This is a genomic window from Kitasatospora sp. NPDC048296 (assembly GCF_043201815.1).
GTDB lineage: Bacteria > Actinomycetota > Actinomycetes > Streptomycetales > Streptomycetaceae > Kitasatospora.
This window is the reverse complement of sequence record NZ_JBICZB010000028.1, coordinates 1-57671: the sequence shown is the minus strand read 5'-3', so window position 1 is coordinate 57671 and position 57671 is coordinate 1. Positions and strand designations below refer to the sequence as shown.

Here is a 57671-nt window from a genome sequence, read left to right as displayed (position 1 = left end):
GGGTCATGGTCCCGGTCAGGGTGGCGTCCTGCGGCAGGCTCTCGACGATGTCCAGCACGAACACCACGGTGTCCCCCGAGCCCACGCCCAGCTGGCCGGAGCCCTTGTCCGCGAAGGCCGCCGCCGGCGGGGCCACCACCAGCAGCCGGGTGCCCACCTTCTTGCCGATCACGCTCTGGTCCAACGCCGGCACCAGCTGCCCGCTGCCGGCCTGGTAGAGCTGCGGCTTGCCGTTGTCGTCGTACGAGCTGGGCAGGTCCTTGCCGGTGGTCCAGTCCTTCGCCGAGTAGTTGACGGTCACCCAGTCGCCCTTGTTGACCGTCGACCGATCGCCCTCGACCACCGTGTTCACCACGAACTGACCGCTCGGCTGCTGGCCCTCGGGGATGGCGATGGTGGCCTTGCTGCCGAAACCGCCACCCGAAAGAGTGGGCATCGGCGAGGCCTCGGAGACCGGCGTGGGCACCGTCGGCGCGGCCGTCGCGGTGGACGGCGTCGCCGGGCCGGCCGCCTTGGTCGAGCTGCTGCAGGCGACCGCGAGCAGCAGCGGCAGGGTGAGAAGCAAACCGGCGGTGCGGCGCACGGTGGTCCTAACTGTCGGTCGAAGTCGGCTCTCGTGACTCGACGGACAGCGTATGCCCGGCACGCGTCCGGCCCCGGTAGACACCACCGGGGCCGGACACGCCATCGTGATCATGGCGCCTCGATCACGTTCGGGGCCTACATCCCCGCGATCAGCTTCTCCACCCTCTCGTCCACCGAACGGAACGGGTCCTTGCACAGCACCGTGCGCTGCGCCTGGTCGTTCAGCTTCAGGTGCACCCAGTCCACCGTGAAGTCCCGGCGCTGCTCCTGCGCCCGCCGGATGAAGTCCCCGCGCAGCCGGGCCCGGGTGGTCTGCGGCGGGATCGACTTGGCCTCGAAGGTCTTGAGGTCGGTGGTCACCCGCTGCGCCTGGCCCTTGCCCTGGAGCAGGTAGAACAGGCCGCGGCGGCGGTGGATGTCGTGGTACGCGAGGTCGATCTGGGCCACCCGCGGGTTGGACATGCTCATCTGGTGCTTCTCGCGGTAGCGCTCGATGAGCTTGTACTTCATGATCCAGTCGATCTCGGTGGCCACCCCGTCGAGCCGCTCGGTGCGCACGGCCTCCAGGGTGCGGCCCCACAGGTCGAGCACCCGGGCGATGGTGCCGGTGTTGATCCCCTTGCGGTCGGCGAACTCCAGGGCCTTGGAGTAGTACTCCTCCTGGATGTCCAGCGCGCTGGCCTCGCGGCCGTTGGCCAGGCGCACCTGGTGGGTGCCGGTGAGGTCGTGGCTGACCTCGCGGATCGCCCGGATCGGGTTCTCCAGGGTGAGGTCGCGCATCACCACGCCGGCCTCGATCAGCCGCAGCACCAGGTCGGTGGCGCCGACCTTGAGCAGCGTGGTGGTCTCGGACATGTTGGAGTCGCCGACGATCACGTGCAGCCGACGGTAGCGCTCGGCGTCCGCGTGCGGCTCGTCCCGGGTGTTGATGATCGGACGGGAGCGGGTGGTCGCCGAGCTGACGCCCTCCCAGATGTGCTCGGCCCGCTGGCTGACGCAGTACACCGCGCCGCGCGGGGTCTGCAGCACCTTGCCCGCGCCGCAGATCAGCTGGCGGGTCACCAGGAACGGGATCAGCACGTCGGCCAGCCGGGAGAACTCGCCGTGCCGGGCCACCAGGTAGTTCTCGTGGCAGCCGTAGGAGTTGCCGGCCGAGTCGGTGTTGTTCTTGAAGAGGTAGACGTCCCCCGCGATGCCCTCCTCGTGCAGCCGCCGCTCGGCGTCCACCAGGAGTCCTTCGAGGATGCGCTCGCCCGCCTTGTCGTGCGTCACCAGCTCGACCACGTCGTCGCACTCGGGGGTGGCGTACTCGGGGTGGGAGCCGACGTCGAGGTAGAGCCGGGCGCCGTTGCGCAGGAAGACGTTGCTGCTGCGGCCCCAGGAGACGACCCGGCGGAACAGGTACCGCGCCACCTCGTCCGGCGACAGCCGTCGCTGCCCGCGGAACGTGCAGGTCACACCGTACTCGTTCTCCAGCCCGAAAATCCGGCGGTCCATGAGCACTCCATTCTGGTCGGAGCTGTCCGAAACCGCCTCCACGACGACGTGCGTCGCAGGGGCACCGGAGTCCCGTGCGGCGATCGCCTCGCCGCACGGGACTCCGCAGGCACTACTCGTCCGACGGCGGGGTGGCCGCCGGGTTCTCCTCGTCGTCCGCCTCGGCGGACTGGTCCCCGTCGAGCAACCGGCCGAGCTGGTTGCCCAGAATCCGCTTGAACTTGCGCTGCTGGAACCGCTGGCGGTCGAGGACCGCGACCTCCAGCTGCTCCGGGGTGAGGGGGCGCGGGCTGCCGCCGTTGGGGTCGCGGGCGAGCGAGTCCACGGCCACCTTCACCGCCTCGGTCAGGCTCAGGCCGACGCGGTGGCGCTGGCCCAGGTAGTTGCCGATCGAGTCGGCGTTGCCGCCGACCACGACGTAGTTCTTCTCGTCGACGACCGAGCCGTCCGGGGTGAGCCGGTAGATCTGGTCGTTGTCGGCGGTGCGGCCGACCTCGGCCACGATCAGCTCGACCTCGTACGGCTTCTCGCCGACCGAGGAGAAGATGGTGCCCAGAGTCTGGGCGTACACGTTGGCGAGGCCCCGGGCGGTGACGTCGGCCCGGTCGTAGGAGTAGCCGCGCAGGTCGGCGTAGCGGACGCCGCCGATGCGCAGGTTCTCGAACTCGTTGTAGCGGCCGACCGCCGCGAAGGCGATCTTGTCGTAGATCTCGGAGACCTTGTGGAGGGCTCTGGAGGTGTTCTCCGCGACGAAGACGATGCCGTCGGCGTAGGTGAGCACGACCACGCTGCGGCCGCGCGCGATGCCCTTGCGGGCGTACTCCGCGCGGTCCGCCATGGCCTGCTGGGGCGAGACGTAGAACGGTGTCGACACCGGCGGTCGTCCCTTTCCTGTGAGGTGATGGCTAGAGCAGCGGGGCCTGCGGGCCGTTGGGGCGGGTCAGGCGCTCGTCGGTGATGGCGACGGCGATCTGTGCGACCTCCGCCCCGGTGAGGCGGCGGAAGCCGTCCTCGGTGATGAGCGAGACGATCGGGAAGATCTTCCGCGCCAGGTCCGGGCCGCCGGTGGCGGAGTCGTCGTCCGCCGCGTCGTAGAGCGCCTGGACGACCAGGGTGACGGCCTGGTCGGCCGTCAGGTCGTCGCGGTAGAGCTTCTTCATCGAGCCGCGGGCGAAGACCGAGCCCGAACCGGTGGCGGCGAAGCCGCGTTCCTCGGAACGCCCGCCGGTGACGTCGTAGTTGAAGATCCGGCCACGGCCGCGGTCCAGGTCGTAGCCCGCGAACAGCGGCACGACCGCGAGGCCCTGCATCGCCATGCCCAGGTTGCCCCGGATCATGGTGGTGAGCCGGTTGGCCTTGCCCTCCAGGGAGAGCGTGGTGCCCTCGATCTTCTCGTAGTGCTCCAGCTCCAGCTGGAACAGCCGGACCATCTCGACCGCGAGGCCGGCGGTGCCGGCGATGCCGACCGCGCTGTACTCGTCGGCCGGGAACACCTTCTCGATGTCGCGCTGGGCGATGACGTTGCCCATCGTCGCCCGGCGGTCACCGGCGATCACCACACCGCCGTCGAAGACCGCGGCCACGATCGTGGTCCCGTGCGGCGCCTCAACCACGGCACCCTCGGGGAGCCCGAGCCGGCCGGGGAGCAGCTCCGGCTTGTGCTCGGCGAGGAAGTCGAGGAACGAGGATGACCCCGGGGTCAGGAAGGCAGCCGGTAGACGCCCGGTGCCACGAGTGTTGGCTTCCACACGATTCCTTCCAGGTAGCTTGAAGCGCGCAATGCCCGCACCCTACCCGCCGACGATCACTGTCCACGCCTGGAGGGGCCGGTGCCGGGCGGCCGGGCGGCCGACGCCGCCCGACCGCCCAGGACTGTCGCGACCGTGAATTCCCGAATACCGGGGACGGGCTATTGCCCACCCTTTTGGACAAAGCCCCTCACGAAATCTTCCGCGTTCGACTCCAGGACCTCGTCGATTTCGTCCAGCACCGCGTCGACGTCGTCGCTCAGCTTTTCCTGGCGCTCCTTGAGGTCGTCGGAATTCTGGGTTTCCGCGGCCTGCTCCTCTACCTCCTCGGAAGAGCGGTTTGCCCGCTGCTGGCCGCCACCGGTGTCCTTGCTCGCCATTTCCCTCACCCCGCTCGAATCGTCTGGCACGGCTTGGCTGGTCGGTCGTTGCCGGTTGGCACCGACCCTATACACAAGGTGCGACTGCCGCTCCCGGTTTGCCGGTGGCGCTTCCTGTCCAACACCCGCTGCCACCCCGGATGATTCCCATTCGGCGGACGTTCACCCATGGTGATCGAAAAGTTACCCGCCGGCCAGGACGCGGAGCAGGTCCTCCGCCGTGCGGCAGCGGTCCAGCAGCTCCTTGACGTGGTTCCGGGTGCCGCGCAGCGGCTCCAGCGTGGGCACCCGCTGCAGCGAGTCCCGGCCCGGCAGGTCGAAGATCACCGAGTCCCAGGAGGCCGCCGCGACGTGGTCCGCGTACTGCTCCAGGCAGCGCCCGCGGAAGTACGCCCTGGTGTCCTCCGGGGGCTTGGAGACGGCCCGCTCGACCTCCTCCTCGGACACCAGCCGCTCGAACCGGCCACGGGCCACCAGGCGGTTGTAGAGGCCCTTCTCGGGCCGTACGTCGCTGTACTGGAGGTCGACAAGGTGCAGCCGCGGGTTGTCCCACTCCAGGGCGTCCCGGCTGCGGTAGCCCTCCAGGATCTCCCGCTTGGCGATCCAGTCCAGTTGCCGGGAGAGCGACATCGGGTCGCGCTCCAGCCGCCCGAGGACGTCCTCCCAGCGCGTCAGCACGTCCACGGTCTGCTCGTCGGCGTCGGTGCCGAAGCGGTCCTCGACGTACTTGCGGGCCAGTTCGAAGTACTCGAGCTGGAGCTGGACGGCGGTGAGCTTGCGCCCGTTGCGCAGGGTGATCAGGTGCTTGAGCGTCGGGTCGTGGGAGACCCGGTGCAGAGTGCGCACCGGCTGGTCGACGGCGAGGTCGGAGGCGATGAAGGAGTCCTCGATCATCGACAGGACCAGCGAGGTGGTGCCCAGCTTGAGGTAGGTGGAGATCTCGGAGAGGTTGGCGTCCCCGATGATCACGTGCAGCCGGCGGTACTTCTCGGCGTCGGCGTGCGGCTCGTCCCGGGTGTTGATGATCGGCCGCTTGAGGGTGGTCTCCAGGCCGACCTCGACCTCGAAGTAGTCCGCCCGCTGGCTGATCTGGAAGCCGTTCGACGAGCCGTCCTGGCCGATGCCGACCCGGCCCGCGCCGGCGACCACCTGGCGGGAGACGAAGAACGGGGTGAGGTGGCGAACGATGTCGGCGAACGGCGTCGCCCGCTTCATCAGGTAGTTCTCGTGGGTGCCGTAGGAGGCGCCCTTGTTGTCGGTGTTGTTCTTGTACAGGTGGATGGTCTGCCCGTTGGGCAGCTCCAGCGCGCGCTGCGCGGCGGCCGCCATGATCCGCTCGCCGGCCTTGTCCCACAGCACGGCGTCGCGCGGGTTGGTCACCTCGGGCGAGCTGTACTCGGGGTGCGCGTGGTCCACGTAGAACCGGGCCCCGTTGGTGAGGATCACGTTCGCGAGGCCGATGTCCTCGTCGGTCAGCTGGCTGGCGTCCGCCACCTCGCGCGCGAGGTCGAAGCCCCGCGCGTCGCGCAGCGGGTTCTCCTCCTCGAAGTCCCAGCGGGCCCGCCGTGCCCGGTGCATCGCCGCCGCGTAGGCGTTGACGATCTGGGACGAGGTGAGCATGGCGTTGGCGTTGGGGTGCCCGGGCACGGAGATCCCGTACTCGGTCTCGATGCCCATCACGCGCCGTACGGTCATGCGGCCCTCCTTGCCCGGTGCGCCGCCCCCGACGGACGGAACACGCTGACGTACCGCTGAACAGCACCGGCGCCGGCGGTCTGCCCGCGGACGGTGGGTCGAGCCTAGAACCCGGCGCCGACCGGCGGGCCCCGAGACGCGCCGTCCGGCTGCGGGGCCGCGAGGCGCCACAGCCGGACGGTGTGCGTACAGCTCCGGGGACCGCAGTCGGCCCGGGTTACCGCGTGCTTACAGGTACTGCCCCGTGTTGGCGACAGTGTCGATGGAGCGGCCGGACTCGGCGCCCTGCTTGCCGGTGACCAGCGTGCGGATGAAGACGATCCGCTCGCCCTTCTTGCCGGAGATGCGGGCCCAGTCGTCCGGGTTGGTGGTGTTGGGCAGGTCCTCGTTCTCCTTGAACTCGTCCACGCAGGCGGCGAGCAGGTGGGAGACGCGCAGACCGCGCTGACCGTGGTCGAGGAAGTCCTTGATGGCCATCTTCTTCGCGCGGTCGACGATGTTCTGGATCATCGCGCCGGAGTTGAAGTCCTTGAAGTACAGGACCTCCTTGTCACCGTTGGCGTAGGTGACCTCCAGGAAGCGGTTCTCCTCGGTCTCGGAGTACATCCGCTCCACGACCGACTGGATCATCGCCGCCACCGTGGCCTCGACGGAGCCGTCGTGCTCCTTGAGGTCGTCCGGGTGGAACGGCAGCGAGTCCTTGAGGTACTTGGAGAAGATGTCCTTCGCCGCCTCGGCGTCCGGGCGCTCGATCTTGATCTTGACGTCCAGGCGGCCGGGCCGCAGGATCGCCGGGTCGATCATGTCCTCGCGGTTCGAGGCGCCGATGACGATGACGTTCTCCAGGCCCTCCACGCCGTCGATCTCGGCGAGCAGCTGCGGGACGATGGTGTTCTCCACGTCCGAGCTGACGCCCGAACCGCGGGTGCGGAACAGCGACTCCATCTCGTCGAAGAAGACGATGACGGGCGTGCCCTCGCCCGCCTTCTCCCGGGCCCGCTGGAAGACCAGGCGGATCTGCCGCTCGGTCTCGCCCACGTACTTGTTGAGCAGCTCGGGGCCCTTGATGTTGAGGAAGTAGCTCTTCCCCTGGGGGCGGCCGGTGACCTCGGCGACCTTCTTGGCCAGCGAGTTGGCGACCGCCTTGGCGATCAGCGTCTTGCCGCAGCCGGGCGGGCCGTAGAGCAGCACGCCCTTGGGCGGGCGCAGCTCGTACTCCTTGAAGAGGTCGGCGTGCAGGTAGGGCAGCTCGACCGCGTCGCGGATCAGCTCGATCTGGTTGCTCAGGCCGCCGATCTGGCGGTAGTCGATGTCCGGGACCTCCTCGAGGACCAGCTCCTCGACCTCGGCCTTCGGCACGACCTCGTACACGTAGCCGGAGCGGGGCTCCAGCAGCAGGGCGTCCCCCGCCCGGACGGTGGTCCCCCGCAGCGGTTCCGCGAGGCGCACCACGCGCTCCTCGTCGGTGTGGCCGAGGACCAGGGCCCGCTCGCCGTCCTCGAGGACCTCCTTGAGGGTGACGATCTCGCCGATGCGCTCGAAGGCCATCGCGTCCACGATGTTGAGAGCCTCGTTGAGCATCACTTCCTGGCCGCGCCGCAGCTCGTCCAGGGCGACGTTCGGGCTGACGTTGACACGGAGCTTGCGCCCGCCGGTGAAGATGTCGGCGGTGCCGTCCTCGTTCGCTTCGAGGAAGGTGCCGAAGCCGGCCGGGGGCTGTGCCAGCCGGTCCACTTCCTCCTTGAGGGCCACGATCTGGTCGCGGGCCTCGCGCAGGGTGGAGGCGAGCCGTTCGTTCTGGGCGGTCACGCCGGCCAGGTTGGTCTGGAGCTCGACGATCCGCTCTTCGAGGATTCTCGAATTGCGCGGCGAGTCGGCGAGCTTGCGGCGCAGCACGGCGATTTCCTGCTCAAGGTACGAGACCTGAGCGGCCTCCTCGGAACCACGAGCGGGCCTGCCGGTGCTGCGGTTGTAGTCGTCATCGTGGGTTGCCACGGTCCTCACCTCCTCCGGGGAGCTGGACGCTTCCAGACCCTACCTGGGACCAGGGGTCCGTAAACCCCTAGATCAAGAAAGATGGAACGGGCGTGTCCGATCTTCGCCCCAGCGTGCTTCCCCTCTGCTAAGGGGATACCCACCGCGCACCTCTCAAAGCAGGCCAGATGTATCGTCGAGCGAAGTGATATCCGATCGCGACCGCAGTGCTGGGTCCGATCGTTGTACGAATGGCGGGATTGCTCCAGGAATAGGGGCGACCCGGGACAGAAACGGCAGGGAACCATGTCGGTGACCGAGCAGACGGCGACGACCGAGGAGCTGGAGGTGTGGATCGACCAGGATCTGTGCACCGGCGACGGCATCTGCGCCCAGTACGCGCCCGAGGTCTTCGAGCTGGACATCGACGGGCTGGCGTACGTGAAGGGCCCGGACGACGAGTTGCGCCAGCAACCCGGGGAGACCGCCCCGGTGCCGCTGACGCTCCTTCAGGACGTGGTGGACTCGGCGAAGGAGTGCCCCGGCGACTGCATCCACGTGCGCCGGGTCGCCGACCGGGTCGAGGTGTACGGCCCGGACGCGGAGTGAGTCGCCGGGCCGGGTCCGACGATTCGCGCCCGGCGGGAATTGTCGGACGGGCCTGAGGCCGGGCCTCAGGTCCGGCTGACCGGGGCGGCGGACTGGGTGCGTTCCCAGCCGCCGCCCTTGCGCGTCCAGGTGAGGTCGAGTGAGATGTCGGGCCGGAAGCGCGGCACGTCCTCGCTCGAATACCCCTGCGCGTGGCCGGTGACGGTGCCGTCGGAGCGCACCGCGAGCCGACTGAGGGTGAGGTTCTCGCGCTCGGTCAGCAGGGTGGCGACCACCGTCGGGCGCTCGCCGGCGCCGAAGCCGAGCAGGTAGACGGAGTCCGGCGGGGTGCCGGTGTCGGTGGCGCAGTGCGCGGCGACGACCGTGCCCGGCCGTCCGTCACCGAGCTCGGCGGGCACGCTGAGTACCGTCTCGACCGGGAACGGGCCGCAGTCCATCGGCAGTTGGGCCTTGGCCGGGTCGGGGGCGGCGCTCGCGGCGAGGGCCTCGGGGGCGCCACCGCGCACGGGCACCGGGGTGCCGGTCGCCGTGGAGGCGGCGAGGGCCGCGGCCACCACCGCGCCGCAGCCGGCCAGGGCGAGGGCCCAGTGCCAGGGGGCGGTGCGCGCGTGCCCGGGCCGGGTGCCGCTCTTCGGTGTCTGCTGTCCAGCCGTCGCCGTCGTCCCGACCGCGGTCTCCACCCGGCGTCCCCTCCAGAGTTCCAGGAGCTGGTCTGCGTGCGCGAGCATCGTCCCACACGGTGCCCACGGGCTCCCGGCCGGGGAGCCGAAGGGCGCGCCGGTGCCGAAAGCGACGAACGACAAGCGAGGAACGAGCGCCGGGTCGGGAGCGCCCGGAGGCGAGCCGACCACAGCAGGAAGGGGTGATGCGGGCCTTACGCCCGCACCACCCCTTGCGTGTTGTCGGGTGTCAGCCCAGGTCGGGCTGCTCGGACTCGGTGTCACGGGCGGCCTTGCGGGCCGCTGCGCGCTCCTGCAGGGTCGGCTCGGGCGCCCCGCTGTCGTAGTCCTCGCCGTAGGCGCCCTTGGCCGGGCGGCGGCGGCGCAGCGGCGGCTCGACGCCGTCCGCCAGGCGGCGGGCGGTGAGCAGGAAGCCGGTGTGGCCGATCATCCGGTGGTCCGGGCGGACCGCCAGGCCCTCCAGGTGCCAGGTGCGGACCATGGTCTCCCAGGCCTGCGGCTCGGTGAAGGTGCCGTGCTCGCGCAGCGCCTCGACGGTCCGGGACATCTGCGTGGTGGTGGCCACGTAGCAGCAGATGAGGCCACCGGGGACGAGCGCCTTGGAGGCGACGTCCAGGCACTCCCAGGGGGCCAGCATGTCCAGGATGATGCGGTCGACGTCGGTCTCGACCAGGTTGTCCTGGAGGTCGCCGACGGTGAGCTTCCACGCCGGGTGCGGGCCGCCGAAGTAGCGCTCGACATTGCCCTGGGCGATGTCCGCGAAGTCCTGGCGGCGCTCGTAGGAGGCCAGCATGCCCTGCTCGCCGACGGCACGCAGCAGGTACATGCTGAGCGCGCCGGAGCCGACGCCGGCCTCGACGACGCGGGCGCCGGCGAAGATGTCGGCCATCGCCAGGATCTGCCCCGCGTCCTTGGGGTAGATCACGGCGGCGCCGCGCGGCATGGACAGGACGTAGTCGGGGAGCAGGGGGCGCAGCGCGAGGTACGGGACGTTCCCCGTGGTGCGCACGACCGTGCCCTCGGAGGCGCCGATCAGCTCGTCGTGGGGGAACGCACCCTTGTGGGTGTGGAACTGGTTCCCGGCCTGGAGCGTGAACGTGTAGTGGCGACCCTTGGGGTCGGTCAGCTGGACCTGGTCCCCGACCTGGAAGGGCCCGCGTCGGCGGGCGGCACCGGTCGGTTCGGACATGCGGACAATCCTAAGGGAAGCGCGCCGTCCTGCCTTACCGGGCCCCGAGCAGGGTGCGGGTCAGCGGCCGGCGACGGCGGCGGTCAGGCGCTGCTCGATGTCGGTGAGCGCGGCGACGCCGTACACGCGGCCGTCCGGCTCGACCACCAGGTACTCCCCCGCCGGGGTGGCCTGGATGGCCCGCAGCAGGGCCTCGCCGCGCAGGTCGGCGTCGAGTCGCAGCCCGGGTTCGAGGTCGCGGGCGAGCGGGCCGACGGCCACCCAGGGGCGGCGGTGCTCGGGCACGGCCCGTACCGCGGACTCGCGGACGATGGCGATCGGCTCGCCCCGGCCGTCCACCACGACCACCGCGCCGGCCTGGGCCTCGCGGGCGCGGCGCATCGCCTCGCCGAGCGGGGTGTCGGCGGTGACCTCGACGGCCCGGCGGGCGAAGTCGCGCAGCCGCAGCTCGGGCAGCACCTCCTTGAGCCGGGCGTTGCGCAGGCTGCCGGTGGCGCCGTTCCAGATGATCGCGGCCAGCACGGCGGCCAGCACCGCGTCCACCAGGGTGTCGGTGGTGGTGCGCTCGGCCCCGCGGGAGGCGCTGAGCAGCGGCAGGCCGAACAGCACGGCGATCGCCAGCACCCGGCCGACCCAGGCGGCGGCCACGGTGCCGGTCATCGCCCTCCCGCTGATCGCCCAGACCACGGCGCGCAGCATCCGGCCGCCGTCCAGCGGCAGACCGGGCAGCAGGTTGAAGGCGGCGACGACCAGGTTGGAGATCATCAGGCCGGTGAGCAGCACCCCGGGCACGGTGGACAGCTCGACGGCGCGCAGCGCGAGGTAGAAGACCCCGCCGAGGACCAGCGAGAGCAGCGGGCCGACGAAGGCCAGCCAGAACTCACGCCAGGGGGTCTCGGCCTCGTTCTCGATCTCGGAGACGCCACCGAAGAACTGCAGCTGGATCCGCCGCACCCCGAGTCCGTAGCGCAGCGCGACCAGGGTGTGGGCCAGCTCGTGCACCAGCACGGAGGCGTAGAAGGCGACCGCGAAGAAGAAGGCCAGCAGGTAACGGACGCCGCTGCCGAGCTCGGGCAGGACGTCGCCGAGCTGTCCGCCGAACACCCAGGTGATCAGGGCGGCGATGACGAACCAAGAAGGGGTGACGTAGACGGGCACGCCGAAGGGGCGCCCCATCAGGAGGCCGCCGCCGCGCTCCGGGGCCCGCCCGCCCGGGCGGCCACCGTCCTGCGGTGACTGGTCGGAGGTCTGCTGCCCCCTGGTGTCGCTCACCGTGTTCCCTTCGGTCGTCCCACCGTCGTGCCCCCGGTGCGCCCACGCTACGTGATCGCGGCGCTCCGGCGCCGCGCGCCCCTCTGTCAGCCTTCATACCCCACTGGACCGATCCCGGATCGACCCCGGACCGACGGTCTGGCAGCACGGTGGCAGCGGGATGACAGCAAAGGGCAATAGGGTCGTAGCCATGCAGCAGACCGACACCAGCAGTGCCGCCGAAGCGCCGGTGCGCCCCGCGGCGCCCCCGACCGGGCTGTCCCCGTCGCGTGCGGGGGACTTCCTCACCTGTCCCCTGCTGTACCGGCTGCGGGTGATCGACCGGCTGCCCGAGCCGCCGAGCGCGGCGGCGACCAGGGGCACGCTGGTGCACGCGGTGCTGGAGCGGCTGTTCGACAGCCCGGCGACCGAGCGGACGCCGGAGCGGGCGCTGGGCCTGCTGCGCCCGCAGTGGGAGCGGCTGCTGGGCGAGCGCCCGGAGCTGGGCTCGCTGTTCCCGGACGATCCGGACGGCGCGGCGCTCACCCGCTGGCTGGCGGACGCCGAGAAGCTGGTCGGCCAGTGGTTCCGGCTGGAGGACCCGACCCGGCTGCACCCGGTGGAGCGCGAGCTCTACGTGGAGACGGCCCTGGAGTCGGGGCTGCTGCTGCGCGGCTACATCGACCGGGTGGACGTCGCCCCGACCGGCGAGGTCCGGCTGGTGGACTACAAGACCGGCCGGGCGCCCTCGCGGGACTTCGAGGGCAAGGCGATGTTCCAGATGAAGTTCTACGCGCTGGTGGTGTGGCGCTGGAAGGGTGTGATCCCCAAGCGCCTCCAGCTGGTCTACCTCGGCGGCGGCGGGGACGTGGTCAGCTACGACCCGGACCAGGCCGACCTGCTCGCGGTGGAGCGCAAGCTGCAGGCGCTGTGGGAGCGGATCAGCCACGCGGTGGCCACCGGGGACTTCCCGGCCACCCGCAACCGCCTCTGCGACTGGTGTGACCACCAGGCCCGCTGCCCGGAGTTCGGCGGCACCCCGCCGCCGTACCCGCTGCCGCTGGCGCGTACGTCGGATGAGAGCGATCCCACGGGGGATCCGATGAGCAAGGAGTCCTAGTGACGATCCGAGTGCTGCTGGTCGACGACCAGCCGCTGCTGCGCACCGGTTTCCGGATGATCCTGGAGGCCGAGTCCGACCTGGTGGTGGTCGGGGAGGCCGGCGACGGTCAGCAGGCGCTGGACCAGGTCCGGGCGTTGCAGCCCGACGTGGTGCTGATGGACATCCGGATGCCGCGGATGGACGGCGTCGAGGCGACCCGCCGGATCGCCGGTCCGGGGCGGGACGGCCCGGCCAAGGTGCTGGTGCTGACCACCTTCGACCTGGACGAGTACGTGGTGGAGGCGCTGCGCGCGGGCGCCAGCGGCTTCCTGCTGAAGGACGTCCCGGCGGAGGAGCTGGTGCAGGCGATCCGGGTGGTCGCGGACGGCGCGGCGATGCTGGCGCCGAGCATCACCCGCCGGCTGCTGGACATGTACGCCACCAAGCTGCCCTCGGGCGACGAGGCGCCGCCGCAGGCGCTGAGCGCGTTGACCGAGCGGGAGTTGGAGGTGCTGAAGCTGGTGGCGCGCGGGCTGTCGAACGCGGAGATCGCGGCCGAGCTGTTCGTCAGCGAGACGACCGTGAAGACCCACGTCGGCCATGTGCTGACCAAGCTGCAGCTGCGCGACCGGGTGCAGGCGGCGGTGTACGCCTACGAGAGCGGGCTGGTGCGGCCCGGCACGCTGTAACAACGCCGCGCGGCGGCACGGGGAAACGCGACGGCGGCCCGTCCGCTCCCCCTCGGTTCGAGAGGGGAGCGGGCGGGCCGCCGTGCGCAGTGCGCTACTTGTTGTTGCGGCCGATCTCCCAGAAGCGGAGGGCGCCGGTGGAGTCGACGGTCGACTCGACGCCGGTGACGTACGACTTCGCGACGTAGAAAGCCTTGTTCTGGAACAGCGGGATCATCGGCACGTTGTCGACGAGGATGCTCTGGACCTGGTTGTAGGTCGCGGCCGCGGCACCGCGGTCGGCCTGCTTGAGCCCCTCCGGGAGCAGCTTCTGGCTGATCCGCGGGTCGTCCCAACCGGTGTGGAAGATGCTGGCCCCGGTGACCAGCGGTCCGATGAAGTTGTCCGGGTCCGGGTAGTCCGCGGCCCAAGCGACGAGGTACGCCTGGTACTTGCCCTCGCTCCTGCCCTTCTGGTAGGCCGACGGGTCGGACTCCACCTGGGCCGTCACCTGGAAGAGGCCACCGGCCTCCAGCTGCTTCTTCAGCGTGTCGATCTCGGAGTTGCCGGTGCGCGAACGCCCCGAGGTGAGGGTGAGCTTGACCGGCAGGGGGACCTTGGCGGCGGTGAGGTACGCCTTGGCCTTGTTGACGTCCGGGTCGAGGTACTTGTCGTAGAAGGCGGTGTTGTGGCCGGTGACGCCGGTCGGGACCATCGAGTACAGCGGCTCGACGGTCCGCGCGAAGACGTCGCGGGCGAGCGCCTTCCGGTCGATCAGCTGGGCCGCGGCCTGACGGACGGCGACGTTGCCGGTGGTCTCGTCCTTGGTGTTGAAGGCGATGAAGCTGGCATCGGAGCTCTCGCCCTGGACGACGTTGAGGTCGGTCTTGCCGCCCTGCTGGTCGGAGAGGAGCTGCGCGGCGGTGGCGGGGTCCAGGCTGTTGTCGGTGAGGTCGACGTCCCCCTTGTCCAGCGCGTCCTTCAGGTCGCCGGGCTTGTCGAAGTACCGCACGGTGTACTTGCTGTTCTGCAGCTTGGCGTCGCCGGCGTACTTGTCGTTGGGGGTCAGGACGACCTTGCCGATGACCTTGGCGCCGCCGCCCTCGGGGGTCATGGTCTCGATCGAGTCGAACTTGTACGGGCCGGAACCGACGATCTTGTCGTTCTCCAGCAGCTTGTCGGCCGGGAAGACCTGGTGGTCCACGATGGCGCCGGCCGGGGTCGCCAGCTTGGCCGGCAGGGTGGCGTCGGCCGTGGACAGCTGGAAGACCACCTCGTTGTCGCCCTTGGCCTCGACCGACTTGATCGTGTCCAGCAGGCCGGCCGGGCCGTTCGGGTCCTTGATCTTCTTGGTGCGCTCGATCGAGTACACGACGTCGGCGGCGGTGAGCGGGTGGCCGTTGGAGAACTTGAGACCGGGGCGGAGCACGCAGTGGTACTGGGTGGCGTCGCCACCGGTGAACTCGCAGGACTGCGCAGCGTCCGGGGAGGGCGTGCTGGCGGCGGCGGGGAAGCTGAGCAGCGACTGGTGGGTGTTGCGCAGCACCAGCCACGCGCTGGCGTCGTAGGCGCCGGCCGGGTCCAGGACGCTCGTGAGCCCCCGGGTGCCCATGGTGATCGACTTGCCGCCGCTGCCCCCCTTGACGGCGTCGGTGACCGATCCGCAGCCGGCCACCGTCACGGCGACCAGACCGGCGCAGCCGAGTGCTGCCAGGCGTTCAGCTGAAGTCTTCACGGGAGCGTCCTTCTGGGTGTCGCGAACCCGAGTAGCGTGCCATATCGAACACACACGACCGATACCCGTGCAGATGACGTTTGGGACACGGTGGTTCGGGGCATCACGGCGCGCCCGACAAGTTGTCAGCCAATGCCCGTTTTCTCCCCGGGCACCCCCGGGTGACAGCCCCTCCAGGGCGCCTACCCGCGAGTAGTCCCGGAGCACAATGAGATGACAATCACACTCAAGTGACGCTCAGTCGAGCCCGCCCGCACCCGTCACACCCGCGAGGCGACCAGCGAGCGCAGCAGTTCGAGGTCGACCTGCTCCAGCGAGGGCAGCACCAGCCGCCCGGGGGCCGCCTCGATCGGCGCCACCGAGGGCACCGCGATCACCGGGCAGCCGGCCGCCTCGCCCGCGCTCACTCCGGTCGGGGTGTCCTCGATCACCACGCAGCGGGCCGGCTCCGCGCCCAGCCGCCGGGCCGCCTCCAGGTACGGGTCCGGGAACGGCTTGGTGCGCGGCACTTCGTCCCCGCCGATGGTGAAGGCGAAGCGCTCGGCGCCCAGCGAGCGCAGCACGATGTCGATCACGTGCCGGTGCGAGGCGGACACCAGGGCGGCCGGGACACCGTGCGCGGCGAGGGTGTTGAGCAGCCGCTCGGCCCCCGGCATGAGCGGCACGCCGCCGGCCAGCAGGTCGACGAAGCGCTGGTTGACCAGCACGCCCAGGTCGGTCGGGGCGATGTCCACCCCGGTCCGGGCGACCAGGTAGTCCATCACCCGGGTCATCGGGCCGCCGACCACATGGGCCCGGTCCCGCTCGTCCAGCTGGTGGCCCAGCTCGGCGAAGAGCGTGACCTCGGCCTGCCACCAGAAGTCCTCGGTGTCCACCAGCGTGCCGTCCATGTCCAGCAGCACCGCCTGCAGGCCGCGGTCGTCCCCGTGGTCGAGCGCCAGGGCGGCGGTGGAGCTGGTGGTCATGGCGGGTCCTTCCGTCGGTACCCCGCGGAGCGTCCCTGGACGTCCTTCGGGGATGGCACGGGCCGACCCGCTGGTGAGCGGACCGGCCCGTTCAGGATCATCAAGGATACGCCCGGTTCGTCGGAAAAGAGCGAACGGAGAAGGACGTACGGATTACCGCGCGTTGAAGTACTTCGCCTCCGGGTGGTGGATCACGATCGCGTCGGTGGACTGCTCCGGGTGCAGCTGGAACTCCTCGGAGAGCACCACGCCGATCCGCTCGGGCTTCAGCAGCTCGGCGATCTTGGCGCGGTCCTCCAGCTCGGGGCAGGCCCCGTAGCCGAGCGAGAAGCGGGCGCCCCGGTACTTGAGCGCGAACATGTCCTTGACGTCCTGCGGGTCCTCACCGGAGAAGCCCAGCTCGAAGCGGACCCGGGCGTGCCAGAACTCGGCCAGCGCCTCGGCCAGCTGCACCGAGAGGCCGTGCAGCTCCAGGTAGTCGCGGTAGGAGTTCCCGGCGAACAGCTCGTTGGCCGCCTCCGAGATCCGGTTGCCCATGGTGACCACCTGCAGGCCGACCACGTCCCGCACCCCGGACTCCTCCGGGCGGAAGAAGTCCGCCAGGCAGAGCCGGCGCCCGCGGCGCTGGCGCGGGAAGGTGAAGCGGGTGCGCTCGGTGCCGTCCTCGTGGAAGACGATCAGGTCGTCGCCCTTGGAGTTGGCCGGGTAGTAGCCGTAGACCACGGCCGCCTCCAGCCAGCCCTCGGTCTGCAGCCGGTCCAGCCAGGCCCGCAGCCGCGGCCGGCCCTCGGTCTCCACCAGCTCCTCGTACGACGGCCCCTCGCCGGAGCGGGCGGCCTTCAGGCCCCACTGGCCCTTGAACAGCGCGTCCTCGTCCAGCCAGGAGGCGTAGTCGGCGAACGGGATGCCCTTGACGATCCGGTCGCCCCAGAACGGCGGGGTGGGCACGGTGTTGTCGACGGCCACGTCCGAGCGGATCTGGCCGAGGTTGACCTCGGGCTCCGGCTCCTCCACCTCGACCCGGGCGTGCCGGCGCTGCTTGAGCTCCGGCAGGGTCGCGCCGGGCACGCCGCGCTTGACCGCGATCAGCGCGTCCATCAGCCGCAGGCCCTCGAAGGCGTCCCGGGCGTAGCGGACCTCGCCCTCGTAGATCTCGTGCAGGTCCTGCTCGACGTAGGCGCGGGTGAGGGCAGCGCCGCCGAGGATCACCGGGTAGGAGGCGGCCAGCTTGCGCTGGTTCAGCTCCTCCAGGTTCTCCTTCATGATCACGGTGGACTTCACCAGCAGGCCGGACATGCCGATCACGTCCGCGTTGTGCTCCTGCGCGGCGTCCAGGATCGCCGCGACCGGCTGCTTGATGCCCAGGTTGACCACGTTGTAGCCGTTGTTGGACAGGATGATGTCGACCAGGTTCTTGCCGATGTCGTGGACGTCGCCCTTGACGGTGGCCAGCACGATGGTGCCCTTGCCCTCGCTGTCGGACTTCTCCATGTGCGGCTCCAGGTGGGCCACCGCGGTCTTCATCACCTCGGCGGACTGGAGCACGAACGGCAGCTGCATCTGGCCGGAGCCGAAGAGCTCGCCGACCACCTTCATGCCGGACAGCAGGGTGTCGTTGATGATCTCCAGCGCCGGGCGCCCGGTCAGCGCCTCGTCGAGGTCGGCCTCCAGGCCGTTTCGCTCGCCGTCGATGATCCGGCGCTGCAGCCGCTCCTCCAGCGGGAGCGCGGCCAGCTCCTCGGCCTTGGAGGCCTTGACCGAGGCGGTGGAGACGTTCTCGAACAGCTCCAGCAGGCGCTGCAGCGGGTCGTAGCCGTCCCGGCGGCGGTCGTAGACCAGGTCGAGGGCGGCCTCGCGCTGGTCCTCCGGGATCCGGGAGATCGGCAGGATCTTGGAGGCGTGGACGATCGCCGAGTCCAGACCGGCCTCCACGCACTCGTGCAGGAAGACCGAGTTGAGCACCACGCGGGCGGCCGGGTTGAGGCCGAAGGAGATGTTGGACAGGCCGAGGGTGGTCTGCACGTTCGGGTGGCGGCGCTTGAGCTCGCGGATCGCCTCGATGGTCTCGATGCCGTCCCGGCGGGACTCCTCCTGACCGGTGGCCAGGGTGAAGGTGAGGCAGTCGACCAGGATCGAGCCCTCGTCGATGCCGTAGTCGGCGGTGAGCTCGGCGATCAGCCGCTCGGCGATCTCCACCTTCTTGTCGGTGGTACGGGCCTGGCCCTGCTCGTCGATGGTCAGCGCGATCAGGCCGGCGCCGTGCTCGCGGGCCAGCGAGGCGATCCTGCCGAAGCGCGAGTCGGGGGCGTTGCCGTCCTCGTAGTTGACCGAGTTGAGCACCGCGCGGCCGCCGAGCGCCTCCAGGCCGGCCCGCAGCACAGGCGGCTCGGTGGAGTCCAGCACGATCGGCAGGGTGGAGGCGGTCGCCAGCCGGCCGGCGATCTCCTTCATGTCGGCGACGCCGTCGCGGCCGACGTAGTCCACGCACAGGTCCAGCAGGTGGGAGCCGTCCCGGATCTGGTCGCGGGCGATCTCCACGCAGGCCTGCCAGTCGCCGGCCAGCATCGACTCGCGGAACTTCTTCGATCCGTTGGCGTTGGTGCGCTCGCCGATCGCCAGGTAGGAGGTGTCCTGGCGGAACGGCACCGCCTGGTAGAGCGAGGCGGCCGAGGGCTCCGGCTGCGGCCGGCGCGGGGCGATCGGCCGGCCCTGGACCCGCTCGACCACCTGGCGCAGGTGCTCGGGGGTGGTGCCGCAGCAGCCGCCGACCAGCGAGAGGCCGTACTCGCGGGTGAACACGTCGTGCGCCTCGGCCAGTTCGGCCGGGGAGAGCGGGTAGTGGGCGCCGTCCTTGCCGAGCACCGGCAGGCCCGCGTTCGGCATGCAGGACAGGCCGATCCTGGCGTTCTTGGCCAGGTAGCGCAGGTGCTCGCTCATCTCGGCCGGGCCGGTGGCGCAGTTCAGGCCGATGTAGTCGACGCCGAGCGGCTCCAGCGCGGTGAGCGCGGCGCCGATCTCGGAGCCGAGCAGCATGGTGCCGGTGGTCTCGACGGTCACCTGGACCAGCACCGGCAGGTCGAGCCCGGCCTCGGCCAGGGCGCGCTTGGAGCCGAGGATCGCGGCCTTGGTCTGCAGCAGGTCCTGGCTGGTCTCCACCAGCAGGGCGTCGGCGCCGCCGGCGATCAGGCCGGCCGCGTTCTGCTGGAAGCCGTCGCGCAGCGTCCCGTACGCGGCGTGGCCGAGGGTGGGCAGCTTGGTGCCGGGGCCGATCGAGCCGAGCACCCAGCGGGTGCGGCCGTCGGCGGCGTGGGCGTCGGCCACCTCGCGGGCGATCCGGGCACCGGCCTCGGACAGCTCGAAGATGCGGTCGGCGATCTCGTACTCGCCCAGCGCGGCGAAGTTGGCGCCGAAGGTGTTGGTCTCGACGCAGTCCACGCCCACCCCGAAGTAGGCCTCGTGGACGGAGCGGACGATGTCGGGGCGGGTGATGTTCAGGACCTCGTTGCAGCCTTCGAGGTTCTGGAAGTCCTCCAGCGTCGGGTCCTGTGCCTGGAGCATGGTGCCCATCGCACCGTCGGCGACCACCACCCGGGTGGCGAGTGCTTCACGCAGCGCGTTCGCGCGGCTCTGCTGAGTGATGGACGGTTCGGCTGCAGTGGCCATGGGGCTTCTCCCTGGTGCGACGGCTGTCGGCTTTGCAAGCCCGCTTGGTCGGGCCCGCACGTCGCCAGGGTATCCGTCCGTCGGCCGGACCTGCGGGCCCATTCCGTATCCTGAGCGCTCGGCTCAAGGGGGGATCAAGCGCGTGACCAGGTTCCGGACCACGACGAAACGCATCGGCCGGGCCCTGGCGGCCCCGTCGCGGGCACTGCGCGAGCGGTGGAGGGGCTGGTCGCGGTGGCGCCGGGCCCTGCTCGCACTGGGGCTGGCGGTGGCGGTACCGGTCGCCGCCCTGGGCTCGGTGTTCGTCGCGATCCGACTGCACTACACGGGTGAACCGTCCGCCGAGGCCCGCACCCGCGGCCGGGACGCCGTCTGGCTCGGCCACGCCTGGGTGGACGGCCGCAAGACCGAGGCGGACGTCGAGGCGCTGGCCCGCCAGCTGGCCGGCACCGGCGTGCGCGACCTGTACGTGCACACCGGCCCGCTGGAGCACGACGGCTCCCTGCCGGCCTCCGTCCACCCCAAGGCCCGCTGGTTCACCGAGACCGCCCACCGGGTGCTGCCCGGCGTCCGGCTGCAGGGCTGGCTGGGCGACGAGGTCAAGCCCGAGAAGGACGCCCTGGACCTGGACGACGCGCCGACCCGGGACCGGATCACCGCCTCGGCGGGCCAGGTGCTGGACCAGGGCTTCGACGGCGTGCACTTCGACATGGAGCCGATCCACCCCGGCACGGCCGGCTGGCTGGCCCTGCTCGACCAGGTCCACCCGGTGACGGCGGCGCGCGGCGCCAAGCTCTCGGTGGCGGCCCCGCAGATCGACCCGGTCCCCGGCCTGCACACCGCCGGGATCCTGCTCACCGACCACGGCAAGTGGTGGGACCAGGCGTACTTCCGGGAGACCGCCCGCCGGGTCGACCAGATCGCGGTGATGACCTACGACACCTCGATGCCGACCGAGCCGCTGTTCGGCGGCTACGTCGCGCTGCAGACCGAGCTGGCGCTGGAGGCCACCCCGTCCGACGTCGACCTGCTGATGGGCCTGCCGTTCTTCTGGGACGACAAGTGGGGCCACTGGGGCGACGCGGAGACCGTCCCGGCGGCGGTCCGGGGCGTCCGGCTGGGCCTGGGCCGCCAGGACCCGAAGCGGGCCGCCTTCGGCGTCGCGCTGTACGTGGACTTCGCCTCGACGCCGGAGAACTGGGCGGCGTACCGCAGCGGCTGGGTGGACGTCTCCCCCTAGTCCTCCCGGTCCTGCGCGGTTCTACGCCGCCATCCGGTGTGCCAGGGCGCCCAGGTAACGGTGGACGGTGGCGTCCTCACCGGTCAGGTAGTGGGCGACGGCGCGGTACGCGGGCTTGCGGACCTCGCCGCGCTCGGTGACGGTCAGCGAGCAGCCCGGCCCGGCCGGGGTCAGCACGTACGTCCAGGTGCCGCCGTACGGCAGGTCCGGGTCGGCGATGCCGGTCACCAGGCGGTGCGGGGCCTCGCTGTCCACCACCTCGTAGGTGGTGTGCCCGCGCCGGTCGTACTCGCGCCAGCGCGGGCGGCCGCCGACCCCGGCGGGCAGCCGCTCGACGTGGGTGAGGCCCGGGCGCCAGGCCGGGTAGAGGTCGATGTCGGTCAGCACGTCCCAGACCGCGCCGGGCGCCTGGGCCAGCTCCAGGCCGCCCTCGGTGACGTGTTCGGCCGGCAGCCGGCGCCCGGCCCGGTCCGCCGCCAGCAGCGCGGCCCCGGCCAGCGCCGCCGCCGTACCCGCGCCGATCCACTGCCATCGGTTCATCGGTCCGGCCCCTTCCGCCCGGCCCCTCCTCTCCTCATCATCGCGCCGCCGCGCCCGGCGGGCACTCCGTCGCACCGCGTCGCAGGTCGGGCACCGTCCGTCCGGATCTCACGGGCTGACGACCCGTCAGCCCGCGTCGTCCGGATATCCGCTGGATCGCGGCCGCCCGCTCCCCCAGACTGTCCCGGTGCCCGGCCGCCATGCGCATCAAAGCCCGTAGGCTGGGCAGGTAGGACCATGGAGCGAGGCGTTCCATGGGAGACGAGAGGTTCGACAGGCGGCAGCCGGCCCGTCGGCGCCCCGGCAGGCCAGCCGGGGCGGTGCCGGTCCGACCGCCGACCGGAGGGAGACGCTGGGTGATCGAGCTGGAAGATGTTCCCGAATTGATCGACCCGGTGATGGTCTGCGCCTTCGAGGGGTGGAACGACGCGGGCGACGCCGCCTCCGCGGCTCTGGCGCATCTGGACGAGACCTGGGGCGGCAAGGTGTTCGCCGCCCTGGACGCGGAGGACTACTACGACTTCCAGGTCAACCGGCCCACGATCTGGCTGGACGGCGGCATCCGCCGGATCACCTGGCCGACCACCCGGCTGTCGGTGATCCGGGTGACCGAGCCGACCACCCGGGACGTGGTGCTGGTCCGCGGCATCGAGCCGAGCATGCGCTGGCGCTCGTTCTGCAACGAGCTGCTCGGCTTCGCGCACGAGCTGGGCGTCGAGCTGGTGGTGATCCTGGGCGCGCTGCTCGGCGACACCCCGCACAGCCGCCCGGTTCCGGTCAGCGGAGTCACCTCCGACCCGGAGCTGGCCCGCCGGCTGGACCTGGAGGAGAGCCGGTACGAGGGCCCGACCGGGATCGTCGGGGTGCTCCAGGAGGCCTGCACGCACGCCGGGGTGCCGGCCGTGACGCTCTGGGCGGCGGTGCCGCACTACGTCGCGCAGCCGCCCAACCCCAAGGCCACCCTGGCGCTGATCAACAAGCTGGAGGACCTGCTGGACCTGCGCATCCCGCCGGGCGAGCTCGGCGAGGACGCCCGGGCCTGGCAGCTGGGCGTGGACCAGCTGGCCTCGGAGGACAGCGAGGTCGCGGAGTACGTCCAGCAGCTGGAGGAGGCGCAGGACACCGCCGAGCTGCCGGAGGCCTCCGGGGATGCCATCGCGCGCGAGTTCGAGCGCTACCTGCGCCGCCGGGAGAACGTCGGGCCGACCGGCGAGAAGCCGGTGTCCGGGCACGCCACGGCCGAGTGGCCGAGTGAACCGGAGGCGCCGGGCCCGACCCGGGAGAGCCCGGACGGGGCCGAGGAGGAGTAACCCTGCTCGCGGCCGCGGAGGAGTAACCCTCCTCGGGCGGACGGGAACGCCGAAGGGGCGTCAGGACACCTGGTCCTGACGCCCCTTCGGCGTCGTCAGAGCGCGACGCCCAGCAGGGCGTCCACGGTGCGGGTCACCAGGCCGGGCGCGCCGGTGTCGGTGCCGCCCTCGCTCTCCTGCTGCGCGGCCCAGCGGTCCACCGCGGCCAGCGCGGCGGGCGCGTCCAGGTCGTTCGCGAGCGCGGTACGGACCTCGGCGAGCAGCTGCTCGGCCGACGGGCCGTCCGGGCGGGAGACGGCGGCGCGCCAGCGGGCGAGGCGCTCCACGGCCTCGTCCAGGGTGTCCTTGGTCCACTCCCAGTCCGCGCGGTAGTGGTGCGAGAGCAGCGCCAGGCGGATCGCCGCCGGGTCGACGCCCTCACGGCGCAGGGTGGAGACGAAGACCAGGTTGCCGCGGGACTTGGACATCTTCTTGCCGTCCAGGGCGACCATGCCGGCGTGCACGTACGCCTTGGCGTACGGGTGGGAGCCGGTGGCGACCTGGGCGTGCGAGGCGCCCATCTCGTGGTGCGGGAAGGACAGGTCGCTGCCGCCGCCCTGGATGTCGAAGGTCATGCCCAGGTACTTCAGCGCGATCGCCACGCACTCGATGTGCCAGCCGGGGCGGCCGTGGCCGAGCTCGGTGTCCCAGGCGGGCTCGCCCGGGCGGGCGGCCAGCCAGAGCAGGGCGTCCAGCGGGTTGCGCTTGCCGGGGCGGTCCGGGTCGCCGCCGCGCTCGGCGAAGACCGGGCGCATGGCCTCGCGGGTGAGGCCGGAGACCTCGCCGAAGTGGGGGTCGGAGTCGACCGAGTAGTAGATGTCCTCGTCGACCTTGTAGGCGGCACCGGAGGCCAGCAGCTTCTGGACGATCGGGACGATCCACGGGATCGACTCGACGGCGCCGACGTAGTGCGCCGGGGGGAGCAGCCGCAGGGCGGTCATGTCCTCACGGAACAGGGCCGTCTCGCGCTCGGCCAGGGCCACCCAGTCCTGGCCGGTCTCGACCGCGCGCTGGAGCAGCGGGTCGTCGACGTCGGTCACGTTCTGGATGTACAGGACGTCGTGACCGGCGTCCTTCCAGACGCGCTGCACCAGGTCGAACGCGTTGTAGGTGGCGGCGTGGCCCATGTGGGTCGCGTCGTAGGGAGTGATGCCGCAGACGTAGATCCGGGCGGTGCCGTCCTGCGGCACAACCTCCCGGACCGTACCCGCTGCGGTGTCGTGGATACGAAGGGGGAGCCCCTGACCAGGCAGGGCGGGAACCTCGGAGGCGGGCCAGGCATGCATGGGATCGACTTTAACCTTGAGAACATTTGAAAGCCTAACCAGTAACAAAGATCGACTGGATTCGCTTCCTGTCGTTGCCTGAGCGCTTCCCGACTGATACAGCGCGATTCGGGGACCGGCTCGGCTTCAGGCACGGTGAGCGCCCGGTCGGCCCTGCCGCCGACCGGGCGCCCGGCTCCCCGGGGAACGGCCGGAGCCGCTACGACCGTTGCCAGAGGGCCGGCACGTTCGGCGGCTCCCAGCCCACCATGGCGGTGTGCGCCTGGAGGCAGACGTAGGAGGCGCCGGAGTAGGTGACGCGGTCGCCCGCGCGGTACGGCGTGCCCGGGGTGGGGTTCCCGTGGGCTGGGGGTGGGGGGCGGCCCTTGTCATGGTGGGGGCATGACAAGGGCCGAACCGGCCGTCCGTCCACGCGCGCCGGACGGGCCGCCGGTGGCCACCAGTGACGTTACGGACCGTCCGGCGCGACCGCGATGGACATGATCCGGGGATCATGGTGATTTCCGTCGACCCGGGACCGGAACTCCCCTGGCGTCATCCCGGTCTCCCGGCGGAAGAAGCGGCAGAAGTACGCCGGATCCGCGAAGCCCGCCTCCCTGGCCACCCGACCGACCGTCAAGTCCGTGCAGGCCAGCAGCCGTTTGGCCTCCAGGGTCTGCTGGCGGCGGATCAGTCCGCCCGGGGTCCGGCCGGTGGCCCGCTTGACCAGGGTCTGCAAGTGCCCCGGGGAGACGCCGAGTTCCTGGGCGGTGGAGGCCACCGAGCGCCGCACCCCGCCCGGCCGGGCGATCAACCGGGCGAAGGCGGCGGCCAGTTCGGCCGGCCGCCCGGGCACCGCGGGCCGGTCGTCGGGGGCGCAGGCGCGCAGCGCCCGGACGATCAGGATGTGCAGACTGGCCCGGAGCACACCCTGGTAGCCGGGCGCCCTGGCCAGGTACTCCTGCTCCATGTCGGCGAGCAACGCGTCGATCGGCCCGGCCTGTTCACCGAGCCCGAGGGCGGGGCGGGTGGCCAGGGCGCGCAGCGCGGCCAGGTCCTGCGGGTGGCCGAGCAGGAAGTCCTCGTTGAACAGGACGACCCGGCCGGTGAGTTCCTCGGCGTCCGCCCAGTGGTGCACCTGGCCGGGCGTGATCACGCACAACTGGGGTGGCGCCAGCGGCCGGTGGACCAGGTCCAGGGCGTGGGCGCCGCGGCCGCCGGTGATCTGGACGATCTCGTAGAAGGAGTGCCGGTGGGGGAAGTTGGCGCGGGAGAGCGGGCCGATCGCGTCGAAACCGCCGATGGCGAAGGGGAGCAGCTGGGGCAGCGGTACCTGCAGTCGGTGCAACGGCAGGTCCGGCGTGGTTCGGGGGGTGGGGGTGATCCGTCGCACGTCCATCGGAGCAGTGTGCGACCTGTTCCGGTAGCCGGTCCAGACCACCGGCGAGGAGCAGTGCCAGACCTGCGAGTACCCCCGCTACACCGGCGGCCAGGGGATCGCGGGCCAGTCCCGGGAGGGCAGCGGGTGCGTGCCGGAGCTGCGCAACCCGGCCACCCGGGCGCGGGTGGCGTCCAGCTCGGCGGCGGTCAGGTGCGGCGCGAGGCGCTCGGCCAGCTCGCCGTCCAGCTGCTCGGCCACCCGGGCCAGCACCTCCAGTGCCTCGGCGGGCAGCGGGTCGCCCGCCCAGCCCCAGAGCAGGGTGCGCAGCTTGCCCTCGGTGCTGAAGGTGACGCCGTGGTCGATGCCGTACACCCGGCCGTCCGCGGCGGGGATCAGGTGGCCGCCCTTGCGGTCGGCGTTGTTGAGCACCGCGTCCAGCACGGCCATCCGGCGCAGCCGCCGGTCGTCGTGGTGCACCAGCAGCGCCAGCCGGCCGTCCTCGACCTCGGCCTGGACGATCGGCAGCCAGCCCTCCTCCGGGCCGTCCGGGTCCTGCAGCGCCAGCAGCGGTTCGGCCTGCGGGTCCGGCTCGACCCACAGCTGCACCATGCCGGGCCCGTGCGGCCCCTCGCGCAGCACGGTGGGCGGGATCAGCGCCCAGCCGGTCGCGGCGGACAGCTCGTACGCGGCGACCTCGCGGCCGGCCAGCGTGCCGTCCGGGAAGTCCCAGAGCGGGCGCTCGCCGGCCACCGGCTTGTAGACGGCCTGCGCGCTCAGCGAGCCGTGCTCGACCGTGCAGTACAGCGCGGCGTTCGAGGCTTCGGTGAGGCGGCCGTGCACGGCCAGTTCGCCCTGGCGCAGCAGCGCCAGGGCGGTGGGCACATCGGCGGCGAGGGCGGCGGCGGCCGCCGGGTCGGCCTGCGGCGGGGTCTCGGTGTTCAGCGCCGGTAGCCGTTCGCGCGCGGGCACAGGTGCCCCTCCGGGTCCAGCGGCAGGTTGCAGAACGGGCAGGGCTTGCGGCCGGCCGCGACCAGGTCCAGGGCGCGCTTGGCGAAGACCCGGGCCATCGCGCCGGTCAGCCGCACCCGCAGCATGTCCGGACCGTTCTCGTCGTCCCGGAAGACCGCCTCCTCACCCTCCTCCTCGTCCTCCTCGACCAGCGCCTGCGCCTCGACCACCAGACAGGCGTCCACGCTGTCCCAGGCCAGGGCCATGGTGCCGACCCTGAACTCCTGCTCCAGCGGCAGGTCCAGCGGGGCGGTGTCGAGCAGGTCCTTGGGCGCGGTGGCCGGGATCGAGGTGTCGCCGCCACTGCGCCGCAGCGCCTCGTCGAGGACCTCCTCGATCCGCTCGGCGAGCGCGGCGACCTGGGTCTTCTCCAGCAGGACGCTGGTGATCCGGCCCCGGGCGCTGGCCTGCAGGTAGAACGCCCGGGCGCCGGGCTGGCCGACGGTGCCGGCCACGAACCGTTCGGGCTGGTCGTAGAAGAAGACCTGACGGGGCACGCTCTCGCTCCGGATCGTGTCGGTCGGTGCGGATCCGCCGTGGGGGATCGCGGGGTTGTCGGACTGGGCAGGTGGTCAGACGGGTCGGTCACTCATCAGTCACCCTACGACCTCCGGGCACCGGCCGGGGAGCCGAGCGGGTGGCCAGGGCGGGGTGACACCCGCGGGTTCGGGCGGTGCCGTCGCTGGTGGGGCGCCGTTCGGCGTCCGGGCAGGCCGCTGCTCAGGCCGTGCCGCCCACCACCGCGTCGCCGGCCGGGGCGGCCGGGGCTGCGTGGGGCTTCGGGGCCAGCGAGGAGAGGTCGCCGGTGTCGCCCATCCTCAGGACGAAGGGGCGCTGCGGGGTGTACCGGATCGCGGTGACCGAGCAGGGCTCGACGCTGATCCGCTGGAAGTGGTCCAGGTGCAGGCCGAGCGCGTCGGCCACCACCGCCTTGATCACGTCCCCGTGCGAGCAGGCGATCCAGACCGCGTCCTCGCCGTGTTCGGCGGCGATCTTCGCGTTCCACTCGCGGACCGCGCTGACCGTACGGTGGCTCAGCTCGCGCAGCGACTCGCCGCCGGGGAAGGCCGCGGCGGCGGCGTGGTCCTGCACGGTGCGCCAGAGCGGCTCCTTGGCCAGCTCGGCCAGCGGACGGCCGGTCCAGTCGCCGTAGTGGCACTCCACCAGCCGGTCGTCCTCGGCCGGCGGGGCCAGCTCGGGCCGGGCGGCCAGCAGCGGCTCCAGGGTCTGCCGACAGCGCTCCAGCGGGCTGCTGACGGCCTGCGCCAGCGGGATCCCGGCCAGCCGCCCGGCGAGCGCGGCGGCCTGCGCGCGCCCGGTGTCGTCCAGGTCCACGCCAGGCGTCCAACCGGCCAGGATTCCGGCGGTGTTCGCGGTCGAGCGGCCGTGACGGACGAGCAGCAGGGTGGGCATGGGGCTTAGCCTACGGCCTGCGGACGCCGTCGTGGGGCCCGTTCGCACACCCGGGAAGTCGACGCGGCACGGCTGGCCGCAGTGCCGCCCGACCCCGTCGACCGTTACGCCAGGCCGGCCCGTTCCAGCGCCTCGACGCCGGTGCGCAGCGCCTGGACCCGCTCGTCCAGGGTGAAGCCGGACGGCGCCAGGGTGAGCGTGGTGACGCCCGCGTCGGCGTAGGCCTGCATCCGGTCGGCGATCCGGGCGGTGTCACCGACCAGCGAGGTGGCGTCGATCAGGTCGTGCGGGACGGCGGCCGCGGCGCCCGCGTAGTCCTTGGCCAGGTACTTCTCCTGGATCTCGTCGGCCTCCTGCTCGTAGCCCATCCGCCGGGCGAGCTGGTTGTAGAAGTTCTTCTCCTTGCTGCCCATGCCGCCGATGTAGAGCGCGGCGTAGGAGCGCTGGGAGTCGACGCCGGCCTTGATGTCCTCGCCGACCGCGATGGTGACGGTCGGGCAGAGGTCGAAGCCGTCCAGGGACTTGCCGGCCTTGGCGCGCCCGGCCTTCAGCGGGTCCAGGGAGAGCGCGGCGTGCTCGGGGGCGAAGAAGATGCCGAGCCAGCCGTCGGCGATCTCACCGGTCTGCTCCAGGTTCTTCGGGCCGATCGCGGCGATGTACAGCGGGATGTGCTCGCGAACCGGGTGCACGGTGAGCTTGATCGGCTTGCCCGGGCCGCCCGGCAGCGGCAGGGTCCAGTTCGCGCCCTCGTGCACCAGGCGCTCGCGGGACATCGCCTTGCGGATGATCTCCACGTACTCGCGGGTGCGGGCGAGCGGCTTGTCGAACTTCACGCCGTACCAGCCCTCCGAGACCTGCGGGCCGGAGACGCCGAGGCCGAGGCGGAAGCGGCCGCCGGAGAGGGTGTCCAGGGTCGCGGCGGTCATCGCGGTCATGGCCGGGGTGCGGGCCGGGATCTGGAAGATGGCCGAGCCGACGTCGATCCGCTCGGTCTTCGCGGCGACGAAGCTCAGCACCGTCGCGGCGTCCGAGCCGTACGCCTCCGCGGCCCAGCAGACCGAGTAGCCGAGCCGGTCCGCCTCCTGGGCCACCGCGATGTTGTCGGCGTCCATGCCGAGTCCCCAGTAGCCGAGGTTGATGCCGAGTCGCATGTGCCGAACCTTCCAGTCGGTTGGCTTGGTGGCCAGTCGGGTGAGATCGAGGCGAGCGTAACCGCGCGCTCGCGGGACACGCTACTGACGGGTAGTGGTGGCCTGGCTCACATCCGCGCTGTTGATCGTTCTGCGGGTCTACCCCCCTGCCCGCACACCGGCCGCTACGCTCAGCCGACGTGGGGAGTGCTCTCCCCACCTGCGCGTTTACAGGGCTTCCGGGGCTCCCGGGGCCATCGGCCAGTGGAGGGCCCGTCCGATGGAAATGCGTCACCTCGGCCGCACCGGCCTACAGGTCTCCCGCCTCGGCCTCGGCACCATGACCTGGGGCCGCGACACCGACGAGCACGAGGCCGCCGAGCAGCTCAAGGAGTTCGTCGACGCGGGCGGCAACCTCGTCGACACCGCCGACGTGTACGCGGACGGCGGGGCCGAGTACCTGATCTCCCGCCTCACCGACAGCCTGGTCCCCCGCCCCGAACTCGTCATCGCCACCAAGGCGGGCAGCGTCCCGGAGTCCACCCGCCGCTTCGACGGCTCCCGCGGCCACCTGCTCGCTGCCCTGGACGCCTCGCTGCACCGGCTCGGCACCGACTACGTCGACCTGTGGCAGGTGCACGCCTTCGACCCGGTGACCCCGGTCGAGGAGACCCTCAGCGCCCTCGACATCGCCGTCTCCACCGGCCGCGCCCGCTACGTCGGGGTCTGCGACTTCAGCGGCTGGCAGCTCGCCAAGGCCGCCACCTGGCAGCGCGCCCACCACGGGCGGGTGCCGCTGGCCGGGGCACAGCTGGAGTACTCGCTGCTGCAGCGCGGCCTCGAACGGGAGGCACTGCCCGCCGCGCTGGACGCCGGGGTCGGGGTCCTGGCCGGCTCGCCGCTCGGGCGCGGGGTGCTCACCGGCAAGTACCGGCACGGCGTCCCGCAGGACTCGCGCGGCGCCTCGGCGTTCCTGTCCGGGTTCGTCCAGCCGTACCTCGGGGAGCGCTCGCGGCGGATCGTGGACGCCGTCGCCACCGCCGCCGACGGGCTCGCCAGCAGCCCGCTCGCGGTCGCGCTGGCCTGGGTCCGGGACCGGCCCGGGGTGGCGAGCGCGCTGGTCGGGGCGCGGACGGTGGCACAGCTGCAGACGGCACTGTCAGTGGAGGCGCTTACGCTTCCGGGTGAGATCCGCGGCGCGCTGGACGACATCTCGTCCCCGGTGCACCGCTACCCGGACCAGGGGTGGACGGAGCTGTGACCACCACCGGACCGGGTTGTCGAGCAGAACGTGCAGTGGAGTGACCTTTGGAGCGGACGACGATGAGTGACACGGGGAACGGCGCTCCGGAGGAGACCTCGGCCTCGCCGGCCGACAAGGCGGCGGCGATCGCGGAGCTCGCGGAGCGGATCCGCAGCATCGGGCCGCAGGCTTCGGGATCGGGGGCTTCCGGGTCGGGGGCTTCCCCGACTTCCGGGGCTTCCCCGACTTCCGGGGCTTCCTCGGCTTCCTCGGCTTCGAGGCCCGCGCCGGCTTCGGCGGCCCCGGAGGCCACCGGCGGGGGCGCTCCGGCCGCTCCGGCCGTCCCGACCGCGGTGGAGCCCGACGGGCCGCGCGGCGACGCGCTCCAGGAGACCGCCCGGGTGCTGACCTCCGGTGGCGCCCCGGCCGAGCTGGCGGCCGCCGCCGTGGCCGAGTTCGGTGACGGCGCCGCCGAGCGGCTGCGCACGGACCCGTGGGCGGTGCTGGGCCTGCCCGGCGTCCGCCCCGAGCACGCGGACGGCTTCGCCCGCGAGCTGCTCGGCCCGAAGGCCGAGCCGGGCGACCCGCGCCGCGCCCAGGCACTGGTCCTGTGGCTGCTGGAGCAGGCGGCGCTGCGCGGGCACTCGGCGCTGGAGCTGACCGAGGTGACGGCCGGGCTCGACCGGCTCCGGATGCCGGACCCGGCCGCCGCGATCCAGGCCGCCGTCGCGGACGGACGGGTGCTGCCCTTCCAGGAGGAGCTGAGCGGACCCGAGGCGCACGCGGCGGGCGACGAGGACGACGAGGCGCCGACCCGGACGCTGCTCGCGCTGGAGCGGCTGGCGATGGCGGAGGACAGCCTCGCGGAGGGGCTGCTGCAGCTGATGGCCACCTTCGTGCCGGGCGAGGACGTCGAGGCGGAGGACGCCCGGGCCGAGGACGCCCGGGCCGAGGAGGCTCAGGCCGAGGAGGCTCAGGCCGACGAGGTTCAGGCCTCGGACGCCGAAGCCGAGGAGGCCGGAGCGCAGGAGGGCGAGGTGGAGGCCGCCGCCGACTCGGCTCCGACGGACACCGAGGCTCCCGCCGAGTCCGCCCCGGCCGCCCCCGGCCCCACCGCCTGGGCGGCGGCAGCCGAGGCCGCGCCGTCCTCCTCGGCCACCGCCCTGATCGAGGCCGTCGCCGACAGCGCGCTGGTACTGCACACCGGCGGCGAGGCCGCCCGTGCCGAGCCCGCCGCGCTGCTCGCCGCCGCCCGGGGGCTCGGGCTGCGGGCCTGGGCCGCCACCTGGACCGACCAGGGCCGGGAGTCCTTCGCCGCGCTCGCCGGCGCGGACACCGCGGTGACCACCCTCGCCGAGCTGCTGTCCGGTGCGGCCGGCCCCGGCCGCTCCCCCGACGGCTCGCTCGCCCTGGACCTCCTGGTGGTCCTGGACGCGCCGCTGCTGGACGTCGAACTGGCCGCCACCCTGCTGGAATCGCTCGCCGACGGCACCCGGCTGGTGCTCAGCGGCGACCCGGGACAGCTCTGGTCGGCCGGCCCCGGCCGGTTCTTCGCCGACCTGCTGGCCGCCAAGGCCTGCCCGGCGGTCGCCTCCCGCACCCCGGACTTCGGCCCGATCGGCGAGTTGGTCTCCGGTGTCGGCATCGGCGAGCTGCAGCCGGTCGAGGCGCCGGACAAGGAGGTGGTCATCCTCACCGCCAAGGACGGCGGTGAGGCCGTCCACCGCGCCGTCCAACTGCTCACCGACTCCATCCCGCGCGCGCTCGGCATCCCCGCCGAGCAGGTCGTGCTGCTCACCCCCGGCCACGGCGGCCCGGCCGGTACGCGTGCGCTGAACGCCGCCGCCAAGGCCCGGCTGAACCCCGGCCCCGGCCGCTTCGGCGGTTTCGACCCGGGTGACCGGGTGGTGGAGTCCCCCGCGCCCGGGCTCACCCGCCCGGCCCGGGTCCTGGACGGCGACGCCACCGGACTGCACCTGGAGTACCCGGACGGCACGCGCCGGACCGTCCAGCCCGCGCAGGCCGGCCGGCTGCGGCACGGCTGGGCACTGACGGTCCACCAGGCGCTCGGCCGCCGCTGGCCCGGGGCCGTGGTGGTGCTCCCGGAGGACGCCGGACCGGCGCTCACCCGGCAGTGGGTCTACACCGCCTTCGGGCGCGGCGAGCGGCACCTGTCGGTCGTGCACGCGGCGGGTCCGGCGCTCGCCCAGGCCGTCGCCGAGCGCCCGGCGCAGCCGCGCACCACCCGGCTGCGGGCGATCCTGGCGGAGAACGCGGCGTCGACGTACTGATCGACCGACGCGCGAAGGGCGGGCCCGGTGCTCCCGGGCCCGCCCTTCAGATCTTCACGCGTACGGGATCGCGTCAGTCCTCAAGGTCCTCGTCGTCGTAGACCTCGCTCACATCGAACCGGCAGATCAGCATTTGCGGGTCGGCGTGCTCGAAGGGCTCCGGCAGCCACTCCCCCGGCTCGGTCGGTTCGGCCGCCGCGACCCAGAGCGTCGAGTCCGCCTCCTCCAGGCCGAACTCCTCGCTGCGGGCGGCGATCTCGTCCGGCTCGTACTCGCCGAACAGCACGCCGATCGCGGCGTTCACCCCGCCCGCCCCGCCCGGGGTCAGCGTCTCGTCGAGCCGCTCGGCCTGGGCGCGCAGCCGCTTGGGGTCGACCACGTGGTAGTCACGGCGGATCAGCACGCTGATCGCCTCGGGCTGTTCCGGGCCGTGGTAGCCGCCCGGGCCCTCGTCCCCGGGGATCTCGAAGGGGGTGACCTCGTCGTAGACCTCGTACAGGAGTTGGTCGTAGGCGATGGCCGCCGTCGCGAGCTGCTCGTAAGCGGCGGACACGGCGGGATCATCAGCTGCGTTGGGGCTTGACACCGCTTCCAGATGACGGTCGATGGCGGCCTTGACCGCCTCAGCGGCGGCGCGTACCTCGGCAATGGTGGGCTGCGCGGCATCAGACATGGTGCAGACGCTATCTCCCCTCGGTGTCGCTACGCACAGCGGTTGTCACCTACACCCGCGATTTCACCGCAACTTCCCCCCTGATGTCCGATCCGGTCCGTTCTGTCCCCCGCCGGACCGGCGCGGGTCGGGCGCAGAGGGCGTGCGCCCGGCCCGACGGGGCCGTTCGGGTGCGGCTTCGCGCGCCGGTATCGGGGTATCCACTCCACAGGAGCAACAGGACTGATGCACTGTCAGCCGAGCGTCCGGGCCGCAGGCCGTCGAACCGCCGCTTCCGCACGGGAGGTCGGCCGGAAATACCCGGGCCGAGTGTCCGGGGCAGGCCGTAGGCTTGCGTGCAGATGATCCCCAGGAGGAGCGTTTTGACCCCACCGAAGCCGGTCCGGCAGCCGGAGTACGAGTACCAGTCGCTACGCATGCCGCGCGGCACCACGCGCAACGCGGCGCGCCAACTGCTCACCGAGCACGCCGAGTACGGGCACTGGGAACTCGACCGGCTGAGGCTGTTCCCCGACGGCAGCCGGACGGTCCGGCTGAAGCGGCGGATCATCCGGCAGATCCGGAGCTGGTGACGGGCGGGGTCTCCCGCCCTGCGGGGCCTGCGGAGGATTCACGCCGAGCGTTCACGCGCCTGCGGCCGCCCGTTCATCGGGCGGCCGCAGGCGTTTCGTTCCGTCTACCGCTGCAGCCCAGCGGTCGGGGTGCTCAGCGGGCGCCGGCGCGGGCGCGACGGTAGAGCACGCCGCCGCCGAGCAGCAGCGCGAGCCCCGCGGCGCCGAGCACCTCGACGCCGCCGGCGCCGGTGGAGGCCAGCTGGCTGCCCGCGGCGGTGCTCTGCGCGACGGGGGCGGCCGGGGCGCTGGTCCGGGCCGCGGCCGGGACGGCCTGGGTGCCGGTGTTGCTGCTCACCGGGGCGGGGGTGCTCCCACCGGTCGGGCCGCCGCCCCGTCCGCCACCGGTCGACGGCGGGGTGGCGGGGGTGGAGGGGGTGGAGGGGGTGATGCTCTCGGGGGGGCAGTCGTCGGCCGGCTTCGGGGCGGGCTGCGCCACGTTGCCGCAGGAGTTGCCGAAGGCCGGGTTGGCGACGCCGACCACGTTCACCGAGTTGCCGCAGGCGTTGACCGGGACGTGCACCGGGGCCTGGACGCTGTTGCCGGAGATCACCCCGGGCGAGTTGGCCGCGACACCACTGGCGGAGGCGCCCGAGGCGGAGGGGCCCCGGCCGGCGCCGGTGCTGGAGCTGTCGCCACCACCGGACTGACCGGTGTGGGCGGACTGCGGTGCCGAGTGGCGGCCGGTGCTGACGTTGGCGCAGTGGTTGCCGAACGACGGGTTCAGCGCGCCGATCACGTCGACGGTGTTGCCGCAGGCGTTGATCGGCACCTCGACCGGCACCTGCACCGAGTTCCCGGAGGCGACGCCCGGCGAGCCTGCCGCACCTCCCTGCGCCTCGGCGCCCGCGTAGGCGTAGCCGGCCGTCGAGGCCAGCACGCTACCGGTGGCCACGGCGGTGAGGATCCCCTTCTTGGCTACATTCCTCATGTTTTCCCCTGACGTATCGAGACGGCGTGGCGACCTTGACGTGAACCTTGCAAAAGTCGGAATTTCCGTATATCCGGAAATCACGCAAGGTCTTCAACTGCACAGGAGTCAACGAGCGGCCAACGCCGAAGTTGGGCCAAACAAACCGGCTTCACCCGAACGAGTGACCACAGCCTCAATCCATTGCCAAGCCGCCCGGCAGGGCGCGCGTCGGGCACCCTGCCGGACAGCCGAAGGCCCCCGGTGCGGCGCGTCCGCCGTCCGGGGGCCGGAGTGAGTCGGCTCAACGGGCCTCAGCGGCCCGGAGGTTGACTCAGAAGTTGGCGCAGTGGTTGCCGAACGCCGGGTTCAGCACACCGATCACACTGACGGTGTTGCCACACAGGTTCACCGGGACGTGGACCGGAATCTGGACCTGGTTGCCCGCGACGACGCCCGGGGAGCCCGCGGCCACACCCTCGGCACCGGCACCGCCGTGAGCGGACGCCATGCCGGCGGCGGCGAGCACCAGGCCACCGGTGGCGGCGGCGACAGCGGCGATCTTCTTGACCTTCATCATTCCTCCTGTACGGACAACGCAACCCGTTCGGCGGGCTACACAGGAATGAACGACGCTGCGGCAAACGGGGTACGGAACGGATTTGCCATTCACTCGCAACGGTGAGGCTTCGCACAGACAAGCGGTGAGGAATTGCAAGGGAGAATCGTTTCTGTTGATCTCCCTCAACCCATCCCACAATCATGCGCTCGGACAATGCGGTCGGCCCGCCCCCGGCACCCCGGGAGCGGGCCGACCCAGTCGCCTGATCAGCAGGCGTCGATGAAGCGGTCCAGCACCCGGACGCCGAACTTCAGCCCGTCCACCGGCACCCGCTCGTCCACGCCGTGGAACATCCCGGCGAAGTCCAGCTCCGGCGGCAGCTGCAGCGGCGCGAAGCCGAAGCAGCGGATGCCGAGGTCCTGGAAGGACTTGGCGTCCGTACCGCCCGACAGGCAGTACGGCACCGCGCGGGCGATCGGGTCCTCCGCGCGCAGGGCGGTCTGCATCGCGTCGACCAGCGCGCCGTCGAAGCTGGTCTCGATCGCCCGGTCCGTGTGCAGGCTCTCCCGCTTCACGCGCGGACCGAGCACGCTGTCCAGCTCGGCCAGGAACTCCTCCTCGTAGCCGGGCAGGAAACGCCCGTCCACGTGCGCGGTGGCCTGACCGGGGATCACGTTCACCTTGTAGCCGGCACCGAGCATGGTCGGCTGGGCGGTGTTGCGCAGCGTGGTGCCGATCATCTTGGCGATGCCGCCGAGGACGCGCAGCGTCTCGTCCATGTTCTCCGGGTCCAGCTCGACCCCGAGGGCGTCGGACAGCTCGTTCAGGAAGGCCCGGACGGTCTTGGTGATCCGCAGCGGGAACTTGTGCCGGCCGAGCCTGGCGACCGCCTCGCACAGCTCGGTGATCGCGTTGTCGTCGTTCTCCATCGAGCCGTGCCCGGCCCGGCCCTCGACCGTCAGGCGCATCCAGTGCATGCCCTTCTCGGCCGTCTCCACCAGGTACAGCCGCACCTGGTCGTTGACCGTGAAGGAGAAGCCGCCGACCTCGCCGATGCCCTCGGTCACGCCCTCGAACAGCTCCGGGTGCTTGTCCACCAGGAAGCGCGCACCGTAGGTGCCGCCCGCCTCCTCGTCGGCGAGGAAGGCCAGCACGATGTCGCGCGGGGGCTTGCGACCGGTGCGCAGCCGGTCGCGGATGACCGCGAGGGTCATCGCGTCCATGTCCTTCATGTCGACCGCGCCGCGGCCCCAGACGCAGCCGTCCGCGATCTCGCCGCCGAAGGGGTCGTACGTCCAGTCCGCGGCGTTGGCCGGCACCACGTCGGTGTGGCCGTGGATCAGCAGGCCGGGACGGGACCGGTCCTCGCCCTCGATCCGGACCACGGTCGAGGCCCGCCCCTTGGCCGACTCGAAGATCTGCGGCTCGATCCCGAACTCGGCGAGCTGCTCGGCCACGTACTCGGCCGCCTTGCGCTCGCCCGGCCCGGACCCGTCCCCGTAGTTGCTGGTGTCGATCCGGATCAGATCGCGACAGATCTCGGCGACCTCCGACTCAGCCGTCACCTTCGGCGCCGCCGACTCGCTCCGCTCGCTCACGGTCACTCCTCGTCTTGGGCCCGCACCGACGCACCAGCGCGCCACCCCCAGGACCTGCACCCGGGCCGTACGAGCACGTCCGCCCATCCTCTCCCAGCCCTCGATCCCGATCCACCCCCCCCACAGGGCCCCGAAACCCCCTGGTCACGCCACCGCCACACACCGCCCCTTGCCCCCGCCACCAGCCCCGCTCCCCCGCCCGGAGCCGTTTTGGGAGCCCAAGCCGATCTTTGCTACAGTTACATCTGTCAGCGCGACGGACGAGAGATCGGAAGCCGCGAAGACGACACCTAGTCCGGGTGGCGGAATGGCAGACGCGCTAGCTTGAGGTGCTAGTGCCCTTTATCGGGCGTGGGGGTTCAAGTCCCCCCTCGGACACAGTTCAAATCCCCACGGGAACTCGAAAGAGTCCCGTGGGGATTTGTCGTTTCGAGCGCTTGGTGAGGCGAGCGCTGGGGTGCCGGGTCGGGCCTCGACGCGGATTTCGGCTTTCGCCGGGTCATACGTCAGATGAATCCCCAGGCTCCGGTAGACGGCGCTCTTCTCTGCCGGTTCGGCGTCTGCAACGAGGCCGGCGAGTTGTGAGCACTGGCGCACCAGGGCAGCGATCTCGTCGATGGTCGGCTGCGCGTCGGTGAACGGCGCAGTGCGGGCTCGGTCGGCGGCGGCTTGGCGGGCCTGGGTCTCGGCCATCCAGCCAGCGACGATCTTGGGGTCTGCGCCGGCTTCGAGAGCGGCACGATGGGTGGCGAGTTTGGCTGCGCAGTCGGTGATCTCCTCGCGGGCGCGCTCGGCAAGAGCCAGGTCTCGGCAGGAGTCGCCGGGCGCGGCGTTGGCCATGGCTTCGATGGTGGCAGAGAGCCGGTGGGGAGCGAAGACGGTGCCGATCCAGCGGTCGAGCGGCGCGATGATCCAGGACCCGCGGAGGTAGACATTGCGGGGGTGCTGGACGTGGTTGGCCAGTCCGTACTCGGTGGGGAAGCGGCAGCGGTAGTAGGCGTCCTCGCGGGAGTGCTGGCCCTGCATCCGCCGCTCACAGATTCCGCAGTGCAGGGCACCACCGTGCAAGTACAGGTGACGGGTGCGGTGCCGGACGTGGGCTGTTCCGGTCCCGGCTCGGACGGCGAAAACGTCCTGGACCTGGGCGAAGGTCTCGTCGTCGACCAGCGGCTGGTGAACGATCTTGTCGGAGACGATCCACTTGTCCCGAGTGTTCCACCGCAGGGTGGTGGCGTAGCCGAGGGTGACGTCCTCGATGTCGATGAGGGTCTCGTCCTTGCGCTGTTTGTTCCAGACCTGATGACCCGTGTAGCGCGGGTTGGTGAGGATGACCCGGACCGCCTGCTTCGACCAGGCGATGCCGCTGCGGTGAGAGTTGCGGGCCGGGTCGTGTGCGGAGGGGCAGGGGATTCCGTCGGAGGTCAGCCCCTCGGCGATCGAGAAGATCCCCAGGCCCAGGAGGTATTCCCGGTAGATGCGCTGCACAACGGGCGCGGCGGTGGGGTCGGGTTCGAGTCCACGCAGCATGCGGCCGTCGGCAGCCTTGGCGGGGTTGGGATGCGGGCCGAGGTCGACGAGGCGGTAGCCGTACGGGGGGCGTCCGCCGAGGAAGCGGCCCTCATGCCGGGCCTGCGCGCCCATGGAGGAGCGGACCCGGACGCGAATGCGGTTGCGCTCGCCCTTGGACATGCCGCCAAAGACCGACATGATCAGGTCATGGGCCTCGTTCTCCGGATCGATCGGCCCGCCCACCTCAGGTACCCACAACTGCACGCCGAAGTGGGTGAACAGCGGGAAGGTGTTGCCGAACTGGTTGCCATAGAAAGCTCGTTGCGGCTCGCCGATGACGACGGCGTCGAAGCCTCGGTCGGGGTCGGCGAGGGCGGCCAGCAGGCTGGCGGACTGGGGCCGGCGCTTCCAGGGCAGGGAGCGGCTGTGGCCGACGTCGAAGTACTCGGCGGTGATCCGACCACCGGAGGGTTCGATGAGGTTCCTGGCCCGGGCGAGCTGCCAGGCGCGGGAGGCTACCGGGTCCTGCTGGTCTTCGGTCGACACCCGCCCGCAGAAGGCGAACATGAGTCCGTCCCTCGGCAGTCGGCGGACCGGGACTGCTCGGGCAAGGCCGAGCTTCCACCGGGGGACGGCACTGCAGTCAGCCGGGTTCTCCGTCAACGCGGGTGCTCCTTCGCGGGTCGTCGCTACCGTGGCACGGCGCCGCTCATCAGGGGATTGCTGCTGCGGCGTGCGCGTCCATCCGTAACTCGGACGAGGAAGGAGATCCAGCGTTCCGAGAGGCGGGGGCGGTCGGCATCGCGGAGGGCGGTGCGTGCTCGGCGGCGTACCGGCGGAGCAGACGGAGAATGAGTGCGGCAGCCTCGGGTGTGAGCGATGGCCCGCCGGCGGGTAGCAACACTCTCAGGTTCGGCGGCTTCTCAGAGGGCCGGTAGCGCCGCTCGGGTTGAGTCATACGTACACACCTTGGTCTGATCGAGGAGCGGTCGCTGCATGGACCGGGCCGCCAAGAGGCCTCCGGGCTGCCAGACCTCAGCCTGGTCACGCGGGGAAGCCAGTTCGGTCCGCCACGCGGGGCGCGACGGGCCGGGCGGCCCGGCCCGTCGACGACGTCCAGGATGGTTACGCGGCCTGCCAGTGAGCCGCGTCCGGCCAATCCTCACGACGCGTCATCTGTGTCTTCTGCTTGCGGAAGACGAGGACGTCCTCGTGGACGATCAGGTGCATCGGGACCCCGGCCGCGCGGGCGGCGCGGATGTTCTTGAGCTGGAAGAAGGAGGGGCGGGCCACCAGCTGTCCGTCGCGGACGCCGGCGAGGAGGGCGACGCAGCGCTCGACGGGCATGAGGCCTGCGGCCTGGCCGGCGGCGATGACGGCTGCGGGCAGGTCGACGAGCTCACCGTGGTGGCGCCAGGGACGGGCGGTGACGGCGACAAACGCGCCGTTGGCGAGCAGCGGCAGGCAGCTGGTGAGGATGGTGGTGAACGCCTCCAGGAGGTCGTCGGTGGCGGCGTGGGCGAGGTTGGCGGGGTTGTTGCCGTAGGTGCCGTCGAACTTGGCGATTCCGGGCTGGCCGCTCTCGCGGCTGGAGACGACCTGGCCGTGCAGGGAGGCGCCGTAGGGCGGGGAGGTGAGCAGGAGCTGCACCCGGCCGTACTGGTCGGGGCCGATGAGGGTGTGGGTGCGGCGGGCGTCGCCGGTCTTGACGCGGGCGTGGCCGCTCGCGCCCTGGGCGCGGGCGTGGTTGAGGTTGCCGCGAGCGACAGCGGCCCAGCGGGGTTCGAGTTCGACGCCGACGGCGTTACGGCCGAGGTGGACCGCCTCGACGAGGGTGGTGCCGATGCCGCACATCGGGTCGAGGACGAGCTGGCCGGGGGTGGTGTAGGTGGCGACGGCGTGGGCGGCGATGGGGCGTGGCGGCCCGATCCGGGCCGGGGGTGGTGGCAGGTGCAGCCAGGGCGGTGCTGGGTGTGGATGGGTGTTTGGGGCATGAGGCCGGCCTCGAAGGCGGTGGCTTCGACGGCGGCGATGTGCTGCAGATAGACGAGGCCTGCGGCCCGGGCGTGGGCAACGAGGTGACCGGCGGTCTCCTGGCCGCTGGCCTGGCGTGTGCAGATGACGAGGACGCCGTCCGGTTGGAGTGCGCGCGTGCAGGTCTCGACGAGCGCGGTGAGCTGGGCCGGAGTGGCGGAGTCGTGGGGCGCGGCGATCGCGAGGTGGGCGCGTCGCTGGTTGCTGTCCGCCCTGCTGGAGGGGCGCCCAGGGGTGCCGCGTCGAAGAACGGCGAGGGACGCCACGGTGGGGGCGGTGCTGTGCAGGGTGTCGTAGGCGAGGTTCGCGCTCTGGTGGCTGGGGGCGAGGGCGAGGGCCCTTCGGCCTGCCTGAACGGCGGCGGCGAGGACGGCGACGTTGCCGACATCCGGGATGAAGACAAGATCGCCGTGGGCCGAGAACGCCTCGGTGATCTGCCTGGCGAGGCCGGGCGGGATCCGCTGGGCGCATGTCGCGCCGGTGGGGTTCTCGCAGGTCGGGCAGCAGCCGGCGGGCCGTTGCACCACCCTGGCTCGACACCGCCAGATCTCGATCGGCATGGTCCTGGATCTGTCACCCCTCGCGGCTTGGCCCGACGGTGCGCAAGACGAACCAGGCTTCAAGGAATTGGTCTCGACGGCGTACAAGCTGTGGTGGGAGACCTGGAAGCTCGATGTCCGCTTCCTGATCAGCTTCAGGCCGCAGGGCGGTGCCCGTGACTTCGACCATTTGATCAACCTGTTGCGCACCTCGCACCAGCATGCCGGCACTGGCAAGCAGGACGAGCAGGCCAAGCAGTGGGCCAGGAACGTCTGCGGCGGGCGCGATCCGGCGACGTCAGACGACTGGATGGCATGTGGCACCGCGCTGATGGAAACCTTCAACACAGCGATCGACGTACTCTGCCAGACCATCACACAGCATCAGAACCGCGGATTCCGCACCGCGTGGCAGAACAAGGTGGCCGTGAGTGAAGAGGCCGTAGTCGTACGGGTGGCGGCTGACCTCGGGATGCGGCTGAATGAAGGCCTGCAGGGATACCACGTCAGTCAAGTGAAACGGAGGTGGGCAAGTTACCGTCTGCGCAGGGACGAAACTGCCGACGACACTCTGGCTGCGTTCGCCGAGCAGAGCCTCATCTCCCGAGCCGAGGCGTTGCCCTGTAGCTACCTGGACGTGCTGAGCGAACTCAAGGTACTCGGCACGCCCAAAGCGGTCCCCGCCCTCCGCCTGGCACATGCCGGTCCCTCTGTCAGCCTTGGGTGAGACATCCCGCTTTGTCGGGTTAGCCTGAGAGGGCCCGAGTAGGAGTTCCACCCCTGATGACCAGCACCGATCCGTCCGTAGCCGACCCGGCTCCCCGGCCGAAGCGCCGCACGTTCAGTCCCGAGTACAAGCTGCGGATCGTCGCCGAGTACGACGCCGCGCCGGAGGGTGAGAAGGGTGCGGTCCTGCGCCGCGAGCGCTTGTACCACTCGCATGTCACCGAGTGGCGGGCCGCGCGTGATGCCGGGGCCCTGGAGAACCTGGTCGACCGCCGCACGAGTCCGGCCCGCCCGAAGAAGTCCGCCGCCGAGGTCGAGAACGAGAAGCTGCGCCGGCAGGTGGAACGGCTGGAGAAGGAACTCGCCCGGAACAAGGCCGCGCTGGAGGTTCTGGGAAAAGCGTCGGCGCTCTTGGAAATGATCTCCGAGGGCGCGGACTGAAGCACGCCGCCGACCCGGTCGTGGACGAGGCGTTCGTCGGCGTCGAACACGAGCTGGGCATCACGGCCGCGTGCCGGCTGACCGGCCGCTCCCGGGCCACCCACCTACCGCAGGCCGAAGCCACCGCCCACCCGCGGACCGAGACCGCCCCAGGTCCAGCCGTCGGCCCTGACGGCCGAAGAGCGTGATGCCGTACTGGCGTTGATGAACAGCCCCGAGTACGCCGAGCTGCCACCCGCACAGATCTGGGCCCGCGAGCTGGATACCGGGCGCTACCACTGCTCGGTCTCCACGATGTACCGGATCCTGCGTGAGCGGGGGCAGTCGGGCGAGCGCCGCCGCCAGGCCACCCACCCGGCCAAGACGGTGCCCGAACTGGTCGCCGACGGCCCCTCCCAGGTGTTCACCTGGGACATCACCAAGGCGGCCGGCCCCAGGAAGGGCATCTGGTTCCACGCCTACGTCGTCATCGACATCTTCAGCCGCTACATCGTCGGCCACACCGTCGAGCTGGCCGAGTCAGCCGAGCGTGCGGAGGAGTTGATCCGCGAGACCATCGCGCACAACGGCATCGTCCCCGAGACCGTGCACGCCGACCGGGGCTCCTCGATGACCTCGAAGAAGGTCTCCCAGCTGCTGATCGATCTCGGCGTCACCAGGAGTCACTCGCGCCCCAAGGTCTCCAACGACAACCCCTACAGCGAGGCCCAGTTCAAAACCACCAAATACATGTCCGACTATCCAGAGCGGTTCGAATCCCTGGCCCACGCCCGCGAATGGTTCGACGCCTTCATCTCGTACTACAACCACGAGCACCGGCACTCGGGCATCGGACTTCACACGCCCGCCAGCGTCCACTTCGGCACCGCCGAGGAGATCCGTGACCAGCGGGCCGTCACCCTCGCCGAGGCCTACGCGCGGCACCCCGAACGCTTCGGCCGCCGCCCCAGACCACCCGAGATCCCGAAGACGGCATGGATCAACGACCCGGCCAAGCGCAGGGAACCCGCACCACAAACCTCATAACGTCACGACCGTCTCACTGGACTTGAAATCTTCCGGTCCACTATTCTCACGGGGACAAGCCGGTTCGGACCCGCTGGAAAGCAGCAATCGCATCGTGGCAGTCGTGCACCAACGTGTCGGGACACCCGGGCGCGATGCCCTCTCTGCCAGCTTTGGGTGAGACAGTCCGGTTTGCCGGGTTAGTCTGAGGGGGCACGACAGGAGTTCCACTCGCATGACCAGCACTGATCCGGCCGCGAAGCCGCGCCGCCGCACCTTCACCCCGGAGTACAAGCTCCGTGTTCTGACCGAGTACGACGACGCCGCGTCCAGCGCCGAGCGTGGGGCGGTCCTGCGCCGTGAGCGGCTCTACCACTCCCACATCCAGGAGTGGCGCCAGGCCCGCGAGGCCGGAGCCCTGGAGAAGCTGGTCGACCGCCGTACGTCTGCCGCGCGGCCGAAGAAGTCGCCGGCCGAGGCGGAGGCGGAAAAGCTGCGGCGGGAGAACGAGCGGCTCAAGAAGGAGCTCGCTCGGAACAAGGCCGCGCTGGAGGTCCTGGGAAAAGCTTCCGCGCTCTTGGAAATGATCTCCGAGAGCGCGGACTGACGCACGCCCTCCTCCCCGTGCGACAGCAGGCGCTGGACGGGCTGCGGGCGGAGCTGGGCATCGCGGCCGCGTGCCGGCTGACCGGCTCTTCCCGGGCCACCTACTACCGCCGGCTCGATCCGCCTGCGCGCAGGGAGCCGAAGCCCAGGCCGGGCCCGCCGTCCGCGCTCTCCGCCCAGGAGCGCGCGGCGGTAATGGAGTTGATGAACACCGGCGAGTACGCCGAACTGCCGCCCGCGCAGATCTGGGCCCGCGAGCTGGACGAGGGCCGCTACCACTGCTCCATCCGCACGATGTACCGGCTCCTGGAGGCGGCCGGGCAGAACGGCGAGCGCCGACGCCAGGCGACCCACTCCGCGAAGACGGTTCCCGAGCTGGTCGCCACTGCCCCGTCGCAGGTATTCACCTGGGACATCACCCGTCTGGCCGGGCCGGAGAAGGGCATCTGGTTCCACGCATACGTGATCATCGACATCTTCAGCCGCTACGTGGTCGGCTACACCGTCGAGCGCGCCGAATCAGCCGAGCGGGCCGAGGAGTTGATCCGTGAGACCATCGAGCGCAACGGCATCGTGCCCGAGACCGTGCACGCGGACCGCGGCACTTCGATGACCTCCAAGAAGGTCTCCCAGCTGCTGATCGACCTCGGCGTCACCAGGAGCCACTCACGGCCGAAGGTGAGCAACGACAACCCCTACAGCGAGGCGCATTTCCGCACGACCAAGTACGCGCCGGACTTCCCCGGGCGGTTCGACTCCCTGGCACACGCCCGGGAGTGGTTCGACGGGTTCATCGCCTACTACAACCACCAGCACAGGCACTCGGGGATCGGACTGCACACGCCTGCCTCGGTGCACTTCGGCACGGCCGAGGAGGTTCGCGACCAGCGCGCGGCCACTCTCGCCGAGGCCTACCAGCGACACCCCGAACGCTTCGCGAAGCGACCACGCCCGCCCGAGATACCTGAGCAGGCGTGGATCAACGACCCGTCCCGCCGAAGAGAACCGGCACAACAGAGCTCATAAGACCACAATCGTCTCATTTGACTTGACATCTACCGATGCGCCCGCCGATGCTTCGATCCCGCTGACCCCAACCGAGCTCTCCGCGCTCGGCACCTGCGCCGCCGTCTTCCTGCCTACCGATCCGCCGCGGCTCGGCCAGGTGGCCTTCTGGCGCCCCGATGGGTCCGCCCCGCCCGTTCGCCAGGACGGCATCACCCAGCTCGTCGTCGTCCGCCCGCACGGTTCTTCTGCTCGCCGTCGCACCGTGCCGGCCACCGTGCTGAGCGTTGCTCAGGCGCTGCCCTTCCTCACCCGGGCCCGGACCGGTGCCGGGGCCGACGAGGCCGCCGCCTTCTGGGGAGCGGCCGGCCTGCTCGCCCTCCAACTGGTCGCACGGGGGCGGCTGTTGCCCGGTGTCAGCCCGGGTGGCCTGGACGCCTGGCGGGTCGGCCCGCTGGACCAGGAAGACTTCCGGCGGATCCGCGAACTCGCCGCCGCGATGCCACCGGAAGCCCGCGCTGTGCCGCTCCCGGACCGTACGCCCCTGCAGCTGCCCGAAGCCGAGCCGCTCCTGCGTGCCTTCCTGGACGCGGTCGCCGACGGACTGCCCCGCACCCCCGCCGCCCATCTCGCGGCCGGTAGCCCGGTGTGGGCCTCCCCCGCCCCGCAGCAGGCGAGCGCGCAGCGCGGGTGGGCGGCCGAGATCGCCGCCGGCCTGGACGCCGGGGTGCGGGTGTCACTCCGTCTGGAGCTGCCCGGGATGGCCGCCGTCAGCCCGGAGGAACCCGACGATTTCCAGGACTGGGACGACTGGTACGACAGTTGGGAGGACGATGGCGCCGACCAGCCCTTCCGCGCCGTCGTCCAGCTGCACAGCCTCGGTGACGCCACCCTGGTCACCGATGCCGCTGACCTGTGGGCAGGCCGCACGGCCGCCGCGGACGCCTTCGGCCCCCGCACCAAGGTCGACACGCTGCTGACGCTGCGCCGCGCCGCCCGGGTATGGCCGCCGCTGGAGCGGCTGCTGACGGCAGCCGCCCCGGCTGAACTGGAGCTGTCCGACGAGGAGGTCCAGGAACTGCTCGGCGACGCCGCGGTGCGCCTCGCGGCAGCCGGGATCCAGCTCCACTGGCCCAAGGAGCTGGCCCGCGAGCTCACCGCCCGTGCGGTGGTCGAGCCGCCGGAGCGGCCCGGATCCGACCTGCCGTCCCTGCTCTCCGCCGAGAAGCTGCTCGCCTTCCGTTGGCAACTCACCGTCGGCGGCCGGGAGCTGACCAGGGCCGAGCTGGACCGCCTCGCCGAGGCGCAGCGTCCGATGGTCCGGCTGCGCGACCAGTGGGTTCTGCTCGACCCCGAGGCGGTGCGGCGTGCCCGCGAGCGCGAGGAGAGACGCCTCACCCCGCTGGAGGCCCTCTCCGCCGCCCTCACCGGCACTGCCGAGGTCGACGGGGAACTGGTCGAGGTCCGCTCTTCGGGGTGGCTGGCCGAGCTGCGCGAGCGCCTCACCGACCCCGAGGCCGCTGCCCGCCGCGAACCGCTCCCCCAGCCCGCCGCTCTGCGGGCCACCCTGCGCGACTACCAACTGCGCGGCCTGGGCTGGCTGCACCGGATGACCTCGCTCGGTCTCGGCGGCTGCCTCGCCGACGACATGGGTCTCGGCAAGACCATCACCCTGATCGCCCTCCACCTGCACCGCCAGGCCGATCCCGCCACCGCCGGCCCCACCCTGGTCGTCTGCCCCACCTCCCTGCTCGGCAACTGGCAGCGCGAGATCGAGCGGTTCGCCCCCGGCACCGCCGTACGTCGCTTCCACGGCACCGCCCGAGAGCTCAACGGCCTGGCCGCCGGCGAGTTCGTGCTCACCACGTACGGCACCATGCGCAGGGACGCCGCCCGGCTGGATACGGCCGGGCCGTGGGGACTGGTGGTCGCCGACGAGGCCCAGCACGTCAAGAACCCGTTCTCCGCCACCGCCAAGGCGCTGCGCACCCTCACCTCCAAGGCCCGGGTCGCCCTCACCGGCACGCCCGTCGAGAACAACCTCTCCGAGCTGTGGGCGCTGCTCGACTGGACCACCCCGGGACTGCTCGGCCCGCTCAAGGCCTTCCGGGACCGCTACGCCCGGGGTGTGGAACGCGGCGACGATCCCGGGGCCGCCGAACGCCTCGCCGCCCTCGTCCGTCCCTTCCTGCTGCGCCGCAGGAAGTCGGACCCGGGTATCGCCCCGGAGCTGCCGCCCAAGACCGAGACCGACCGCATCGTCGCCCTGACGAAGGAGCAGATCGCGCTCTACGAGGCCGTGGTGCGTGAGACCCTGGCCGAGATCCGGGACAGCACGGGCATCACGCGACGCGGGCTGGTCGTCAAGCTGCTCACCGGGCTCAAGCAGATCTGCAACCACCCGGCGCAGTACCTGAAGGAGGACGGCCCCGCCCGGGCCGTCGAACGCTCGGGCAAGCTCGAACTTCTGGATGAGCTCCTCGACACCATCCTCGCCGAGGACAACGCCGTGCTGGTGTTCACCCAGTACGTCGCCATGGCCCGGATCATCGAAGGCCACCTCGCGCAGCGCGGCGTCCCGACGCTGTTCCTGCACGGCGGCACCCCGGTCAAGTGGCGCGAGGAGATGGTGCGACGCTTCCAGGACGGTGAAGTCCCGGTCCTCCTGCTGTCGTTGAAGGCCGCCGGTACCGGCCTCAACCTCACCCGGGCCGCCCATGTCATCCACTACGACCGCTGGTGGAACCCGGCCGTCGAGGACCAGGCGACCGACCGCGCCTACCGGATCGGCCAGACCCGGCCGGTCCAGGCCCATCGCCTGATCGCGGAGGGCACCGTGGAGGACCGCATCGCCGAACTGCTGAAACGCAAGAAGGATCTCGCCGAGGCCGTCCTGGGCGGTGGCGAGGCCGCGTTGACCGAACTGACGGATGCCGAGCTGGCCGAACTGGTGGAACTGCGGACGGCCGGCGGGCGCGTGCCCGCTGCCCGCCGGCCTCGCAAGGCGGCCCGCTCATGAACGCCCGCCGCACCACTCGCAAGGCCGACACCGCGCGCAGCCGGACGTTCCCCCCGCTGCCGCCCGCCCGGGGCCGCCGTTCGTTCGCCGAGTCCTGGTGGGGCAACGCCTGGGTCGAGGCGTTGGAGGGCAGGCAGCGCTCCGCCACCGGGCGCCTCGCCCGCGGCCGTACCTACGCCCGGGCGGGGAACGTCGGCGAGATCACCGTGACCCCCGGCCGGGTCGCCGCCCGGGTCCAGGGCAGCCGCAGTACGCCCTACCGCACCTCGATGGAGATCCCGGTGCTCGGCGAGCGCGACTGGGAACTGCTGCTGGATGCCGCCGCCGGGCAGGCCGGGCACATCGCGGCCCTTCTGGACCGGGACATGCCCGCCGAACTGGTGGAGGACGCCGCTCGCGCGGGGGTGCGGCTGCTTCCGCGGCAGGGCGAGCTCACCCCGACCTGCTCCTGCCCCGACTGGGGCGACCCCTGCAAGCACGCGGCCGCCGTCTACTACCAGGTCGCCCGGCTGCTCGACGAGGACCCGTTCGTCCTCCTGCTGCTCCGAGGCCGCGGCGAGCAGGAGCTCATGGACGAGCTCCAGCGACGCAACGCCGCCCATGCAGCCCTGGAGTCCACGAGCTCCCATGACGTACCGTCGGCAGCCGGATCGGTGCCCGCCAAGGATGTGTTCGCCGCCGCCAGGGCCGGGCTGCCGCCACTGCCCGGCCCACCGCACGCGATCGCCCGCCCGGGGCCCACCGCCGTGTTCACCGGTTCGAGTGCCCCTGACACCGGGATCGACCCTGCGGCGCTGGAGTTCCTCGCCGCCGATGCCGCCGCCCGCGCCGTACGACTGCTCGCCGAGGCACTCACCCCCGCGCACCTTGGCACGACACCCGCAGACCCGCTGCACGTCGACCAGGACGTCATCCGCCTCGCGGCAGCCGAAGCGCCGCCCACCCTCGTCACGCGCCTCGCGGACGCGGCCGGGCTGGGCACCACGGACCTGGCCCGCTCCGTACGCGCCTGGCGTCTCGGCGGCCCCGAGGGACTACGGGTCCTGAACGAGCCCTGGGACCCGGAGCCGTATGAACTCGCCGCCGCCCGTGACGCGGTCAGGCACGCCTGGGAGGGCGAACGCGCCCCCGCCCTGCGAGCCACCCGCAACCGCCTCACCGCCACCGGGGGCTCCGCACAGCTGCGCCTGGGCACCGACCGACGCTGGTACCCCTACCGCAAGGAATCCGGCACCTGGTGGCCCGCCGGCCCCGCGGACCGCGACCCGGCAGCGGCCCTCGCCGCCGCCCTGGGCACGGAAACGTCCTGAATCCGCCGCCTTGTCGACGGCATGACGGCGGACGTCAGGTCGGTCACGCATTCGATGGCCCCGCTGTCCGGTGTCGATGCCTACAGAATTCCGTCACCCGACGGAGCGACGCTCCCCAACCAGAGGCCGTCTCGCGCGCGGGTCATGGCGACAAAGAGCTGGCTCCGGGCGAGTTCCGCGTGCTCCGCCGCTACTTCTCCCCCATCGTCCCGGCCGTGGAGCGCCTGGTCGTGGCGTGGCAAGTAGACGTGCTTGAACTCCAAGCCCTTGGCCCTGCGGTAGGTCCCGATCTTCACAGCCTCGACCGGGCGGCCCTCGTACTGCTCGAGCGAGACGACGGGCACTCCCGATTCAGTGAGAAGCCGCTGGTAGTGCTGGAGCTGCTGCCAGTTCGAACAGAGGACGGCGGCATCGCCCCAGCTTCCGCGCGAGTCGGCGTGTCTCTCCGGCGCGCCTGGGGCTGGCTCGCCAAGGCCTCGGTGCAGCGCCGCCAGCAGTGCTGCGTCGTGCTCGTCGAGGGTCCGGGCCTCTGTGCGGATGACCTGGCCGGCTCGGTACGACTGTTCGACATCGCGCTTTCCTGGTGTGCGCTCTCCGTCGAGATCCTCGAACTCGTCGCCCTGGACGACGGCCAGAGCAGCGTCCAAGATCTCCTTCGCATTGCGGTAGTTGGTGCGCAACACCTGCCCTCGGTCGCCGCGAATGTCGATGCCGGCATCGCTGAGACGGAATCCCCCGGGGTAGACCGCTTGCTGGCCGTCGCCGATCAGCAGGAGGCCGTTGGGGACATCGCCGGCGAGGGACCGGAGGACGCGCAAGCCGGTGAGGGACAGGTCCTGGATCTCATCGGTGATCACAGCGGTGTACGGGGGCGGGGCGGTCGTGGTGCGCAGTTGCTCGGCAGCCAGCGTGAGAACGTCGTTGAAGTCGTGGATCCCGCGCTCGACGCGCAGACGTTCGTACTCCTCGTACAAGGCCCAGACGGCTTCACGGTGGTTCCGGCGCAGTGTGGTACGTCGGCGGCGACGAGGCAGGACCGCGTACTCGTCGAAGCTTGTGATTCCACGACCTTTGATGACGTAGTCGATCTCTTCGCGCCAGTAGTGGGACGTCGCGTCGAGAGTGGCCAGGATGGTGTCGCGGCCGGACCGGAGCCACGCGAGGTTGAAGGCCGAGCGAGCGCGATCCCCATGGAGGCGGGTCGCGATGCCGTGTTGGCGCAGGTATGCCTGGACCCAGCCGTGCAGGCTGCTGAACTCGACCCGGTCGGCGATTGCCGGGGCCATCGCCTGCAGGAAGGTGCGTTGCACTCGGGGAAGGTTGTTGGCGAAGGTGACGTAGAGGATGCGGCCGGAGGTGCGCTGAGCGAGGTACACGGCGCGGTGCAGGCCGACAACGGTTTTGCCGGTGCCCGCTGGGCCGGTGATGCGGGCCGGACCGCCCCAGTTGCGGCGGACCAGTGCCGCCTGGTCCGGATGGAGGAAGGTCATCCACTGCTCGATGGGGGCTTGCCGCGCAGCGGTGATCTCCGCCTCCTGCAGGGCCTCGACGTCGAAGAGCGTTTCCGAATCGGGCGGGACCGATTGCAGGTCGGCTGTGCGAGCGGTCGGAATCTCCGCGGGCTCGTACGCGGGAAAGACACGCGACAGGTGATCCGAGATCGCTCGGACTGCGGCGGGTCTCAGCCGAGTCGGCTCAGAGGAGAGCGCCGGAGCCACCTCCTGCTCTCCCAGCATGTGCACGACCCCGAGCCGGCGGTCCACTCGATGCCCGGCAAAGACCATCAGCGGCCGAACCGCTACTGGGGACAGTCCGAGCTCCCCCACCGCGCGTTCAGCCACCTGTGTGACGGCGAGCAGCTTGGCCGCCTCACTGTCCCGGTTCTGCCCTGCCGCAGACAACTGACCATCCACCAGGTCGGGTTCGGCTCGCCAGTTCTTGACGTCGACGACGTAGACGCCACCAGGTCCGACCAGCAGCATGTCCACATTCGCCGAGCGTGTCCCTGGCCAACGGCGGTCCACGAGCAACCGCCACCCGCACTCGGTGAGGAACAGGAGCCGCGCCGCGACCCGTTGCTCGCCCTCGCTCGCGGCCTCCCACCGGCCGGCCTCACGCCGTGCGGCCTGCCACTGTTCGCGCAGTTCTCGTTCCCTCCGCCGAGCATCCTGCGCCCGCCGTCCCGCCGAACCGCCCGCAGCCATGCACATCCCCCCAATCGACACACAGCGTGACGATCATAGTGCGAAGTGCGAGATTTCACGGGTGAGCCGGCGAACGAATCCCCTCTCCGGGGCCGCCGCCTCGATGGCAGCGCCAACAGGCCGTGACTCCAGAACCACCACGCGCGTGGTCGAACGCGCCGTGCTGCGCGACTGCGGCCACGCAGTCACCGTCCGGCAAACTGGCGGACCGGCTACGCATTTCACCGGCAATCAGATACGGCGCACTGCTAGTGTCGCAGCCGTGGCAGATCCTTTACGTATCGGCATTGCATCTTTCGGAGCTCGCGAGTTCCAGGCCCTTCATGCCGTCTGCCAGCAGAAAGGGCACGAACCGCTGGTTCATGTGTACTGCCGTTCGATGCGGCCCAGACGGCCCACTGACGCCTTTGCCACAGAGACGGTCGGATCCCTTCTTGAGGCGATTCCCGCAGGTGTGGACCTCCTCGTGCCCGGCAGCTCCGAGGGACTGGCCAAAGCCCTCGCCGGATACGACCTGGACCTCCTCGTCGTCTACGGCTTCTCCTGGAAGCTGCCACCGTCGGTCCTGGAGGTACCTCGCCTCGGTGTCCTGAACATCCACTGCTCGCTGCTGCCCGAGTACCGGGGGCCTGCGCCCGTCCTCTGGGCCATCCGCAACGGTGACGCGCACCTCGGTGTGACGGTCCACCGCATGGACGAGGACTTCGACACTGGTCCGGTGCTGGCGCAGCAGGACGGAATCCCCATCGATGACGACGTCACCCCGGACACCCTCTGGCCACGACTCGAACCGGTAATTCGGCGGCTTCTCGTCGATTCCCTGGACCGCGCATCGCAGGGATATCCGGGAACACCGCAGGATGGCGCCCGCGCTACCTACGCGGGGCTGATGGGACCGGAGTTCTCCCTGGTCAATCGCTCACAAACCGCCCGCGAGATCCACAACCAGGTCCGCACGTTCCGGTTCATGGGACCAGACCTCGGCCCAACCGTCGAGATCGACGGGCGCCTCCTACGGGTGCTGCGGACCAGGCTGACACCGACCGACGGGATTCGCCTGGAATGCGCCGACAACCCGATCTGGATCACGGAATCGGCGCCCGTGGAATCCGTTAGGGGCTTGTCAGCTGCCGGCTGATCCTCTGGTACCGTGCGGCCGCCTGCGGATCGTCGAAGCTCGCGAGCAAGGGGAGCGCCTCGGACCAGTGCGCGCGGGCCTGGTCCTCGCGGCCTGCCTGGCAGAGGGCGCGTGCGAGATTGTCGAGCGTGCCGGACAGCTGCCAGGCGTCGTTGCACTCCCGATGGATCGTGGCGGCGGCCTCGTGGAGACGGATGGCATCATCGGTCCTCCCGAGATCGCGGCAGGCCTCCCCGGCCCGGTCCAGTGCCGTCGCCTCTCGGCTTCGATCACCCAGCCTTCGCTGGATGGAGACTGCCTGCTCGCACGACCGCAGGGCATCCTCGGGCCGCCCAGCCGAGCGATCGACGTTCGCCAGCTCGACGAGCCAGTGTGCCTCCCACACGCTGTTGCCCTCCTCGGCGGCGATCTCCAGAGCAACACTGATCGAGGCGTGGGCGTCGGCCAGCAAGCCCAGTTCGCGCTGGGCCCAGCTAAGGAAGAACAGTGCGTTGCCCTCACCGCTTCGGTCTCCGAGATCGCGGAACACCGTCAAAGCCCGCTCCAGGGCCTCGACTCCCGCGTGGAAGCCACCGAGTTCGCACTGTGTCTCGGCAAGATTCGACAGGAGCAGCGCCGCCCATCGCTGGTCGCCCAGCTCGCCGAAGATGGCGGCCCCGGCCTCGAACCAGCTTCGGGCTTCGTCAAGCCGTCGCCGACGCAGGCCCAGCAGGCCCAGCGCGTTGACCGACACCGCCTCGCCGAACCGCTCTCCGATCTCGCGACGGATCTCGAGGGCGGCGCGATGGCACGCCTCGGCCTCGTCGAGACGTCGCGACTGGAAGTACGCCTTTCCCAGGCTCTCGTACGCTTCGGCCTCGCCTGCGCGGCTGCCGGCTCGGGCAGCCGAGCGGATGCCGATCTCGGCTGTCGCTTCCCAATCGTCGAAGGCGTTCTGGTGCATGTAGACGGCTCGCAGGACCACGGCCAGTCGCCAGGCGAGATCGTGGAATCCGGCCTCCGCGGCGGCTCGCGTGGCGGCGACCAGGTTGCCGGCCTCGGCGAGGTACCACTGGAACGCCGACTGGTAGTCGTCGAAGGCCAGCGGAGCGACGTCCGGTGGCACCGGAACGTCGAGCGGATAACGGTCGAATGGAGCCATCATCAACTGCGCGTTGTCGGCGGTGTGCAGATACCACGTCAGGATGCGCCGTTGGACGTCACGGCGGGTTTCGGCCGGCTCCTCCTGCTGCACCTGTGTGACGGCATAGGCGCGCAGGAGGTCGTGGAGTTGATAGCGGGTGGAGGCGCGTTGCTCGACCAGGTGGGCGCCGACCAGGACGTCGAGCTGGCGACGCGCCTCGGCTACCGTGCTCCCGGCGAGCGCGGCTGCGGCGGGCAGGCCGAACTCGTCACCCGGATGCAGGCCGATCAGCCGGAACTGCCGGGCCGCCGCCTCGGGCAGGGCCCGGTAGGACCAGGCGAACACGCTGTGCATCGCGTCCGTCTCCTCTTCGGTCTCCGCCGTCAGGACGTCCCAGAGCGCCGAGCGGTCCTTGAGATCAGCGATCAGCTCCCGCAGGAGCATCAACGGCCTGCCGGCCGCGCGTTCGGCGGCGATCCGCAACGCGAGCGGCAGACCTGCGCAGAGCCGGGCCAGTTCGGCCAGTTCGTCGGGCTGGTCGGACGAACGAGAGGCAGCAGTCACCGCTCGAAGCAGCAGGACGGCCTCCTCGTCCGGGAAACGGCACAGGTCGAGCCGGTACGCCCCCTCCCGGGCTACCAGGCCCGGAAGACTGTTTCGGCTGGTCACCAGGGTCAGGGAGCCTGAGGAGGCGGGCAGCAGGGGCCGGACTTGCGCGGCTGTGGAGGCGTTGTCGAGCATAACCAGGAGCCGGTGATCGGCGGTGATCGACCGGAACAGCGAGGCCCGGTCCTCCAGATCGACCGGCACGGAAGCAGCAGGAAACCCCAAGGCCTGCAGGAAGCGATCCAGTGCTTGGCTCGACGAGACCGGTGCACTCGCGTCATGGCCGCGGAGGTTGACGTACAGGGCCCCTGCCGGGAAGCGATCGCGGACGCGATGCGCCCAGTGCAGGACCAGAGACGTCTTGCCCACTCCCGCCGTGCCCGTGACCACCACGACCGCCGACGAGGCGAGCGCCTCATGGCCGTCGGCGACTATCCGGTCCAGATTCCCCAGCTCACCACTCCGGTTGACGAAGCGACCTCCGGCGTAAGGAAGTTGGTGCGGCGTCACACGGAAGGAGCGCTCCAGCGACTGATGGAAGTGGATGTCGCCGTGGACGTCGCGGGCTTGCAGAACGTCCCCGACGGTGGCGGATCCGTGGATTCGGTTGGTCTGCCAGGAACCGTGCGGGGAAGCGTCGTTCCGATCGAAGCCATCCATCAGGGGCGGTGTTCCGATATCCGGCTGGCAACCATCATTGCTGCCCTGCCGGCGGCGGCAGGGCAGCCACGTTGCGGTTGAAGTAGCTGTCCAGTGGCTCGCCGACTTCGTAGAGGTCGACGATGAACTGCCTGCATCGCAGGATCAGATCGCGGTCGGCGAATCTCCGCACGGATTCGAGGACGCCGTGCTCGTCGTAGACCGCCTCGTACATGACCTCGGAGCCGAGCGTGTAGATCTCCGGGAGAGGGCCGTCCGCCTCGAAGGTCTCCACCTGCTCCGGGCTCACGACGCGGATGGGCCCGCCGCTCTGGTCCCGGACACGGAGTGCATGGAGCTCCCATTGGAGGTATGCGCCGATCGGCTCCTCCACCACGCGCACTCGACGCGCCGAGAAACCGTGCTCGGCGATTTTCCGGTGGTAGCCCTCCATGTCCCGGCGGCCAGCCTCAAGAATTCTCAGGGAATTTTCCCAGTCGCCGGCGGCGAAACTCTCCCAGCTGTCGTAGCCCGGCTCTTTGAAGGTTTGCTGGCGCTCCAGCTTCCAGAAACCGAGGTCGGTAATTCTCCAGAAAAATAATTCGAATTCGGCATAGTAGGCGCCGAGTTCCATGCGCTCGCCGACAGCGCCGGTAAGGAGATCACGCATCCGGGATGTCCGCCTTCGCCGCGATGATGGTCGCGCGCGGGATGACAACGAGCCGCTCACCCGGGTCGACGCTCACGCCTTCAGGAAGTCTTCCCTGGTAGGAGTCAGTGAGCTCGCGTCCGATGACCGCGACGTCTCCGTTGTCCAGCTCCCAGATGTCCGGGCAGCTGGCGTTGCCGGAGGTCTGGCCGAGCTCGTGCGACGACTTGCCCAGGCGGCGGGCGAAGGACGCTGTAGGGTCCGGTTCCCAGCGAACAGCCATGCATTCCCCGTCAATATGAGAAGAATCAGGGTGACAAAATGTAGCGCAGAGCGCACGAAGGGTCAAGGGAGTTTGCCGACAGGACCGCTTTGCAGTTTCTCATCTGATGTGCTCAATCGGAGTTCCCGAATCCGAATTCGGTCGGGTGAATTCCACGAAATCGCGTCATGTCCGACTCACGGCCGGAGGGCGATGCCGCCGTGGTGGCATCGCCCTCCCCCGGCGTCACCTGGGCCCATCGAGGGCCAGGACATCCGTGATCGCTGGGTTAACGGTCTACGTCCCCCCTCGGACACCAGTCGAAGGGCCCCTGTTCATCAGGGGCCCTTCGCTTTGCATCAGGAGCGGGCCCTCGCCGGGGAGGCGGGGGCCCGCTCTGTCGGTGTCGGTGGACTCGCGGAGCACGGGTTCGCTGTTGAGGCGGTGGGCCGATCGGCCCGCCGCGATCCGGGCGGCTCCGCCCCGCGTCCCCTCGCAACCGGCGCCACGCCCGGTCCGGCCCGGCCGCACGATCCGTCAGAATCGCCACGGCGGCCGGCAGGAAGGCGAGTGGACCCCGGGCACGGGCGTCGGTCCGCGAAGGGGTGAGCCCTGCGGCCGGTTCAGACCCGGTGGGTGTCGCCCAGGGCGCTCTCGATGCCCTGGACCATCCGCCACAGCGGGGCGCGGCGGCTGGCGACCAGGACCACCACGTCGTCGGCCGCGTCCTCGCCGTCCGGGGCGGAGTCGGCCGGTCGGTCGTTCCAGGTGCTGGTGACGAAGGCCATCGCCGCGTCCACCTCGGCCACCCAGTCGCTCTCGCCGCCCGAACGCAGCCAGGTGCGCAGGGCGTGGTTGTGCGCGGCGACCACGGCGGCGGCGATCACGTCGGCGCGCAGCGGACCGTCCGGGCGGTCGGCGAAGCGGCCGCGCAGGTAGGCGGCGAGGGTGTGCTCGTAGCGCCAGACCACCGAGAGCTCGTACGCCCGCAGGCCGGGCACCTTGCGGGTGAGGCGGTAGCGCTGGACGGAGAAGGAGGGCTGCTCGGCGTACATCCGCAGGACCAGCCGGGCGGCGGCGCAGGCGTACTTGACCGGGTCCTCCTCGCCGGTGCCGGAGTCGAGGAACTCCGTCATCTCGGCGAGGCTGCGCTCGTGGTCGGGGAAGACCACGTCCTCCTTGGCCGGGAAGTAGCGGAAGAAGGAGCGCCGGCCGACGCCCGCGAGCGAGACGATGTCGTCGATCGTCGTCTGCTCGAAGCCGCGGTCCAGGAAGAGCTCGAAGGCCGCGGCCACCAGCGCCTCGCGCATCGCCGGCTTCGAGGGCCCGTCATTCATCGGCAGGTCCTGCTCTTCCTTCTCGCTCATTCTCCGGAACTTAGCATCGGTGCGACGTGTCGGCCCCGACGGCCGGGCGGCTGATCCATCCGGCCGTCGGGGCACGTCAGAGCGCCGTTACGGGAGGTTGCGGGCCATCACGATGCGCTGGACCTGGTTGGTGCCCTCGTAGATCTGGGTGATCTTCGCGTCACGCATCATCCGCTCCACCGGGTAGTCCCGGGTGTAGCCGTAACCACCCAGCAGCTGCACCGCGTCCGTGGTCACCTCCATCGCCACGTCCGACGCGAAGCACTTCGCCGCCGCACCGAAGAACGTCAGATCCGCGTCCCCGCGCTGCGACTTCGCCGCCGCCACGTACGTCATCTGCCGCGCGGCCTCCAGCTTCATCGCCATGTCCGCCAGCATGAACTGCACACCCTGGAACTCCGCGATCGCCTTGCCGAACTGCCGACGCTCCTGGACATAGCCCTTCGCGTAGTCCAGCGCCCCCTGCGCGATGCCCACCGCCTGCGCCGCGATCGTCACCCGGGTGTGGTCCAGCGTCTTCATCGCCGTCTGGAA

Annotated in this window: 48 protein-coding genes, 1 tRNA gene and 1 pseudogene (1 of these 50 running past the window's edge); 17 read left to right on the top strand and 33 right to left on the bottom strand. The window is 71.1% G+C overall.

The window, feature by feature from the left end:
- The 7 genes from ACGF12_RS18715 to arc form a co-directional block, all read right to left on the bottom strand.
- On the bottom strand, positions 1-583 hold the 5' portion of the coding sequence (locus tag ACGF12_RS18715; RefSeq protein ID WP_393030784.1) for an FKBP-type peptidyl-prolyl cis-trans isomerase. Its footprint begins 407 nt before the window's first position; 583 of the gene's 990 nt are visible here — the first part of the coding sequence; it begins with the start codon at positions 581-583; its stop codon lies beyond the left edge, outside the window.
- A gap of 137 nt (positions 584-720) precedes the next feature.
- Positions 721-2082 (bottom strand): Pup--protein ligase, encoded by a 1362-nt coding sequence (gene pafA / locus ACGF12_RS18710; RefSeq protein ID WP_380610481.1) that lies wholly within the window; start codon positions 2080-2082, stop codon positions 721-723.
- 112 nt (positions 2083-2194) lie between these two features.
- Positions 2195-2956: a proteasome subunit alpha gene (prcA, locus tag ACGF12_RS18705; RefSeq protein WP_393030780.1), complete on the bottom strand. Its 762-nt coding sequence runs from the start codon at positions 2954-2956 to the stop codon at positions 2195-2197.
- 31 nt (positions 2957-2987) lie between these two features.
- Positions 2988-3830, bottom strand: a complete 843-nt coding sequence (gene prcB, locus ACGF12_RS18700; protein WP_393030777.1) for a proteasome subunit beta — start codon at positions 3828-3830, stop codon at positions 2988-2990.
- A 161-nt stretch (positions 3831-3991) separates the two neighbouring features.
- Positions 3992-4210 carry a ubiquitin-like protein Pup gene (locus tag ACGF12_RS18695; protein ID WP_031069167.1) on the bottom strand — a complete coding sequence of 73 codons (219 nt, stop codon included), beginning with the start codon at positions 4208-4210 and terminating at the stop codon, positions 3992-3994.
- A 183-nt stretch (positions 4211-4393) separates the two neighbouring features.
- Positions 4394-5905, bottom strand: a complete 1512-nt coding sequence (dop, locus tag ACGF12_RS18690) for a depupylase/deamidase Dop (protein ID WP_393030774.1) — start codon at positions 5903-5905, stop codon at positions 4394-4396.
- Between the two features lie 228 nt (positions 5906-6133).
- Complete coding sequence (gene arc / locus ACGF12_RS18685) at positions 6134-7900, bottom strand: proteasome ATPase (RefSeq protein WP_393030771.1); 1767 nt, start codon at positions 7898-7900, stop codon at positions 6134-6136.
- 285 nt (positions 7901-8185) lie between these two features.
- On the opposite strand from arc, the gene ACGF12_RS18680 reads away from it, so the two are divergent.
- Complete coding sequence (locus ACGF12_RS18680) at positions 8186-8488, top strand: ferredoxin (protein ID WP_387622886.1); 303 nt, start codon at positions 8186-8188, stop codon at positions 8486-8488.
- Between the two features lie 65 nt (positions 8489-8553).
- Here ACGF12_RS18680 and ACGF12_RS18675 read toward each other — a convergent pair whose 3' ends face one another.
- From ACGF12_RS18675 to ACGF12_RS18665, 3 genes are all read right to left on the bottom strand, one after another.
- Positions 8554-9216: a hypothetical protein gene (locus ACGF12_RS18675; protein WP_393030766.1), complete on the bottom strand. Its 663-nt coding sequence runs from the start codon at positions 9214-9216 to the stop codon at positions 8554-8556.
- A gap of 181 nt (positions 9217-9397) precedes the next feature.
- Positions 9398-10357, bottom strand: a complete 960-nt coding sequence (locus tag ACGF12_RS18670; protein WP_393030763.1) for a tRNA (adenine-N1)-methyltransferase — start codon at positions 10355-10357, stop codon at positions 9398-9400.
- Between the two features lie 60 nt (positions 10358-10417).
- The gene (locus ACGF12_RS18665; protein ID WP_393030761.1) at positions 10418-11629 is read right to left on the bottom strand and encodes a site-2 protease family protein; all 1212 of its coding nucleotides are present in this window, start codon (positions 11627-11629) and stop codon (positions 10418-10420) included.
- A 190-nt stretch (positions 11630-11819) separates the two neighbouring features.
- On the opposite strand from ACGF12_RS18665, the gene ACGF12_RS18660 reads away from it, so the two are divergent.
- Positions 11820-12728, top strand: coding sequence for a RecB family exonuclease (locus ACGF12_RS18660; RefSeq protein ID WP_387622897.1), 909 nt, complete (start codon positions 11820-11822; stop codon positions 12726-12728).
- On the top strand, positions 12728-13399 hold the full coding sequence (locus ACGF12_RS18655) for a response regulator transcription factor (RefSeq protein ID WP_350523854.1): 672 nt from the start codon (positions 12728-12730) through the stop codon (positions 13397-13399). The genes ACGF12_RS18660 and ACGF12_RS18655 overlap by 1 nt, the downstream gene beginning before the upstream one ends.
- 94 nt (positions 13400-13493) lie before the next feature.
- On the opposite strand, the gene ACGF12_RS18650 is transcribed toward ACGF12_RS18655, so the two are convergent.
- The 3 genes from ACGF12_RS18650 to metH form a co-directional block, all read right to left on the bottom strand.
- Positions 13494-15113, bottom strand: a complete 1620-nt coding sequence (locus ACGF12_RS18650; protein ID WP_393030756.1) for an ABC transporter substrate-binding protein — start codon at positions 15111-15113, stop codon at positions 13494-13496.
- A 260-nt stretch (positions 15114-15373) separates the two neighbouring features.
- Positions 15374-16078, bottom strand: coding sequence for an HAD family hydrolase (locus tag ACGF12_RS18645; RefSeq protein ID WP_393030753.1), 705 nt, complete (start codon positions 16076-16078; stop codon positions 15374-15376).
- 153 nt (positions 16079-16231) lie between these two features.
- Positions 16232-19741 (bottom strand): methionine synthase, encoded by a 3510-nt coding sequence (gene metH, locus ACGF12_RS18640; protein WP_393030750.1) that lies wholly within the window; start codon positions 19739-19741, stop codon positions 16232-16234.
- A gap of 142 nt (positions 19742-19883) precedes the next feature.
- On the opposite strand from metH, the gene ACGF12_RS18635 reads away from it, so the two are divergent.
- Positions 19884-20981: a hypothetical protein gene (locus ACGF12_RS18635; RefSeq protein WP_393030747.1), complete on the top strand. Its 1098-nt coding sequence runs from the start codon at positions 19884-19886 to the stop codon at positions 20979-20981.
- 21 nt (positions 20982-21002) lie between these two features.
- Here ACGF12_RS18635 and ACGF12_RS18630 read toward each other — a convergent pair whose 3' ends face one another.
- Positions 21003-21521: an SRPBCC domain-containing protein gene (locus ACGF12_RS18630; protein WP_393030744.1), complete on the bottom strand. Its 519-nt coding sequence runs from the start codon at positions 21519-21521 to the stop codon at positions 21003-21005.
- A 356-nt stretch (positions 21522-21877) separates the two neighbouring features.
- Between ACGF12_RS18630 and ACGF12_RS18625 the strand changes: the two genes are divergently transcribed.
- Complete coding sequence (locus ACGF12_RS18625) at positions 21878-22831, top strand: PAC2 family protein (protein WP_393030741.1); 954 nt, start codon at positions 21878-21880, stop codon at positions 22829-22831.
- 95 nt (positions 22832-22926) lie between these two features.
- Here ACGF12_RS18625 and mshC read toward each other — a convergent pair whose 3' ends face one another.
- From mshC to ACGF12_RS18590, 7 genes and pseudogenes are all read right to left on the bottom strand, one after another.
- Complete coding sequence (gene mshC / locus ACGF12_RS18620) at positions 22927-24156, bottom strand: cysteine--1-D-myo-inosityl 2-amino-2-deoxy-alpha-D-glucopyranoside ligase (protein WP_380610497.1); 1230 nt, start codon at positions 24154-24156, stop codon at positions 22927-22929.
- A gap of 199 nt (positions 24157-24355) precedes the next feature.
- Positions 24356-24514 (bottom strand): annotated as a pseudogene (locus tag ACGF12_RS18615) (carbohydrate-binding protein); the annotation flags it as partial.
- 90 nt (positions 24515-24604) lie between these two features.
- Positions 24605-25534, bottom strand: a complete 930-nt coding sequence (locus ACGF12_RS18610; RefSeq protein WP_393030738.1) for an AraC family transcriptional regulator — start codon at positions 25532-25534, stop codon at positions 24605-24607.
- Positions 25535-25612: 78 nt separating this feature from the next.
- The gene (locus tag ACGF12_RS18605) at positions 25613-26398 is read right to left on the bottom strand and encodes an SCO1664 family protein (protein WP_393030892.1); all 786 of its coding nucleotides are present in this window, start codon (positions 26396-26398) and stop codon (positions 25613-25615) included.
- Between the two features lie 56 nt (positions 26399-26454).
- The gene (locus ACGF12_RS18600) at positions 26455-27021 is read right to left on the bottom strand and encodes a DUF3090 domain-containing protein (RefSeq protein ID WP_393030735.1); all 567 of its coding nucleotides are present in this window, start codon (positions 27019-27021) and stop codon (positions 26455-26457) included.
- A 223-nt stretch (positions 27022-27244) separates the two neighbouring features.
- Positions 27245-27937: a histidine phosphatase family protein gene (locus tag ACGF12_RS18595; protein WP_393030732.1), complete on the bottom strand. Its 693-nt coding sequence runs from the start codon at positions 27935-27937 to the stop codon at positions 27245-27247.
- Positions 27938-28041: 104 nt separating this feature from the next.
- A complete protein-coding gene (locus ACGF12_RS18590) occupies positions 28042-29088 on the bottom strand; it encodes an LLM class F420-dependent oxidoreductase (protein WP_393030729.1) in 1047 nt (348 codons plus the stop codon).
- A gap of 259 nt (positions 29089-29347) precedes the next feature.
- On the opposite strand from ACGF12_RS18590, the gene ACGF12_RS18585 reads away from it, so the two are divergent.
- Together ACGF12_RS18585 and ACGF12_RS18580 are read left to right on the top strand one after the other, a co-directional pair.
- Positions 29348-30328 carry an aldo/keto reductase gene (locus tag ACGF12_RS18585; RefSeq protein WP_393030726.1) on the top strand — a complete coding sequence of 327 codons (981 nt, stop codon included), beginning with the start codon at positions 29348-29350 and terminating at the stop codon, positions 30326-30328.
- Between the two features lie 335 nt (positions 30329-30663).
- Complete coding sequence (locus ACGF12_RS18580; protein ID WP_393030723.1) at positions 30664-32601, top strand: helix-hairpin-helix domain-containing protein; 1938 nt, start codon at positions 30664-30666, stop codon at positions 32599-32601.
- A 73-nt stretch (positions 32602-32674) separates the two neighbouring features.
- Here the strand turns inward: ACGF12_RS18580 and ACGF12_RS18575 are convergent, their stop codons facing one another.
- Positions 32675-33274, bottom strand: a complete 600-nt coding sequence (locus tag ACGF12_RS18575; protein WP_393030720.1) for a hypothetical protein — start codon at positions 33272-33274, stop codon at positions 32675-32677.
- Between the two features lie 362 nt (positions 33275-33636).
- On the opposite strand from ACGF12_RS18575, the gene ACGF12_RS18570 reads away from it, so the two are divergent.
- Positions 33637-33846: a DUF5703 family protein gene (locus ACGF12_RS18570; protein WP_350517275.1), complete on the top strand. Its 210-nt coding sequence runs from the start codon at positions 33637-33639 to the stop codon at positions 33844-33846.
- A 133-nt stretch (positions 33847-33979) separates the two neighbouring features.
- Here ACGF12_RS18570 and ACGF12_RS18565 read toward each other — a convergent pair whose 3' ends face one another.
- The 3 genes from ACGF12_RS18565 to ACGF12_RS18555 all read right to left on the bottom strand — a co-directional run bounded on the left by ACGF12_RS18565 (position 33980) and on the right by ACGF12_RS18555 (position 36955).
- A complete protein-coding gene (locus tag ACGF12_RS18565) occupies positions 33980-34816 on the bottom strand; it encodes a chaplin (protein ID WP_393030717.1) in 837 nt (278 codons plus the stop codon).
- 313 nt (positions 34817-35129) lie between these two features.
- Positions 35130-35372, bottom strand: coding sequence for a chaplin (locus ACGF12_RS18560; protein ID WP_387629238.1), 243 nt, complete (start codon positions 35370-35372; stop codon positions 35130-35132).
- A gap of 251 nt (positions 35373-35623) precedes the next feature.
- Positions 35624-36955 (bottom strand): M20/M25/M40 family metallo-hydrolase, encoded by a 1332-nt coding sequence (locus ACGF12_RS18555; RefSeq protein ID WP_393030714.1) that lies wholly within the window; start codon positions 36953-36955, stop codon positions 35624-35626.
- A gap of 293 nt (positions 36956-37248) precedes the next feature.
- Here ACGF12_RS18555 and ACGF12_RS18550 point away from each other — a divergent pair.
- Positions 37249-37333 (top strand) — tRNA-Leu (locus ACGF12_RS18550).
- Here ACGF12_RS18550 and ACGF12_RS18545 read toward each other — a convergent pair.
- Positions 37298-39031: a recombinase family protein gene (locus ACGF12_RS18545; protein ID WP_393030711.1), complete on the bottom strand. Its 1734-nt coding sequence runs from the start codon at positions 39029-39031 to the stop codon at positions 37298-37300. The two genes, ACGF12_RS18550 and ACGF12_RS18545, sit on opposite strands and share 36 nt — an antisense overlap.
- Positions 39032-39589: 558 nt before the next feature.
- Positions 39590-40969 carry a TRM11 family SAM-dependent methyltransferase gene (locus ACGF12_RS18540; RefSeq protein ID WP_393030708.1) on the bottom strand — a complete coding sequence of 460 codons (1380 nt, stop codon included), beginning with the start codon at positions 40967-40969 and terminating at the stop codon, positions 39590-39592.
- Between ACGF12_RS18540 and ACGF12_RS18535 the strand changes: the two genes are divergently transcribed.
- From ACGF12_RS18535 to ACGF12_RS18505, 7 genes are all read left to right on the top strand, one after another.
- A complete protein-coding gene (locus ACGF12_RS18535) occupies positions 40892-41764 on the top strand; it encodes a hypothetical protein (protein ID WP_393030906.1) in 873 nt (290 codons plus the stop codon). The genes ACGF12_RS18540 and ACGF12_RS18535 overlap by 78 nt on opposite strands.
- A 56-nt stretch (positions 41765-41820) precedes the next feature.
- Positions 41821-42204: a transposase gene (locus ACGF12_RS18530; RefSeq protein WP_393030704.1), complete on the top strand. Its 384-nt coding sequence runs from the start codon at positions 41821-41823 to the stop codon at positions 42202-42204.
- A 204-nt stretch (positions 42205-42408) separates the two neighbouring features.
- Positions 42409-43230: a transposase gene (locus tag ACGF12_RS18525; RefSeq protein ID WP_393030701.1), complete on the top strand. Its 822-nt coding sequence runs from the start codon at positions 42409-42411 to the stop codon at positions 43228-43230.
- Positions 43231-43444: 214 nt separating this feature from the next.
- The gene (locus ACGF12_RS18520) at positions 43445-43816 is read left to right on the top strand and encodes a hypothetical protein (protein WP_393030698.1); all 372 of its coding nucleotides are present in this window, start codon (positions 43445-43447) and stop codon (positions 43814-43816) included.
- Between the two features lie 17 nt (positions 43817-43833).
- Positions 43834-44841 carry an IS3 family transposase gene (locus ACGF12_RS18515; protein WP_393030695.1) on the top strand — a complete coding sequence of 336 codons (1008 nt, stop codon included), beginning with the start codon at positions 43834-43836 and terminating at the stop codon, positions 44839-44841.
- Positions 44842-44863: 22 nt separating this feature from the next.
- Positions 44864-47839, top strand: a complete 2976-nt coding sequence (locus ACGF12_RS18510) for a DEAD/DEAH box helicase (RefSeq protein WP_393030692.1) — start codon at positions 44864-44866, stop codon at positions 47837-47839.
- Positions 47836-49149, top strand: coding sequence for an SWIM zinc finger family protein (locus ACGF12_RS18505; protein ID WP_393030689.1), 1314 nt, complete (start codon positions 47836-47838; stop codon positions 49147-49149). The genes ACGF12_RS18510 and ACGF12_RS18505 overlap by 4 nt, the downstream gene beginning before the upstream one ends.
- Before the next feature lie 80 nt (positions 49150-49229).
- On the opposite strand, the gene ACGF12_RS18500 is transcribed toward ACGF12_RS18505, so the two are convergent.
- Entirely contained in the window at positions 49230-51353 is a 2124-nt protein-coding gene (locus ACGF12_RS18500) for a UvrD-helicase domain-containing protein (RefSeq protein WP_393030686.1), read from the bottom strand.
- Between the two features lie 145 nt (positions 51354-51498).
- Here ACGF12_RS18500 and ACGF12_RS18495 point away from each other — a divergent pair, with 145 nt between their 5' ends.
- The gene (locus ACGF12_RS18495; protein ID WP_393030684.1) at positions 51499-52491 is read left to right on the top strand and encodes a methionyl-tRNA formyltransferase; all 993 of its coding nucleotides are present in this window, start codon (positions 51499-51501) and stop codon (positions 52489-52491) included.
- On the opposite strand, the gene ACGF12_RS18490 is transcribed toward ACGF12_RS18495, so the two are convergent.
- The 5 genes from ACGF12_RS18490 to ACGF12_RS18470 all read right to left on the bottom strand — a co-directional run.
- Complete coding sequence (locus ACGF12_RS18490) at positions 52466-54880, bottom strand: tetratricopeptide repeat protein (protein WP_393030681.1); 2415 nt, start codon at positions 54878-54880, stop codon at positions 52466-52468. The genes ACGF12_RS18495 and ACGF12_RS18490 overlap by 26 nt on opposite strands.
- 34 nt (positions 54881-54914) lie before the next feature.
- Positions 54915-55529: a DUF6879 family protein gene (locus ACGF12_RS18485; protein ID WP_393030678.1), complete on the bottom strand. Its 615-nt coding sequence runs from the start codon at positions 55527-55529 to the stop codon at positions 54915-54917.
- Positions 55522-55791: a hypothetical protein gene (locus ACGF12_RS18480; protein WP_393030675.1), complete on the bottom strand. Its 270-nt coding sequence runs from the start codon at positions 55789-55791 to the stop codon at positions 55522-55524. Before ACGF12_RS18480 ends, ACGF12_RS18485 begins: the two co-directional genes overlap by 8 nt.
- Before the next feature lie 602 nt (positions 55792-56393).
- Positions 56394-57080 carry a TetR family transcriptional regulator gene (locus ACGF12_RS18475; RefSeq protein ID WP_393030889.1) on the bottom strand — a complete coding sequence of 229 codons (687 nt, stop codon included), beginning with the start codon at positions 57078-57080 and terminating at the stop codon, positions 56394-56396.
- A 144-nt stretch (positions 57081-57224) separates the two neighbouring features.
- Positions 57225-57671 (bottom strand): acyl-CoA dehydrogenase family protein (locus ACGF12_RS18470; RefSeq protein WP_393030672.1); only part of this gene is annotated, 447 nt, incomplete at its 5' end.

Coding starts and splice junctions, on each gene's coding strand:
- pafA (WP_380610481.1), bottom strand. CDS start 2,082: ATGGACCGCCGGATTTTCGGGCTGGAGAACGAGTACGGTGTGACCTGC.
- ACGF12_RS18695 (WP_031069167.1), bottom strand. CDS start 4,210: ATGGCGAGCAAGGACACCGGTGGCGGCCAGCAGCGGGCAAACCGCTCT.
- dop (WP_393030774.1), bottom strand. CDS start 5,905: ATGACCGTACGGCGCGTGATGGGCATCGAGACCGAGTACGGGATCTCC.
- ACGF12_RS18680 (WP_387622886.1), top strand. CDS start 8,186: ATGTCGGTGACCGAGCAGACGGCGACGACCGAGGAGCTGGAGGTGTGG.
- ACGF12_RS18675 (WP_393030766.1), bottom strand. CDS start 9,216: ATGCTCGCGCACGCAGACCAGCTCCTGGAACTCTGGAGGGGACGCCGG.
- ACGF12_RS18670 (WP_393030763.1), bottom strand. CDS start 10,357: ATGTCCGAACCGACCGGTGCCGCCCGCCGACGCGGGCCCTTCCAGGTC.
- ACGF12_RS18660 (WP_387622897.1), top strand. CDS start 11,820: ATGCAGCAGACCGACACCAGCAGTGCCGCCGAAGCGCCGGTGCGCCCC.
- ACGF12_RS18645 (WP_393030753.1), bottom strand. CDS start 16,078: ATGACCACCAGCTCCACCGCCGCCCTGGCGCTCGACCACGGGGACGAC.
- metH (WP_393030750.1), bottom strand. CDS start 19,741: ATGGCCACTGCAGCCGAACCGTCCATCACTCAGCAGAGCCGCGCGAAC.
- ACGF12_RS18630 (WP_393030744.1), bottom strand. CDS start 21,521: ATGAACCGATGGCAGTGGATCGGCGCGGGTACGGCGGCGGCGCTGGCC.
- mshC (WP_380610497.1), bottom strand. CDS start 24,156: ATGCATGCCTGGCCCGCCTCCGAGGTTCCCGCCCTGCCTGGTCAGGGG.
- ACGF12_RS18610 (WP_393030738.1), bottom strand. CDS start 25,534: ATGGACGTGCGACGGATCACCCCCACCCCCCGAACCACGCCGGACCTG.
- ACGF12_RS18595 (WP_393030732.1), bottom strand. CDS start 27,937: ATGCCCACCCTGCTGCTCGTCCGTCACGGCCGCTCGACCGCGAACACC.
- ACGF12_RS18590 (WP_393030729.1), bottom strand. CDS start 29,088: ATGCGACTCGGCATCAACCTCGGCTACTGGGGACTCGGCATGGACGCC.
- ACGF12_RS18585 (WP_393030726.1), top strand. CDS start 29,348: ATGGAAATGCGTCACCTCGGCCGCACCGGCCTACAGGTCTCCCGCCTC.
- ACGF12_RS18575 (WP_393030720.1), bottom strand. CDS start 33,274: ATGTCTGATGCCGCGCAGCCCACCATTGCCGAGGTACGCGCCGCCGCT.
- ACGF12_RS18565 (WP_393030717.1), bottom strand. CDS start 34,816: ATGAGGAATGTAGCCAAGAAGGGGATCCTCACCGCCGTGGCCACCGGT.
- ACGF12_RS18560 (WP_387629238.1), bottom strand. CDS start 35,372: ATGAAGGTCAAGAAGATCGCCGCTGTCGCCGCCGCCACCGGTGGCCTG.
- ACGF12_RS18545 (WP_393030711.1), bottom strand. CDS start 39,031: ATGTTCGCCTTCTGCGGGCGGGTGTCGACCGAAGACCAGCAGGACCCG.
- ACGF12_RS18535 (WP_393030906.1), top strand. CDS start 40,892: ATGAAGACAAGATCGCCGTGGGCCGAGAACGCCTCGGTGATCTGCCTG.
- ACGF12_RS18540 (WP_393030708.1), bottom strand. CDS start 40,969: ATGCGCCCAGCGGATCCCGCCCGGCCTCGCCAGGCAGATCACCGAGGC.
- ACGF12_RS18530 (WP_393030704.1), top strand. CDS start 41,821: ATGACCAGCACCGATCCGTCCGTAGCCGACCCGGCTCCCCGGCCGAAG.
- ACGF12_RS18525 (WP_393030701.1), top strand. CDS start 42,409: ATGAACAGCCCCGAGTACGCCGAGCTGCCACCCGCACAGATCTGGGCC.
- ACGF12_RS18520 (WP_393030698.1), top strand. CDS start 43,445: ATGACCAGCACTGATCCGGCCGCGAAGCCGCGCCGCCGCACCTTCACC.
- ACGF12_RS18505 (WP_393030689.1), top strand. CDS start 47,836: ATGAACGCCCGCCGCACCACTCGCAAGGCCGACACCGCGCGCAGCCGG.
- ACGF12_RS18500 (WP_393030686.1), bottom strand. CDS start 51,353: ATGGCTGCGGGCGGTTCGGCGGGACGGCGGGCGCAGGATGCTCGGCGG.
- ACGF12_RS18490 (WP_393030681.1), bottom strand. CDS start 54,880: ATGGATGGCTTCGATCGGAACGACGCTTCCCCGCACGGTTCCTGGCAG.
- ACGF12_RS18485 (WP_393030678.1), bottom strand. CDS start 55,529: ATGCGTGATCTCCTTACCGGCGCTGTCGGCGAGCGCATGGAACTCGGC.
- ACGF12_RS18480 (WP_393030675.1), bottom strand. CDS start 55,791: ATGGCTGTTCGCTGGGAACCGGACCCTACAGCGTCCTTCGCCCGCCGC.
- ACGF12_RS18475 (WP_393030889.1), bottom strand. CDS start 57,080: ATGCGCGAGGCGCTGGTGGCCGCGGCCTTCGAGCTCTTCCTGGACCGC.